Genomic DNA, 57,671 nt, shown 5'->3' on the forward strand with positions numbered 1-57,671 from the left:
ACCACGCACTCTGACCAGCCCATTTCACCCACCAGCACAGGATGAAAGAGGCTCACTGGGACAAAACGCTCTTTAAGCACCGAGCTGGCACAGTAGGCGCCGATCCAGCCCCGCGTCACAATCCGCCATCGCTGACGGAAGGTTGCGTTTGGTGCGACACGACTCAGTCGCACGGGCAACGCATCTGAAGTAATTCGGGGTTTCTTGCTGGGTTAGCTCGACGGCGCCTGCCCGGTACCCGCCTGGTCATCCCGCGCGGTCGTGAGCGCCAAGCCGAAATCCGGAGTGGAAATGCCGCCACGAGGGCATGGGACCCGTTTGCGGCAGCAGCATGCAAGGTGGCGGCGTTCACCGTCCATTCTTTGCAACTTGCCTGCACATCCTCACCCTCGCCGGGTGAGCGAAAGCAATCGGACAGGGGCGGCCAGCACACCAGGGACATTCGGGGGACGGCGCTTCACTTCGCCACGCCCGTCCAGGCGAGTGCGTAGAAGCACCTGCTTGGCGGCGCTTTACAAGCACGGCTCGAGCGGACTGCTGAACAGCAGGCGATATTCCCTCATCCGGGGTAATAGTGCCCCGCATGTCGAGGGGCATGTCGGATGATAAATAATGTGAATGCACATACTTTCATTCTTCCCGGCGCCGTCGAATACTAATCATTCCCCTTACTGTCCTTGCTTACTGCTGGCGCGTGGATATTTCTGCGTAATATGCAGCGACACGTAAAGGCTTCCGGGCAATAGGTAGGGCCCGGTACGCCACCCCCCAGCCCCCAAAGGAAATGGCCTCTCGATGAAGCTGCAGTTCCCTCAAGCGGTTCGGCGCCGCGCATTGTCCGGCTGGCTGGCCTCGGCTCTCGCCGCGACGGTTGCCGCCGTGATGGTCGCCGTGACCCCGACAACGGCACTGGCGATCGCGACACCTGTACCTCTGGGCACCGCCGCCAGTTTCTCCGTTCTGGCAGGTTCGGAGGTCACCAACACCGGCCCCTCCGTGATCGACCACGACCTTGGGGTACACCCGGGCACAGCCATCAGCGGGTTTCCCCCCGGCATCGTGCTGGGCGCCGTGCATTCCGCGGACGCTGTCGCACTACAGGCCAAGTCCGATCTGGTCCAGGCGTACAACAACGCGGCCGGTCAGGCCACGGACTTCGCGCTTCCGGCGGGCATCGGCAATGGCAACACACTGCTTCCGGGCGTCCACACCGCTGTCTCCGGTGTCGGACTCAACGGCGACTTGATTCTGGACGCCGGGGGAGACCCCAACGCCGTCTGGGTGTTCCAGATCCCGGAAGCCCTGACGACAGCATCCTCCAGCCGGGTGCTTCTCACGAACGGCGCCTCGGCGTGCAACGTATACTGGCAGATTGGGAGTTCGGCCACGCTCGGAACCAGCTCCACCTTCGTCGGCACGATCATGGCTCTGACATCTATCAGCGTGACCACGGGGACGAACATCGAGGGCCGTGCACTGGCCCGTAACGGTGCCGTGACGCTCGACACCAATCGGATCTTCCTCGGCGGGTGCGCGACCACCACCGGTGGAACGACGTCTGGTACGACGTCCGGTACGACCGCTGGCACGACCACCGGAACCACGGCTGGCCCGACCGCCGGTACGACGTCCGGTACGACCGCTGGTACGACCACCGGAACCACGGCTGGCCCGACCACCGGCACGACTGCCGGCGCGACCACCGGTGGCAGCACCGGTGGCCTGATCAGTGGAGGAGTCCTGGGCGGACCCGTCCTCGACGGCCCCATCGTCGGCATCGTGGGCGGAAGTACCTCGGGGAGCATTTCCGGCAACACCGCGGGGAACACGCAGGGCAACACCTCTGGCATCACGCAGGGCAGTACCTCCGGGAACACTGCCGGGAATACCGCCGGGAACACCACCGGCGGGAACACGCAGGGCAACATCGCCGGAAACACCACCGGCGGGCACGGCGGCAAGCCTGGCAAGCCGGGCCACCACGACAAGCCGGGCGGGCCCGGCCATCACGACGGCAAGCCGGGCGGGCCGGAACACGGTGACAAGCCTGGCCACGGGCATGAGGAAGGGCCCGGGAAGCCCGGCCACGGCTACGAGGACGACGTCTACAGCTACGGCTACGGCAACAAGCCCGCAAGCCACAAGGGCTAGCCAGCACACTGCCGTAAGCCCGCTCATCGACTGATGGTGCACGGCGGAACCTTCATCGAACCCGCCGTGCACCATCGGTGGCAGCCAGAAAGATGTCAGGCGCGAGTGGCTGAAATGGGAAAGACAAGGTGGCCGGTGTCGAGCGCGATGAGACCAGCGGACGTGAAGGAACGCCAGCAGTCCGATACGGGCCCGCCTCGCAGGAACATCATCGTCGTCTCGGTGAACACTTCAGGTCCTCAACGGCACCGCGCGCCAGGTCCACGTCGCCGACCTCGCGGTGATCGTGATGAACGGCCGCGTGACCGAGCCCGCCGCGGCCTTCGCCGAGCAGCGATACCTCCATGTGGTCGACCGCCACACCCTTGCCGTATGGGCGTCCGGCTCACGCACTCTGTGGGACGCTGTCCGGGTCGTCCCGCCGGGAATCCCTCTTCCCGACCCTGGTCGTTTCTGAGCTGGTCGCCGAGAGCAGTGCTGACACCGCCATCGATCGAGGCACCTGGCGTCACCCGCTGCGGTTCGTACGGCTGCGCCTGGACATCCGCGGTGGCCGACGTGCCGCCGTTCGGGGAAGGCACACAGTTCTTCAGCGGGTGAACGTCGGCTTGTGTGACACGGCGGTCCGCGGCCCTATGCGATGGCTTGAGAACTCTTGGGGATGGATGCGGGCGCCCTGCGTGAGACCATCCGATGCCCATAGGGGATACGTCCAACTGCGGCGCGACCCGCTTGTGGCGGACAGGAAAGAACCTGGCCTTGCTCGAAAAGCCCGCGCGGGACAAGAGCCCAGACCAGGCGCCGTTTGGCCCTGAGGGAGACGGTCAGTTTCCTCGTGACCAGGCCGGTGGTACCAGGCACCCGGGGCCCCCTTCTGCTGGTGGCACAGCCCGGGAGGTTCAGCACGCACTGCCCGGCCCCCATTTCCTGCTGATCCGGGCGGCGTGGAAGGCTCGACGCCCTGGGCCATCCGGTGGGCAACCCGCCCGCACCGTGTAGTGGCTCACGGCGTTCGGGTATCCCCATGCCGGGGCAAGGCCACAAGGGCGGCCCTACGGTTTTCGGCAGAAAGGCTTCATCGCCATGGCCCAGCAGGTCCGCGAAATCATGACCAGTGCCCCCGTGACGGTCGCCCCGGACACGTCGGTCGTCGACGTCGCCCGCCGTATGCGCGAGGAGAACATCGGCGCCGTCCTGGTCGTCGAAGGCGACCGGCTCAAGGGCCTGGTCACCGACCGCGATCTGGTTGTCCGGGTGCTTGCTGAAGGTGCTGAAGCCGCCACCAGGACGGTGGAGCAGGCGTGCAGCGCTGACCTGGTCGCGGTCGGCCCGGACGACGAGGTGGACCGGGCGGTTGAGCTGATGCGCGAGCATGCCGTGCGCCGCCTGCCGGTCGTCGAAGACGGCCGCGCGGTCGGCATCATCGCCCTGGCCGACCTGGCCATGGAACGGGACCCCGGCTCCGCGCTGGGCGACATCAGCGTCGCCGAACCCAACGACTGAGCCCCCGGCCACGCGCACTTCGGCCAGACGCGCACCGCTCGGCGATGTTCCATCGGGAGCGTCTGGCCCTGACCGAGGCAGGCACCGAGCACCAGCTGAAGGTTCAGACGAGGTCCCACGACACCCGGGCGGCAATCACCGCGCCCCCTATCCGCCTTCAGGTCCTGGTCCCCGAGCTGGCCGGCCCCGCCCAGCAGGCCGCAGATGCCACGTACGCGCTGCGCAAGGCCATCGACCGGAACGAGCTGGACACCCGGCGGCATGCGGCCAAGGAAGCATCCGTCGCCTTCATCGCCGCGGCTGCCACGCTGCTGAGCCCCCACAACCGCTGGCTGAGGGCGACCACTGCCAGCGTCCTGGCCGTCCGGTCGGGCCAGTCAATATCCCATCATGAGGTTCGCATGAGTCAGTTCGGCCGGGCGGGTTCTGTGTGGGGTGGAGGGTAGGGCCACCGGAGCTCCGCCGGTGTGGGCATGAGTGGCACGGTGCCCGGGGTTTTGCGGTGTTCGGAGAAGCAGGCGGCTCGCCGACTTTACGGCCGTAAAACTCACCGGGTCCTGGGCGGAGTTCTGCGAGCCGCATCAACACTCCAGGATCGGTCTCGGGCAATTGGACAGGAATGATTTCGGGGGGTTGGTCCGAGCAAGCCTCTCGCTGTCATCGGGCTGGTGCGCAGGAACTGTGTGGTGGTCACCGCGCTGAGGGGGAGGAACGCCGGCAGCTGGCAACCGGGAGTTCGGCGTCTTTTCTTTGCCTGTGACCGAAGTGCGTGTAATGCGTTGTTCTCGGGGGTGCTCGCATTGTCCATCCCTCGAGGGTGCGGCCCCCCGGGGTCCTGGCCAACGCCCGGTCCAGGGCCCCCGGTCTTCGTTTCTGAGCGCTTGGGCGCTGGCGCGGCTGAACACAACGTCTGTTCACGCGAGACGCCCGGCTGGGAGTTCCCAGCCGGGCGTCTCGGTGAACGGCTTGCGGCCCATCAGCTCAACGGGTATCGCCCGTTTCCGGCTTGCCGGCGAGCGCTGGTAGGCGTCTTGCCGTGGTTAGAGAAGGCCGAGGTCGAGGTCGACGCCCGGTCCGGTCTCGGCGTGGGCGTCGTTCCTGGCCAGGGTGTCCTCGCCGCTGCAGATCTGCTGGACCGCGACCGTGGTCGCCGGGCCGCTGCCGAGGATGGTGATGGGCCCGGTCGCGACGTTGATCAGGCCGAGCTGGAACGTGTCCTGACTGACGTCTGACCGCTGCTCGCACACGACCACGTTGCCGTCCTTGCCGTGGTGCCGGCCGTCCGGGTGGCCGTAGCCGTCACCGTCGCCGGCCGCGGCGACACCGGCCCCGAGCATGCTGAAACTCCCGAGCATGGCAGCTACCAGGGCAGCATTGCGAAGCTTGCGCACAACATCTCCACTTCCGTCAGATTCGACATAATTGGGTGGTACCAGACGAACCAGCATGCTAGGTCATGTTTGCGCTGTTTTATGTGCAACGCGCCGTGGTGTCTCCTCGCTATGGAGGGGCCGGGCGGCCGCAGCTGTGACGGGATGGCCGACGTCGGCCCTCTGGCCTTGCGAAGCCGCCGATCAAGCCAAGGGGATCGGTTGTTGAAGGGGGGTGGGGCGTGGGCGCACGCCTGATGTGAGTGGACAAGGCATGCCCCCGGGGACTGGCCATAGGCGGCGGCCGGCCCCCGGTTGTGCTGCCCTACAGACCGCCGGACCGCTGATGCTGCACTGCACTAGGCCGCGTGTGCCCGGTCGGCTTGGATGAGGGGCGCCAGGTGCTGATTGAGTAACCGGCCCCGCTCCTTCTTCTGCCAACCCGCGCTGGGCCGGGCGGCGATGCCGCCCTGTATCCGCATTTGGTGGATATGGGGGGCCGGGGTGTCGAGGCGACTTGGCTGGGCGCGGGTGGGGCGTACGAAGGGCCGGTGAGCCGGCCCGGGTAGGCGAAGCGCCTGGGTCGGCCACGTTCGTGTGGGTGATGGTGGCGGCGGAGCTGAGCTGAACCGGGCACACCCTTGACAGCCCAGGTGATGCTGTAGCTGCCTGGGCTGCAAGAGTGCCCTTTTCGGGCTGCTGTTACCGGGGCGGCGGCGCTGCGGCCACCACGATGGCCAAGCTGCCGCAGCTCTTCGAGGGCTGGGAAACGGAAAGCGATGCGGGCCAAAGAGGGTGTCCGCATTCCGTAGACTCTGGCGCTGCCGGTCGTGAACGCCGCGCCCCCGGGCTGGGCGCGTTGGGTGGGGGCCCCGGGCCAGGCGCGGATCGGGACCTCCGGAGCGAGCCATCCGATTCCGTGAATGTGTACGCGTCCGCCAGGCTCAACTGCGCCGGTGAACTTCTGGTCACGCACCCAGTGGAGTGAAAGGCGGTGTGCCGGGCGCGGGATACCCCGATCGGACCTGGCGCATACGTTGAATGGTGTGGCCCGGGTCCTCCCTCCCCCCGGGTTCGGGCTATGCGCTGCCGGGCCTGATTGGTCTGAGTTCGGCCCGGCAGCCCCCGACCCCCACGCTGAGGAACGCCGAAAGCGGCGATTTCTCCGCTGTGCTGGGTCAGGATGTTGCTGCGCTTGGGTGAGCGGAGTTGGCCTCTCCTGGCGCCCGCGATGCCGTAGAAGCTTGGGCAACGTCAGTGTCCGCATCTCTGCACGCCATGGCTGCTCGTCTCAACTCAAGTGCCGATCGAGTTGAGTACGCCGGATATTCTCCCGGTGTGAAGATCATGGTGGGGGGCCTCGCGGTCGGCGTGGGATTCGGGGCGGTTACCTCGCTCGTCAAGCGTTGTCGTCGCCGTACGAGGAGCTCGGTGCCCCGCTCGCGGGCATCGTCTGGGCGAAGGCTGCCAAGGTCCTCAGCCTGCTGATGGACGCCGGCTGGTCCTGGGCGCGGCGGTCGCCGGTGAGGGCGTAGCGGCGTACGTCCACGACCTCACCGGCCGTTTCGCCTCGCCATCCGGGGCGCCTGGCGTCACCTGCTGGGCTTCGTGAGGCTGTGCCTGGGTGTCGCGGTGGCCGATGTGCCGCTGTTCGGAGACGACACGCAGTGCTCCAGTGAGTGACGATCCCGCTTCCATTGAGACGCCCGACATGTTCCGTCTGGGGCAATTGCCGGGGTAATGGTCCGTTTCGGTTGCCCCTTACGCGACGGCACGGCGCGCGATCAACAACCGTTGTTTCATGGCAACGTTCTGGTTTACGAGCTGACTCGGAGCCGGAGGTGCACCGCGCGTGGTGGCGAGCAGTAATCCCACCGTCAGGAAGCGTCGCCTGGGAGCGGAGCTGCGCCGGCTCCGGGAGGCCAGTGGGTTGAAGAGCACGGAGGTGGCGGAGCGGCTCATGGTCTCCCAGCCCAAGATCAGTCACCTGGAGAACGGCCGCCGCAGCATCAGTCCCCGTGACGTGCGCGATCTGTGCGTGATCTATGGAGTGGCGGACCAGGAGGTCGTCGACTCGCTGATGCGGATGGCCAGGGAATGCGCACAGCCGGGCTGGTGGAATGTCTACGGCGACATCCCCCAGAGCGTCTACATCGGCCTGGAGGCGGACGCCGCGGCCATCCATGCCTACGAGCCCCTAATGATCCCCGGCTTGCTGCAGACCCCCGCCTATGCCCATGCCGTCATCGGGGAAACGATTCCCCGGCTCACGGCCGCACAGGCCGCCACGCGACTTAGGGTGCGGCTGCGCCGCCAGTACCGGATCTACGATCCGGCCCGTCCGTTGCGTTTGTGGGTTGTCCTGGATGAATCGGCCTTGCGCCGGCCCGTCGGCGGGCCGGACGTCATGCGCGAACAGCTGGAGCACCTGAACGCGATGAGCGCCGAGCCGCACATCACGGTGCAGGTTCTGCCGTACACGGTGGGAGCCCATCCGGGCCTCTCGGGACAGTTCTCCATCCTGGGGTTCGCCGAAAGCCCCGAGGCGGTGGTGTACGTGGAGCGGTTCACCAGCGATCTCTACCTGGAGAGACCATCCGACGTGCGGCACTACAGCGTGATGTACGACCACCTCCAGGCCCAGGCCCTCGACCCTTACAGCAGCCGCGGCTTCATCGCCGACGCCACCAAGGCGTACATCAACGCGGCGAGCCGGCCCTGATGCTTTCTGTAGAGCCACCGCCGTCGCGGCCGGGCCTTCCCGGACCCGGTGGGCAAGCGTGGCGCCGAACTTCTGTACCGGGTGGGTGATCTGAAGCGGTGGGCCGGCAGCTGGCCCCGCGTCGCCGTCGGCACCGCCGAGCTGTCGTAGAGCCACCCACACGGAGGGCCCCCGGGGGATCTGCCATGACATCCAGGGGCCCGTGTATGGAGGCTTCCTGCCAACGAGGCAGCCGCCCTGGCGTCACGGCGCCTGCCTGTCTTCTGACGGCGATCCGTGCACACCGGCCTGGAGAACGCCCGGTCCATCAGGCACATCACCATGGGAAGGCAGCACCGCACCGTGTCGCAGACGACCACGCTGCTGCTGTGCTGCTGCGCCTGACCGGCCCCGGCATCCGCGAGCAGCTCGAGGCGTTGCCCGCCTCCGTGGTCCTGATCGGCCTCGGCGCCATCAGAGGGTGCCGAGGCCAGCCGGACCACCCTGACCATGGGCTCCCTCATGGGGTGAAGACTGCTGGGGGTGGTGGAGGAAGGGAATGTCGCTGAGGGTGAGGCCGGTCGCCGGCCGGCCATGGTGCAGCGCCTTCTGGGTGGGCGCGCCGGACGGATAGCCGCCGACCGCGCTCGCGCGATCGGCCCCCGCCCCTTCACCCGGCGTGCCCTGACCGCTTCCGCGCAGTGAGTCACACCTTTGGCTGGCTGTCCCACCCGGCGGCAGGCGAGTTCTCCGCGGATGGGCGGCAGCAGTTGCCCCACAGGTTTTCGCCAGGGGCGGCTGTGTTTCCGTGACCGGTCAGTCGTGGGTGCGGGAGCTGGTTGCTGCCGATGTTGATGCCCCTGGTTGGCGCCAGGGTGGGATCTCGTCGTGCTTCGGCTCTCCGCTGGGCAGGGACAGCAGCAGTCCGAGGGGGTACAGGCGGCTGAGGCGTACGACGGCTGCGGCGACACCGCACAGCACGAAGACAGCGATCAGGTGCCAGGCGATGCCGAGCGCGATGCAGGCGAATGCCAGGCCCATGGCGCAGGCCAGCTGGAAGACCAGACCGCAGGTGGTGACCAGCAGCTTGCGGAGGCGTTTCTTGCGGGCGCGTGTTTGTTCCCAGGTGGCGTCGGAGCGGGTCAGGATGTCGATGAGGGCTTTGGCGTAGACCACGTTGAGGAATTGGTCGAAGAGTACTTCCGGCACGATCGCAACGGCGAGCAGCAGGGCCTTCCATCCGCCGCGCTTGGCTGCCCAGATGCGTTCGAAGGCCGCGATGGCGGTGATCGCGACCCAGAACCACGGCACTCCGGGGAACCCCTTGGTGACGGTGTAGTACAGCAGGACGGTGAGGAAGAAGGGGACGAAGGCCACGCTCAGATAGGTGAGTGCCTGTCGGCATATGTAGGGCAGCGTGACGCGGGTGAGGCCGTAGGCCCTGAGGTTGTCCAGGGCGCCGCGCTGCCACCGCAGCCGCTGGTAGTAGAGCCGGGACCAGGTGGGCATGAGTTCGGTGCCCACGATGCAGGCGCACGGGGACACACAGCGGTATCCGAGCTGTTTGAGCGCGAGGGTCAGTTCGTTGTCCTCGGTCAGCGACTCCACGTCGTAGACGTCGTCTCCCCTCGGCAGGGTGCTCTCTGCCCGGGCTCGCTGGATCTGACGCAGGGCCTTGGCCGGGTAGAGGGAGGCTGTGCCGGTCAGGACATCGGCGCGGCCGCGGCGGCGGTGGAGTTCACGTGCGTAGCGCACGTACTCGTTGTCCTGGAGGTGGCAGACCAGACCGTGCAGGGGGTAGCCGAAGAAGACGGCGCCCACGCCCCCTATGGGCGGGAGGCCGGGTTCTTGCTCGTGCAGGCGGCGAGCTGCCCTGGCGATGAACGCGGAGGACAATGAGGTGTCGGAGTCCATGACCATGACTGCGTCGTCGTCGGACAGCCGCGGCAGCAATTCGTCCAGGACCTGGTTGAGCGCACCGGCCTTGGCTTGCGTGTTCCCGACCGATTCGACGACCCGCGCGCCGTGGGCCGTGCTGATCTGAGCGGTGCGGTCGGTGCACCGGTCGGCGACGACGATGACCTCGTCCGCGGGTCTGGTCTGTGCCGCGAGCGACTGGAGGGTTTCGGCGATGAGCGCTTCTTCGTTGTGCGCGGGCACCAGCACGACGATCCGTCCCGGACCGGCACGGCGAAGGTCGGGTACGTGTCCGGGCCGGGTCAGTCCCTTGGAGGTCAGATCTCTGCGCTGACGTACGAAGGCAGGCCCCCACGCCGCTTTGCGCGTCTCCCCCCGCGTCGGCCGGCCCACAAATGACACCTCGACTTCCGGTAGCGCCCATCGGCCAGGCGGACTACCGTGACGCACCCTGCGGCAGGAGGATCGAGTTCCTGCTCCTGAATGGCGCCGGGTTGCCTGAGCGATGGCGACAGCGGCAGCGAGCTTCCAGCGTCGATGCTGCGGCTGTCCGGCGCGCCGCGGCAGCTGTCGAAGCCCGCTGCTCTGCTCCAGGTGGCCTGATCGGCCCGCCGCCCGGGCCCATTGCCGGGAAACGACGGCGGTGCCCTACAGCCGATTCTCCTCGGCCAGGGCCGCCCGGCAAGTGGATCACTGCGGTCAAGCCTTGTCCCTGCCGGTCAGAAGCCCTTGACGAAGTCGAGTACGTACCATTTGTTCGTGGTGGCGTTGTAGATCGCGGTGAGGAAGTCCCGTTTGTTGGCCGTCGTGGTGAGGGTGACGGTGGGGATGGTGGTGCCCCGGACGAAGGCCGAACTGAGGGTGAGGGTGCGGTTTCCGGTGGCGTCCTGGATGAGTTCCCAGGTGATGCGTTGGCCGTTGGTGGGGTTGGTTGGTGTGCCCAGGGTTCTGTTGCCCTGGAGGGTGACGCGGAAGAGGTTGCCGAGGGCCGCGTTGGTGGCGATGGTGGGGGCGTCGGTGAGTGTGACGGGGGCAGGGTTGACCTTGGCGTCGACGTAGTCCTTGCGCGTCAGATGGTCGGCCGAGGTCGGCGCGGTGCCGGAGGAGACGGTGCCCTCGTAGTAGGCGGAGTCCGCGCCGTAGACGAACCCGGTGGCGACGGTGCCGCCGGCGGTGTCGTTGATGATGTTGGTGTTGCCCGCAAGCGACAGGGGTTTCACGTTGCTGCAGTCGCCGAGGGTGGCCGAGCAGCCGGAGTCGACTTTGATCGAGTTGACCGCCGTGCCGGTGGGGGTGTTCTCGGCGAATCCGAGGATGCTGACCGCTCGGGCGCCGCCGGTGACCCAGATGCTGACGTTGGGGCTGTTGTAGGTGAAGGGGTTGAACAGGCCCACGCCGATCGCCGCGTTGATCTTCCAGCTGTAGCCGTCGTATCCGGTGCCGCGGTTGACCGCGGATTCGGCGCCGCATCCGGTGAAGCTGATGCCCTGGCTTCCGATGCCGGTCACCTCGTAGCCGATGCCGCAGTGATCCGCGGCGCAGCCGACGAAGGAACAGTAGGCCATCGTGTCGAGACGGAAGCCGGCGTTGGTGACGATGTCGGCGTAGCAGGAGATGAACGAGCAACTCGTCCCGGCCGCACCTCCGGAAACGCCGTGAATGTCCCAGCCGTGATTGCCGTTGTTGGCCGACGTCACTCCGGTGAACGTGGACACGATCGGATTGGACAGCTCGATCCCGGTGTTGCCGAAGAACTTCACCGTCATCCGCGAAAACGTCAGCGAGACGGTCGCGGGGTTCGCCGATCGCGTCAGCAGGATCCCCTTACCGCTGCCGCTGCCCGGCCCCTGGACGGTGAGATCCTGGATGGTCAGCCTCGTGATGTCCGAGCCGGTGAGGCCGTTGGCCGTGGTGCTGCTCTGCGCGATCACCGACGAGCCGTCGCTGACGCCTTGGAGTATCAGGTTGGAGCGAGCCACCAACGCGGAGGAGATTTTGTAGGTGCCCGCCGGGAAAACGACAGTTCCGCCGGAGGAAGGCACCGCATTGATCGCGGATTGGATTGCGGTGGTGTCATCGGTGACGCCATTGGCGGTCGCACCGTAGTCCAGGACATTGAACCAGTAACTGGTGGCCATGATGATCTCCGTCGCTTGCATCGTCGACGTGGGGCGCTGATCTGGGAGCAGCGGAACACCGGATCCGGTAGCCGGCCCTGAGAAGAGGCGATCAGGGCGAGCGCAACCGAGATTCGAGGAGGTTGGCCCCGGCGGAGCAGCCCGTTCCCCGGGAACGGGCTCCGTGACCGGCTGCTCAGGGACAGGGGAGGGCACGGTTGCCGACCCGCCCTCTGATTACGCTACGGATGCGACTGATTACGCCATGCCAGCATAGCGGCTCCGGAACGACCCGTGAAGTACTCACATGTTCCTACATATGTCTTTCGGTCTGATGACCGATGATGCGGTGTCGCGTGATCGATGATGCGGTGTCGCGTTCGGCATGGCCCGGCGGTCAGTTCGAACGTCCTGGCCGCAGGGCCGTCGCAGGGCGATCTGGATGGCACCGGCCTGCATCACGCTCGTGTGGTTGGCACTTCCCGCCGAGGAGCCCGGCCCAAGCGGTGGGAGCGCGCGCGTGTCATCGGGTGAGCCAAACGGCCGCGTCGCCGGGCAAGCGTCCGTTTTCCAAGGGAACGCTGCTCAGGAGCACACCGTCGTGGTCTGGAAGCCGAAGGGCGTCAGGGCGGAAGTTCACGATGCACTGGAAACCGGGGGAACGGGTGAAGGACAGCACGCCGGAGCCAGCGGCAGGGTCCCACTCCAATGACCCGGTGCCCAGGGCCGGGTGAAGCCTGCGGATGTGCAACGCCCGCCGGTACAGCTCCAGCATCGACCGCTCGTCACCCTGCTGCACCTGCACGGTCAGACGCCTCCACTCCTGCGGCTGGGGCAGCCACGGAACTGTTCCGGCGTGGTCGGGGCTGAAACCGAAGGGCGGGGTGTCGCCGGACCAGGGCATCGGCACACGGCAGCCCTCGCGGCCGCGGTATGTGTGTCCCGAGCGCTGCCAGATGGGGTCCTGCAGCACCTCATCAGGCAGGTCCTCCACCTCCCACAGGCCAAGTTCCTCGCCCTGGTAGAGATAGGCGCAACCCGGAAGAGCCAGCGTGAGCAGAGCAGCCGCCCGCGCCCGACGCGTGCCCAGATCCAGGTCGAACGGACCGGCAAGAACATGATCGGCGAGATCGTGCACCGGGCCGTCGGACTGCGGCCGCCCGTAACGGGTGAGGTGGCGCACGACGTCATGGTTGGAAAGAACCCAGGTCGCCGGCGCGCTGACGGCGCCCGTCGTCGTCAGGGAGCTGTCGATCGCAGTGCGCATGTGCGCCGCGCGCCACGGGGTCGTCAGGTAGTCGAAGTTGAAGGCGGTGTGCAGTTCCCCAGGCCGGACGTAGCGGGAGAGGCATTCTGGATTGCGCGCGCACGCCTCGGCGACGAACACGCGGGGCTCGGCATAGGAATCGGCCACCGCGCGCCAGTCACGGAACAGTTCGTGGACCCCCTCACGGTCCCAGTGGGGATGGCCTGGATGGGCGGCCGATCCGATGAGTTCGATGTCTGCCGGACCCAGGTCCGGCAGACCTGGGGCCTTGCTCATGGCGTGCGCGACGTCGATGCGGATCCCGTCGACGCCGTGATCGAACCAGAACCTGAGGACCGACTCGAATTCCCGGCGAACCTCGGCATTGTTCCAGTTGAGGTCGGGCTGCTCAGGCGCGAACAGATGCAGGTACCACTCTCCGGCCATGCCGTCGGGTTCGACGACCCGGGTCCACGCCGAACCGCCGAAAACGCTCCGCCAGTTGTTGGGCGGCAGGCCACCATCCGGCCCGCGGCCCGGCCTGAAGATGTAACGGCCCCGCTCGACGCAGCCGGGACCACCGGCCAGCGCCTCCCCGAACCAGGGGTGCTGCGAGGAGGTGTGATTGGGCACCAGGTCGATCAGGATGCGCAGTCCCAGAGTGTGGATCTCCTCAATCAGCGCGCGGGCCTCAGGCAGGCTCCCGAACGTAGGATCGATGGCCCGGTAGTCGCTGACGTCGTAACCTCCGTCGGCCATCGGAGAGGGATACCAGGGATTGATCCACACGGCGTCCACACCCAGCTCGGACAGATAGGGCAGGCGTCGGCGCAGCCCGGCGAGGTCCCCGACGCCATCGCCGTTTCCGTCAGCGAAACTACGCAGGTACACCTGGTAGCAGACTGCCTCACGCCACCACTCGACAGCCCCGCGGCGGGCACCGTCCCGGCGCTGTGACGTCTCCCGGGGCAGATCCGGATCGTGGCGATTGGTCATGCGGCGGCCAACGCCGGCAGGCCACCCCGAGTGGGGCCAGTGGAGATCAAGACCACCAACGCCAACCTCCACCATCCCGGCGGACAGGGATCATCACACGCACACAGATTAGTCGTCACCACGGCCAGTACAACGCAGGTCACCGCGTGAGGACACTTGCTTACCGCACCCTGGCCCCCACCCGCGACGACAAGGCAAAGGACGGCCCGCCGACGCGGAGCGGTCGGGTATCCGATGCCGCCCTGCGTGCCGGCCTCACCGCTCGAGGCGTAGTGGCAGCAAGGCAGGCGGCGACCATCTCGTCGACCAGGCGCCGTACCGCGCTCGTGTCAGCGGGATGCCGCTGGGTGTAAGTCAGTGCCCGCTCCAGGGCACCGCCGCCGTCACTCCCGCGCGTGTCGTCGGCGCCGGTGGGGAGCGGTTCGCGGCGGAGCTCGTCGACGGCCTGGCCCACGATGGCACGGACCGCCGGCCACTGGACCTGTCCGGCCTGGGCGGCTGCGGTGAGCCGCTCGGTGACCAGGGTGGTGAGTTCGTCGAGCCGGCCGTGGACCTCGCGCAGCGCCCGCTGCGACAGCCCCAGATCCACCAGGGCGGCCGTATCGGTGTCTCCCGCGGGTGACACCTCGGTCAGGACGCCGGCGGCGCCGATCGCCCGGCTCAGTCCTTCGGAGGTTTCCGCGATGTCGATCAGCCGGTACGCCTGCGCCCGACTGATCCCCAGCTCCACCTGCGCGTACTCACCCCACCCGCTGTGCCCCAGCGCCACCCACACCCGCGCCCGGTGCGCGCCGCGCACCCGCTGCGCCAGCACCACGGCCGCCCGCCGCGCCTCACCGATCCCCGCACGCAGCTGCTCGGTCAGCCGTTCCGCGTCCAACCGGCCGACCGGCTCCTTTCCCGCACCCTGACCCTGCTCGTCCGAGGAAGCCACAGGGGAGGCACTGGGGCAAGATCTTCTCCCAGTCTTCTCCCACGGCCGCAGCAGCCCGCTTGGACTCGCGGTAGTCTCTGGTCGACTCGCCGTGGCAGCCTCAGGCTGCCAGTACGCGCATGGCCTACACGGATCCGTCCGGATGTACCGAGACGGGGCCTCCCCACTTGGCGTCCCAGTTGTCGCGGGGCCAGGTGTCTCGCCGCGCGTAGACCTCGCTGCGGTACTGCTGCACGCGGCCCTCTGTGAGGTGCTGGAAGAGGTCCTCGGAGACCCCGGAAAACGCCTCTACATGTGTTCTGTTCAGCCGGAAGACGTGGTCTGTGCCCACGAATGGAATGCCAAGAACCTCCTGTCGAGCGTCTTGGACGCTACCGGCCCCGCGTGAGCGAATACCATGAAGTGGCGCTGCCCCTGTCGCTTGGTCAGGTACTGGACGGTTGCCTCGCCGTCGCCGGCGAAGGCGGTCAGCCCAGCAGCGGCTGTGCGTGCGAGGACGCGCTGGAACCGTTCGTAGCGTTCCGGCTGAACGTGGAAGCCAGGCTCGGGTTGCGGGGTGTTGCCGCCCTCAGGTGGTGGCTGGATGCCTGGGTAGATGTTTTGGTCCTCGATCTGGTGGTCTAGGTTCCTGTCGATCGAGCCCGTGGACTCGCTCAACCAACCGCCGCTTTCGTCGGAGTGCAGGGCGTGGATAGTGAGCGGTCCTTCTATCGGAAGCTCCGTGCTGAACAGCAGGCTTGGCGTTTCGTTCCCCTGTCCGATATGCACTGCCTCCACGTGCGCTGAGGCTGAAGCGAGCTGGTCATGTGACGTGGCAGCGTTGCTGTGGTTGCCCTTGCAGTCGATCGGGAAGACTCGTGACGGCTTTCCCGGCTTCCATACCTCGGCGAAGAACCGCGGACGGTACCGGTAGCCCGATCGAGGGCCTTTGTCCCGGCTGGTCAGGGCCCAGCCCGCCCGCAGGGCTGTGTCCGCAGGGACGATGGAAACGAAGTTCTGTGGGTAGCGTCGGCTCAAGACCTGCTTGGCCAGGGTCAGGGCGAAGCCGATGCCAAGTTCCCCGGACTGGAGCGCCTTGTAGTGGTCTGCCGTTTCGCGCCCCTCGGTGGATAACCTCATGTAGGCGTCCGAACCTCCGCTCAGGGCTTGGCTGTATTTCAAGCTCCCCCAATGCTCAGCGAGGCCACGTCCTGCCCCTCGCCGCGCAAGAGCTATGGACCGGCCGAGTGTGTGAAGCATCTCCCAAGGAGCCAGCTGAGCGTGGACGCAGCAGCAGCGGAGGATGACAAGAAGCGCAGCGAGAAGGAACTCGACGGTCGGTCTGAGTAGAGGGAGCAGGTTGAAGCCAACAACAGAGGTACTGAGGGATCTCGCGCAGTCGTCAAACGTCGCGTTCCATTCAAGCCCGGCACTGGTGGGCACCGAGCGCTACAGGTGACCTCGCAAGCTAGGAGGCGAACCAAGGGCGCGCGCAAGCGCGCAAGTGCGCATGGGCGCATGGAGAGGCGGCGTCTGCGGCCTCTTGGTGCGTAACGCAGACTCCGCGTCGCACTGCTCACAGCGCGGCAGCCCTACGTATTACTGCGCGAGGTCCTTAGCTCGCGGCATCACGGAGACCTCTTCGTCCCGAATGAGGTGCGGTCGGGATCGGCACCGCGCCGTTTGGTGTTTTGCCTGGTCAGAGCGTTGGGATGGGGTGGCCTCGGTTGGTGTCGAAGGGGTTTGGGGAGCGGGTCGGCTCCCAAACGGCTCCCAGGAATCGGCAGCGCAAGCGGGACCGGGCCAGGCCGGCCACTCCGTCTCCCCTACAGAGGGGCCGATAGATCGTCCACCAGGAGGTCAAGCGTCGCCTCCTCATGGAGCGCCACCCCGAGCGCTGCCATGGCAGGGGCGAGACCCGCGTCCCAGACCGCGCTGACGGGCTGACCGACCAGCGGCAGCTGAGGGATTCCCTCGGCCTGGCTACGAGTGGCCAGGTGCTCGTAATCTTCGGCACCCATGCGCCATGGCTGGGCGCCGTAACGGCGCATGATCCGGTTCGCCAGAGCGATGCCCGGCCAGTCGAAGTCGCCGTGGTAAGCGAAGTGGCAGCCGGTGGAGGCGAGGGTGTCGAGAAGGGTGAGGACCACCGTCGCGGCGCTGCCGGATGTGCAGACAAGGGTTTGGGAACAGCCCGCGTCCGCTGCGGCCTCCACCACACGTGGGTTCTCGCAGATGTGGACGACGGTTTCGGCGGGCAGGTGAAGCCGCACGTCGAGCAGGTCCCGGGATGTCAGGTGGGTCTCGGCACGGTGATTGGCCCGCTCCCGCAGTGACCTCGCACGCCAGTCCTCGCCGAGGGGCCGGAGGCCGTACGTCAGCACGGTGCTGGAGACTTCGTCCGGCGTGACCGAGACCAGCCGCCACAGCGCCCGCCGGCCGGCCGCGTCGCCGGGAAGGTCCGTGCCGTGGGCCAGGGCGATGCCGCGCTGGACGAGGCGGGCGAGCCAGGTGCCGTCGTCCAGACCGTGCGCCGAACCCGTTGCCGACGTGGCCAGCTCGCCGCGGCCCCGTGTGCCAGTGCGTTTTGGATCGAGCAGCACGGTGAGTACCTGGACCGCTTGCTGAAGCGTCCGTGCTGCTGCTTCCGGTGTCACGCCTTTCGGGACACCGGTGCGGCGCAGCACGTCCGACCACCGAGTTGTCCACTCCTGCCCGGCGAGCGGGGAGGCAGCGAGCGACGCGGCTAGCGATGCCCAGACGTGCTGTCGCTGTGCGGCGTTCTCCTCGCGGGCCGCGCGACGATCAGTGAGCGGGGGACCGAGTTCCTCCAGGACCTGCCTGAGCCCGAGCCCCGCAGCCGAGGTCCGCAGGCGTTCGTCGAGCGCGTCGAGCCTCACGGTCACAGCCGTACCCGTGAGGGGCTTGCCCAGCAGGAGTGACAGGTCGTTCCGTTCCTGGGTGCTCACCGCTGTCAGCCGGAGGGAGCCGGTGGACTGCACCCCGTTGCTCTCCAGGCGTTTACGCGCGCCACTCCAGAGCCGCGCGAGAGCGGGACCTGCCAGCCAGTCGCGCGTGGCGGGCGGAAGGGCGCTCATACCGACGCCAGCCGCCGGTGGCGACCGTTCCACGTGTAGTGCAACGTGGCCACTCCGCGTACATGAGGGTCGCGCAGGCACTCGTAGATGTGCAAGGACGGGACCTCGGCCCAATTGCCCATCAGACGCTCGCTCGTGAGAACGAAGTCGAGATCCAGATCGACCAGGATGCGGCCCAGGCGTCCGTGCGTGGGTTCGTCGACCTTGGCGAAGGCGTCGTCCAGGAGGATCAGCCGCGGCGCGTGCGGGGCCGAGTCGGCGAGGCTGGTGAAGTGGGCGGCAGCGGCGGCGAAGAGCACGAGGTACGAGAGCACGCGCTGCTCTCCCTGGCTCAGGCCGGTGCGGCCGGTCAGCTTCCTTCTGCGCCCGGGGGCGGCGTCCTCGACCACGAAGGTGTGGAAGGTGAACCAGGCACGGTAGTCCAGCGCGGTGCGGAGGTGGGCGGTGTAGCCGGCCGACGGATCGGCGCGGCGGGCGTCCTCGATGCGGCGTTGCAGTACGTCGCGGAGCTGCTCGGTCTGCTCGCGCGTCCGGAGGCTCGACGGGCTGCGCAGCAGTTCGACGGCCACCCGCACGTCGGCGTCCACGTCCTCGTCGAGCTTCCAGAGCAGTTCCACTCCCAGGCCGTGCGAGGTCCGTACGGTCTTCAGCGTGTCGTTGAGGGCCGCGACCAGGTTGGCCGCCGTGATGACCTGCGCGGAGAGGTGGTCGCCGAGCTCGCCGGTCAGGAAGCGCTGGAACACGTCGCTCTCGCGTTCGGTGAGCCGCCCTCTCGCCTCCGTGGCCTCCACGGCGATCCGCTCGCCCACGACCGCGACGTCGTGCGAACCGTGGTCGTCGAGCAGGCGGCACACCTTGATGCCGTCGCGCTCGTCGAGCTGCGCGTCGTAGCCGCCCGCCAGTTGATCGCGCAGAGTTGTGTGCCGATTGAGAAGGAGGCCGTCCGATACCTCGTCCTGGGTATGGCCGAGACCCTGATCCACAGCCTCCGCCAGCGCACGCAGCGCGCGCAGGCGATCGCGTACGTCGGAACCGGGGTCGTCCGGTGCCTGGTCGGGGAGGGACGTACGGTCCAGCCCCGCTCCGTTGACGACCTCCGGACGGCTGAGAGCACCGCGCAGAGCGCGGCCGGTCTCGATCACGGCCGCCTCCTGGTCCGCCAGTTCCTCGCGTAGACGTTCCTCCTTCTCCTCCGCCCGCACACGTTGGTCGCGCAGTCCGTCATGGGCACGCTCAGTCGCCGGGATGGCGCCCACGGCGCTCGCGATACGGTCCTTGGCTGCCCGTTCGTCAGCGAGGATCTTCTCCTCGGACGATCCGACGGCGGCCTCCCGGGTCCGGAGATCCTGCTGGGCGGTGAGTAGTTGCCGGTGGCGAAGCCGGTAGCCCTCTTCCGCCTCCGTGCGTTTCTCGCGGGCTTGCGCGTACCGCCGGTCGTCCGCCTGACTTCCTCCGAGCCGGGCGACCATACCGTTGACCGCCCTGCGCAGGTGACCGACGCCGGTGAGCAGGGAGGCCAGCGCAGTGCGTACGCGGTCCAGTGCGACGGCGTCGGTGGGCAGGTCATGGGCGGTCGCGGTGGCGTTGGCCTCGGAGCGCGTCGAGACGGCCAGAGCGCGGGCCTCCTCTGCTTGGCGCGCCGCATCGACGGCCTTGGCGGCAAGTGCCCGCGACGTCCTCTCCTCCGAAGCATGCGTGTTCCAGGCATCGGAGAGCCGCTGCGCCCGAGGGAAGTCGCGTTCCGCGAGCGTGAGGGCCCGTCGCCGGGAATCGGCTGCGGCGAGTTCGGTGCGGGCCCCGGCCAGCCGCCGTTCCGTCTGCCTGAGCCGGTCTTCCAGCTCGGCCAGGGCGCGTCGCCGGGTCTCGGCCCGCACCGCTGCGCCCACGTACTCGGCGACGCTCTTGTGGTGCTGCCCTCGGAGGGCTCCCAGCCGCCAGCTTCCGTCGAAGTGGACCGTGCTCGCGGCAGTGGTCCCCGAGGCCTGTGCGAGCACGATGGCTGACAGCAGGTGCTCCACCTGCTCGGATGTGATGCCACTCTCCGGCTGCGCGACCGGGCACAGGGCTGAGGCGAGAGTCTGCGCCACCGGCAGCGGTTCGTGGGCCGGGGCCGCATGGAGAAGGGTGTCCCCGGTGAGCGGGTCGAGAAGGGCACCGCCCGTGCCCACCCACGCGTCGAGGATTCCGCTTGCCTCCAGTGCCGCCTCCAGACCGGCCCGTTCGGCGGAGGTCAGGTGCTCGGCGAAGTCCACCAACCGGTAGAAGGGTGTGCCGTCGGCCGGGTTCCTTGCCGCGCTGCGGTGGTAGGGGGCCGGAGGCTCGGGGTCCGTACGCCGCTCCCAGGCCCGCCTCTCCTCGGTCAGGCGGTCGATCTCCTCGCCGATTCGGCTGACGCCGAGCGCCAGGGTGTCGCGGTGCCGGGTGAGGGCGTCCGCGTAGGGCTCCAGAGCCGCGTGTGCCGTCTGCCGCGCGTGGGTGTCGATGCCGACCGGGAGCGTGCGGGAGGAGAACGGCGCGTCTGAGTCGGCCGTGCAGGTCACTTCCGCGAGGACGGCATCCAACGGCGGGCACTCAGGCCCCGCTGCGGTCCGTGTCTCCCGCACCCATACGGCGACGCTGCCGGCGTACCCCCGGCTCTCCTCCGTGACCTTCTGACGGCTGACTTCGAGACGGTCAGCGGCCTCCTCCGCCTCGCCCTCCAGCCGTTCCCGCTCCCCGTCGGCCCGCACCGCGCTGCTACGCGCCCCGTCGGCCCGCGAGGAGAGGCGGGCCACCTCCTGGACCATCCGCTGCCGGTTCCGTACGACGGTCTCGGCGGCTCCCAGCTGCCCCTGCCAGGACCGCAGCCCGGCCTCCGTCGTCGCCGTGTCCACGCGCACCACCGGTCGGTGCCGTACGGTCTGCGGTTCCCCGTCCGGGCTGGTCAGCTCCGTCTGTGTCGACGGGGAATGGACCGTACGCGGCAGGGCGACCGCGTCGCCGAGATGTCCGGCGGGAAGCCCCGCCCTCTCCGCCTGGACCAGCAGTTCCCGGTGCTCGGTGGCCAGTTCGGTGAGTCGGGCGCCCACGTCCTCGACGCCCTCCTCCAGCCGCTCGGCCGCGCTCTCCTCCGCTTCGTGCGCGCCGCGCAACGCGGCGAAGGCGGTCATGGCCGTGGTGTGCAGGGCCTCCACCGTGCTGCGGCGCTCCGACAGCTCGCGCAGGCTGCGGTAGGCGTGGCTGTCGTGCAGAGCGGCAAGTTCCGTCCGGGCGGACTCCTCCTCCTCGCGGAGGATTCTCAGCCCCTCCTCCGATTCCTTCTCGCGCTCCTTCAGGGCGCTCGTGTGCTGCGCGGCGTCCCCGGCGTTCCGGCGGCGCTCGGAGAGGGTGTCCAGTTCCCGGCTCACGTCCCGGGCCGAGGAGCGCAGGACCCCGGCGAGGTAGCGGCGGTAGTCGGCGAGGAAGGTGCGCAGGGCCGCGTCGGTACGTTCCAGGCGCCCCAGTTCAGCCCGCACGGTGTCCAGATCGTGGAGGTTGCGCGCTACCTTCTCGATCACGTCCTCGTCGAGTCCGGGCAGGGTCTCCCTCAGCAGTACGGCCAGACCGCCGTGCTCGATGCGGTCCCCGACGGTCGGGCGGCGCAGCCGGTGCAGGAGCTGGGTGAGGTTGCGGTAGCGCGTCGCGTCCGTGATCCCGAAGAGGTCCCGGGCCACGCGGGCACGGTGCTCGACCGCTCGGTCCGTCGTGTTGCCGGAGCCGACGATCTCCTTGAGCCGGTCGACGGCAAGGGGTTTGCCTGCCTCGACCAGGTGCAGGCCCTCGCCGACGCGCAGCGGGGTGACGAAGAAGGTCGGCACTGCCTTCTGCGCCGACTTCGAGGCACGGACAGCGGCGCCGAGCGTCAGATAGCGGTGGTCGCCGGCCTCGTCCGTCCCCCGGAACTCCACCCACAGATAGCCGAGGCGGTTGGTCTGCTCGAAGCCGTCCAGCATCAGCCAGGCGAGCGTCGTCCGCCCGGTGCCGGTGGCATCGAGGGCCCGGGAGTCGCCGTCCAGGAGGTACGGGAGCAGCATCTCCAGGGCCTTGGACTTGCCCGCCCCGTTCTTGCCGCGCAGCAGCAGCCGCCCGTCACCGAAGGCGAACTCCTGCTCGTCGTACTGCCAGACGTTCTGGATGCCCGCCCGGTGCAGCCGGAAGCGGGTGCTCGACGTCGGCGCGTGACCTGCACGCGGAAGCGGAACGAGACCACGGGCATCGGCGGTCATAGCGGCAACTCCTGCTGTGCAGCGGTGGAATCGGGCCGCCCGCCGGCTGTCCGCACGGTGACGCGGGTGGCGTATCGGGCTGCCGAGGCGAGCAGGACCCAGCCCTCGCCGCCACTGGGCCTGGCCGCACGGACGTCGGTGACCTGGCGGCCTTCCGGCAGCTCTCCGGCGTACTCCTCCGGCAACCCCTCGCCCTCGGATCGAAGCGGGCCGGCAGGGCCGATCAAGCGCATACGGGAGAGCAGGTCCAGCACGGCTTCGCGCAGGGCATCAGGGTCTTCGAGGTAACCGCGCTGCCAGTTACTGCGCTGCCCGTACTCGGCGACCAGCTCGGCCAGCAGCTCATCCACCACACCGTCCGGAACGGCGACCCCGACGACGAGGACGCCTCCGGTCGCGGGATGTCCGGGCTCGGCCGGGCGGAGCCGCTCCACCAGTCGTTCCACCAGCAGCAACGCGGCCTGGGCGACGGTCCCCGTCCCGGGCAGGTGTAGATCGGTCAGCTCCTCCTCGGGGTCAACCAGGGCCACTCCCTCGGCCCGGATCTCCGTCTCCAGGCCCAGGAGTTCGAGGAACGCCTGCGCCTCCCGGCGCTGGCGGGTGCGGAGCCAGTCGCGTTCGGTGTCGGTCAGTTCGTCGAGATGGACGACAGGGGTCTCGACGAGCATCCGGCGCACGTAGGTACGAGGCCCTCCGAACCCCGGGTCCGCCGCCCGCCGGACCAGGTCGGCGCCGTCCCGCGACAGGGCGAGCGGTCCGGCCACGATGACGCGGGCGAGCTCCCGGTCGACCGTGATCAGCGCCTCTCCGTCGTCCTCCTGGGCGATGACGCCCACGTGGCCGTGGGTCTCGACCAGGACGCCCCACTCGACGAGCTGCCGCAGAGCCGCGACCAGCGTGCGCTTCCCGGCCGCCCGGCCGGTCTCCTCCAGCTCGACGTCCGCGTCGGCCGCCGCGGCCCGGATGTCGGCGACGAGCTGCGACAGCAGCATCTGCTCTGGCGCGGTGACCAGCACCGACAGAGCCAGCGCCAGGCAGGCGTAGGTATGCGGGGTGAAGGCTGTGCCGGTGGATCGCACGAGCCGGTGCCCCGACCGGGCTCCGAGCCCGGCCTTGAACAGCCGGGCGTAGGAGCTGTCGACCAGGAGGCGGTAGCCGAGCACCTGCTGGAAGCGCCCGCTCAGCCAGTCGGCGTGCCTCCGGACGAGGGGGAAAAGATCGGCGTGCGGGCCGTCCGACGTGACCAGTGGGTGGGCGAGCAACAGCCTTGCCGCAGTGCGGCGTTCGGTTGCCAGAGCCACGTCATGGGCGGAGGGAAGCGTCACGACACGCTCATCTCCACCCCTTCGGCGTGCGCGCCGCGCGACCGCGGGAGAGGCGCTTCGCTCCCCGTCGGCTCCACTTCACCCGCCCCACCGTCCGCCGTGACAGCCGTCCTGTGGACGACCAGCTCCAGGTCGTCCAGCACCAGGTCCCCATCGGCCGAGCGGAGAAGCGTGCGCGCCCCCGCCGTACGGTGCACGGTGAGCCGGACGCCAAGATCGGCGTCCTCACTCCACGCCGCGTCCAGACCGAAGCCCGGCACCTTCTCCGCGCCCGCCTCGGCGCGTCGCCTGAGCTGCGCGTTCCCGAGCGCCGTGGCCAGCAGTTCCAGGAGCAGGCTGAGCGCCGCCGAAGTGAGCCGTACGCCGTCGAAACGGCCGGACGCGCTGCACAGCTCGTCTGCCGCCGCACTTCTGTCCGCGGCCCGCTGACGCGCCGCCTCCCGCAGCCGTTCCTTCTGCGCGGAATGGTCCTCCACCGATGCCGTCCGGCCTCGCTGGGCGCGGCTGCCCCTCTCGCGCAGCGCGACCGGCACCTCGACCACCGGGCCGGTCCACCAGCTGGTGTAGGCGGGCACCACCTCATCGGCGGTGGGCGGTATGCCCAGGTGGCGAGCGCCGTACAGGCCGAAGGCGGCGACGGCGATGTCGTGCGCGTCCTGAGGCGCGGCTTCGTCGAACCACCGGGCCAGCCGCAGCAGGTCCCGGCGCCGCGACATCTCCCCGGTGGCCGAGCGCAGCATCCGCTTTGCGTTGGCCAGCAGCGACTGGAGGGCCCGCAGGGTGGCGTCGCGCAGCTGGTCGACCTGGCTGCCCTGCCCATCGGTGTCCCGGAACCAGCCGCGCAGCCCCTCCCAGTCCGCGAGCTCGCGACCCCGGCTGCGCTGTACGCGGTTCTCCGCGCGGCCCCCGCTCTGCGCCGGCAGCCCGGCGAGCCCTTGGGCGTGGGTGTCCAGCCGGTCCAGCAGGGCCGGGAGGTGGGGCCAGAGCGCGTCCAAGGCTGCCGAGATGCGGGGGGCGCGGAAGGACACGTCCTCCGTGATTGCCTCGACGTAGTCCAGGAGGAGTTCCTTGAAGCCCTGGTACTCGACGCTGTCCAGGTCGTACCGGGCGAGCACCTGGCCGAGGTAGGCGTAGAAGTCCCGGACGGAGTCCGCGAACCCGGCGAACTGCACGAACAACGTGCTGACCCGCTCCAGCCCGTCCTGCGGGGCGAGTCCGCCCGGCGCGGCGACCAGCTCGGCCAGCTCCCGGAGCCCCCGCTCGACCAGGGCGAGCAGTTCGTTGCTCACCTCACGGGCGGCGTCGGCCTCGGCCAGCACCCCGTCGGCGTCCCGCTGGACGCGCTCGCCCAGCCGCGACAGCTGGTAGCGAGCGCGGGAACGCTGGTACTCGGTGATGCTGGACGCCTTCACGGTGTGACTGCCGCGCAGCAGGTTTCCCCACTTCACCAACTGCTCCAGCCGCCCCGTGAGTGTGTCGGCGTCGAGTCCGGCGGCAGACCCGCCGGACTCACGCAGCTTGGCCATGACATCGGGGACGGCCAGGTCAGCCAGGAGCGTCCCGCAGAAGACCCGCATGATCGCGAGGTACTCCAGCCGCTCCGGCGCACTGAGGTACGCGTATGCGTCCAGGCGGCGGCGCGTTTCGTCGGCGTTGGGTGCCGAAGGCGCGTAGCCGGATTCCGGCTGCGTGCCAGGCGCGGGTTCCTCCATGTCTGCGAGGTTACGTGGAGGACCCGGCAGAGGATGCGGGGTGGCCGAAATTGGTTTAGGAGGCTGCTACGGGGTGGCTCGGCTCGCGTTCGCCATCCTGCTGGGCGGCGTGAACGTGCCTGTGCTGCTCCTTGCATTCGTTTCTCCGTGGCCGATTCGCTGCTCTCACGTGGTCACCGAGGCCGTGCGAGGGAGACAGACGAGTTCACGGCCCGTCATCCAGGCTTCTCCGACAGCAACGACCCCTGGACGCCGCTCAGAAAGACTCGCCCATGGCGCCCATCGAATCCGGCGACGACTCGAACTGGATCTACGCGGAGCATCCCGGCAGTCATCACCCAGTCGGTACGGGCGTGCTCCTCGCCCTTGATGGAGTGCTGGCCGTGTCAGGGAGGCGGCGCATCGCCGCCTCCAGGGCGACATGGGCCGTGTGGAGCAGGTGCCGATGTTCTGGAGTTCGATCAGCCGGACGGTGACAGGCAGGTCACGGGCGAGCTCGGCGACGGCGAAAGCGTCATCCAGGTGGTGCGCTGGAGAAAGCAGTTGATCTTCACGCACAGGCCGAGGGCGAGGGCGGCATCGAGGGTGCGCCGGGTAATGCGCGGGTCGCCGCCGCCCATGATCTCGGCAGACCGGTCGGGGGCGAGGCTGTGCAGGCTGAGGTTGAGGTACGTCAGGCCGGCGCGGTGGGGCTTTCGACGCTCAGGCCGCGGCGCAGGTTGCCGTGGCTGGTCATGCCGATCGCGGCGTCGGGCCCGAGGCCGCCCGCCGCGCCAGCGATGCTGCCCCGCCGTCGTCCGAGCATACGTACTGTCGCGGCTCGCCTACGCGTACGCAGCCGCCGGTCGTGACAACGACTTCGCCCACACCTGCGGGGCCGCCCGCGAACTGATCGCCAGCCGGGATGGCGGCCAAGAAGAGCCACGCTGGATGTACTTCCTCACCGGCAACCACCTGGACTGCCAAGCCGGTTACGGCCTCATCCAGAAGGGCCGCGCCCAGCTGAAAGCGGACGGCGGCACGAGGGGCCGGCGGTTCCTCGCCCAGGGAGCGGAGTTGCTCCGGTCCGGGGCGTACGACGTCCCGCGCGGCGACCCCAGCCAGCGCAGAGCCATGTTCGAAGGGGCCTGGCTGGCCTTGGGCCACAGCGCCCACGGTGATCTGGAGGCCGCCTGCGAAGTCGGCCGGATCGTTGCTGACCGCCTCGACCTCGTGTGCTCGCCTCGCAGCGCGGCCCTGCTCCACCAGCTCGCCGCAGACCTGCGCCGCCGACCTGCGCCGCCGACAGCGCAACGCGCACGTGCGCAGCTTCTTGCCGGCCCTGGAGCACGCCCTCGCCGAACACGCCCTGTCGACGCCACCTGGCCGTTGGGGTCGGGATCATGACCGCAGGGGAGCGCGTTGTCGTTGTCGGGGCTGGGGTGGCGGGGCTCACCACCGCCGTCGTTCCCGCCGAGGCCGGAGCCTCAGTGCACGTGATGGCCGAGCAGGCGCCTGGCGTTACGTCGCTGGCGGCTGGGGCGATGTGGGGGTCCTACCTGGTCGAGCCGAAGAACAAGGTCCTGACCTTCGGCCCGTCCGCGGCCAACACGTCGTCGTCACTAACCCGGGGCTGACCGAGTTCTTCTCCGCGGACACCGGTCTCTCACCGGATCTGCTGTGCTTCTACCCCCACGGTGACACCGTCGTTCTGGGCGGCACTGCGATCGACGGCGAAGGCGACCTCGCCCCCGACGACAAGGCGGCGGCCAACGTCTTGGCCCGCTGTGCCGAGGTCGAACCCCGTCTCGCCGAGGCCCGCGTCCTTGAGCCGGATCGGCGCCCGGCCGAGCCGCTCCGCAGTCCGCGTGGAGGTCGAGCGTCGGGCGGATGGCACCGTGATCGTGCACAACTACGGGCACGGCGGCGCTGGCGTCACGCTGTCGTGGGGATGCGCCGAGAAAGCTCGGAAGCTGCTTGACCCGAAGTGACCTCAGGTCTCGGGTAGATGCATCTCGCGCGCCTTCCAGCGCCCTTGAAGCAGCAGAACGCGGTGGAACGACCGGTCATTGCCGCAGCCGTCGTCCTGCCCTGCGAGGGTAGTAGTCACGATCTCGGCGGAGCTGGTGGATCCTCGCTTCCCCCGCCTTACGTGATCATTCATGGCGTTTCCACCGCGCTTGTAGCCGCCCACAACCGGCCGCCGACCTGGGCCACCACCTCGTCCACGACGGCCACGAGGGGCTCTATCCGCCCGTCCAACACCTCGCGTAGGCCAAGGCGCAGGCGCGCTGAGCCCCGGTGCCGCTGTCTCAAGGCGGCGTGCCAGCCACTTCCGCCTCCACCCCAAGAGCCGCTGATGGTGAACGCCAATTCACCGGTCCCTCGTACCAGTTCGGTGGCGATGAACAACCGCTCGCTCTGGTCGGTGCTCCCTGCGAGGTCGTCGAGCAGGTCGGTGATCGCGTAGCGGCAGTCATCGATCTCTTCAGTCGACGCCATGGGCGGTCCTGCGGCGGCCAGCTTCCGGGGCTTGGGGAGCAAGTCGGCTCCCAGTCGGCTCCCAGTCGGCTCCCAGGAGGGACAAGCTTACGGTGCCCACCAGGAGCGAACCCGTGCCACGAGCGCGGGAGAGGGCACCCGCCACTGCCTTGTCGATGTCGAGTGCATGGTCAGGTCCTCCCGGGTGCCGGCGGTTTCCACGACTAGCCTCCACATCATGCTGCGTATCGTCGACGCCCGTACCGGCCGCCTCGTGGAGATTCCCCCCGTACACCGCCATCTGCTGAGCATCTGCGTCCACCTACTGGCCGGTGACGGCGGGATCGGCCTGGTGGGTCTGCGGCCGCTCCTGGTCGGTGACGTACTGGCGCGCACAGCGGAGCTGCACGGCCTGCAGCCCCGCACGTTCCTCACCCTGCCGGACCTGTCGCACGAGCAGGCCGGGGCGCTTGATCGCGCCATGTCCGCTCTTGGTGTCCACCCGCCCGCCACCGTCGGTGTTCACCATCCGAACGGAACGCCCTGCGCCGCCGCCGACGTACACGTCCACGCGTACGGGACAGCCGCACAGGACGCGGTCGGCGGGGTCCGCATCGACGTGGGCCAGGTCGGCCCGGCGGCATCCCGGGAGAGGGACGTTCCGGGCCGGGCCCACCTCCTGGCCCCGGGGCTCCTGGACGCTGTCGTCGCCCCGGAGGGGACCGATCCGCTGGTCGTGCGGATGCTGATGCTCGGGCACGCTCACCGCGCGGCGGTCGCGGTCACCGGTACCGCGCTCGAAGAGGCCCGGAGAACGCTGGGGGACTGGCGGCAGCTGGTGGCCGACTGGGCACAGGAGCCGTCCAGGCCGATCCCCGCCGATGTGCTGCGACACACCCATGCCGCGCTGGCTGATGATCTCGGCGTCCCCGCCGTCCTGGACACGCTGGTCACCCTGGCGACGCGCGCCGACGTACCGGCCGGTGCCAAGTTCGAGACGTTCGCCTTTCTCGACCGTGTCCTCGGACTGGACCTCGCGCGCGAGGTGGGTCACCAGCACCGGGCGGCACCGTGATGTCGGGTGCGCGGGCCTCATGGCGAGGGTCGTTACAACGGCCCCAGCGCATTCACTCCGCCGAGGCCGCCCTTCCGGATCGTCACACGTGAGAGTGCTCGATCCATGTTCAATTGTACGACCGCGGGGTTCAATTGTACGACCGCGGGTCGGACGGGCTGGGTAGAGAGCGGGCCATCGGGCAGGCCAGCTCAGCCGCGTGCTTCCTCTTCGGCCTCCATGCGGCGGATTCCCTGGTGGGTCAGGGAGACCATCGCGGGTGTATTGCCCGGCTCCCAGTCGACGGTGATCAGCTCCTCGCCAGCCAGGTACGTGCAGGCCGCCGCCAGGTCTTCCTCCGGGATGCGCAGGTCGTTCCGCAGCTTCCGCCCCGGGACTCCGAGGAGACGGTTGCCTTCGGTGGCTTCGTAGAGGGCGGTCAGGACCCGTTCGCGGTAGACCTGTCGCTCGCGCAGTGTCGCCATGACCTGGTCCCTTCAGGGGCGGGCGAGAGGCCGGTGGGTCGGTTGTCCCGGGTGTCGGGTGCCCCACCCGCGGCCTTCGGTCGGAGGAGTGGTCAGGGGTGGTCAGGGCCAGGTGCCCGTGCGCCTGTGGTGGGCGGCTTGCTCCGTTGGCGTGGGGTGGCTGTGGCCGGGCGGCCGGCGAATGGCCGGGAAGGGGTCGCCGAAGTGGTGGGCGGCGATGCGTGCGTCGTGCTGGGCGTTGAGCCGGTGGATCAGGCGGGTGCCGAGCGCGATCAGCAGGGCGATCGCGGCCATCGTGATCAGGGTGTCCATGGGGTCACCTCCGCGGGTTCCCGGGCATGGCGATCATCCGCGCGCCGACGACCGGGTGCCGGAGCGGCGGCCGGGCGGACCCGCCGTCGGTCTCCCAGGCGTCCTCGCTGCTTCGGGCGTCCCGCATGCGGCGGCCGGTCGCGGTTTCGTCGGACATCAGGACACCGGCGGTGAGGATGCTGCCGGGGGTGGCTGCGGCGGCCATGAGCCGGGCGGCCGCGGCGGGTTCGGTCTCGGGTGGGATCACCAAGAGGTCGCAGCGGCTGACGGTGTAGGAGAGCAGGATCATCTTGTCGGGGTCCTGTTCGGTGAACCAGCCCACGTGCACGATGTGCCCTGTGGCGGCAACCTTGTGCGGGACGACGGACCAGCGGGTGGGGTTCACCATGACGCGCGTGATGCGTCCGAAGCGGCCCTCCAGCGCGTCGATGAGGGGTGGAAGCTCGGCTTCGAGGTCGCGTGACTCAGGCCACCAAGCGCCGTCCAACTGGCCGACGAGGGTGGTCTCAGGTGTCAGCGACAGGCGCGCCGAGAGCGGGGGTGCGAGGGTGGCGGTCATGATCGCGGACCCGTCTCCGGGCCGCCCTGCAGGGCGGCCCGTGTCTTGATCGCCGGAAACGACGTCCGCGTGGGAGCGGGTGCTCGACTTACTCCCGGTATCTTCAGCGTACTCCGTCCAGTGGTCGGACAAGCCGTTCTGACCAGGTGATTTCCCACCGGGCACGCCGTCCGGCCGATGGCCGCGGGCATCACCGCAGGCACGCGGGTACCGTGAGAACCACGGCGGTATCGCGCCGGCCATGAGGTGTCGGCGACCCGGCGCAGGCAGGCGGACCACCATGGCCGAATCCGACACTCCCACCCCTCAAAAGCTCCTTCCGGACGAGATCCACCGAGCGGTGAAACCCGGCACCGCCCTGCTCCGGCTGCAGACGACCCACTCCCGCGAAGGCGCGGCGGCCCACTCCCGCGAAGGCGCGGCGGCGCAGCAGGCTCCCCCACGACCGCTGATGGTCCGGGGCCACTTACCCATCGGAAGCGCCGTGGTGCGGTGGCATGGCGATCCGCAGGAAGCAGACGGCCGGCACCACTTCGAATGGACCGTCGAGGAAGACCTCCTCTGGGGCAGGAACACGTGGCCGGCCACGCTTCCCGAACCCGGACGTCGCCAGAGGCCAACCAGGTCGTCTTCCGCGACCGCCTTCGGCTCGCCGAAGACGGCGCCGCGGTCTTCGATCTGGGCGACTCACAGATTTGGTTCGACCTCGGCTCATCCTTCCCCGCCGGCATCGACAGCGGCTGGGTGGAGATCCGTGTCGAAGCCGACAAAGTCGCCCTGCATCCCCACCTGCTCTGACCGGTAGGCTCAAAACGGTCAAGATCGCCTGTTAGGGGACACCGGGCTCCCCCGCATCCCCCAGCCCGATTCGCGCAAGCCCAGACCCGTGCGGCCTGGGCTCGCGGGCATGGCGGGCCTTAGGCGTCCCGCGGGGGTTCCGGGAAGGCCAGGGCAGGCGATCCGCCGGCCCACCACACGCCGATCACGAACGCGGCCGTGGCCTCCACGTACGCCGCCCGGTCCAGCCCGCCCGCCGGCATCGGGCTCCATCCCATCCCGGTGATCAGCTCCGTGACGTGCCCGGCCGCTCCCGGGTCGTCCGCGCAGAACGGCACCGCGGGCGGGATCGCGCCGAAGGCGCCCGCCGGGTGGGCCCACATGCTCGCGTGGGCCAGGTTGAAGGCCTTCACCACGTGCGCTCCGGGCGCCGCTGTTCCGATCAGGCCGGCCACGCTCTCTCCGGCGCCGGTCATCAGCATCACCCCGCCGGGGCCGGGATCCAGCGGGTTGGTGCAGTCCACAACCGTCCGCCCCGCCAGGGCCTCGGCGTGCTCCCGGGCCAGCGCCGGCGCCGCCCCGGCCGGGACGGCAAGCAACACCGCCTGCCCGTACCCCGCCGCCTGCGCGGGCGTCCCGTGTCCGGCCGCTCCGATCTGCCCGGCGAGCGTCTCGGCGGCGGCTGCGTTCCGCCCGCCGACGAACACCTCGTGCCCGGCCCGCGCCCACGCGCCGCCCAGCGCCGCCGCCATGTCCCCCGTACCCAGTACACCGATGCGCATCGTCGTGTTCCCTCTCATCCTGCTCGTTCCGTTCGGTGGTCCGACGCTACGAACGCCGACGTACACCGTCTGGTGTCCATCGGCGGCGGCAGGATGGGCGGCATGGAGAAGCTGACCGATTCGGCCGCGGGCCTGCCGGACCTCACGTACACGGCCGACTGTCGGGCGCGCGTCGCCTTCGAGGTGCTGGCGAACCGCTGGGACAGTGTCGTGGTCTTCACGCTCGGCGTGACCGGCCCGATGCGGCCCCGCGCGCTGGTCGCGCGGATCGGCGGGATCAGCCCGAAGGTTCTGAACGAGGCGCTGCGACGGCTGGAGTACAACGGCCTCGTTGAGCGCCACGCGTACGCCGAGGCCCCGCCGCGCGTCGACTACGCCCTGACCGAGGCCGGCACGGCGTTGCTCACGCCGATGCGGGCGATGGGCGCGTGGGCCGCGCGATACGCGGACGACGTGCTCGAGGCGCAGGACCGGTACGAGACCCGCTGAGCCCGCGCGGTACGGAGAGTGCGGCACAGCCTCACGCGCCGCCCATCGGCGGCGGCGATACTCTCGGCGGAGCCGTCGATGCCCGCGGTGATGGCTTTTCCCATGTCGCACCCCTTGTTGGTGCTGTTCGCCGGATGACCGCGACCCCAGCCGGGTGCCCCCTAGGCCGGCAGCGTGACGGCGTCATGCCGGGGACCGCCCAGCACGACCTTGATCGCGCCGGTCTCCGCGGCCCGGGAGAACACCTCGTACGCCTCTTGCATCTGCCCCAGCTCGAAGTGGTGAGTGACCAGTTCGGCGGACGGCAGCCGTCCCCGCCGCCATCATGCGCAGCAGCAGCGGGGTCGAGTTGGTGTCGACCAGTCCCGTGGTGATCGTGAGGTCCTTGATCCACAGGTCTTCCAGGTGCAGGGAGGCTGGCTTGCCATGGACGCCGACGTTCGCGACGCAGCCTCCGGGGCGCACCATGCGGGTGCACATCTCGAAGGTCTCGGGTACCCCGACCGCTTCGACGACGACATCGGCGCCCAGACCGTCGGTCAGGTCCGCGACCAGCGCTTCCGGTTCTTCGGCGGCCGAAACGGTGGCATCGGCGCCGACGGCGCGTGCGACGGCCAGCCGCGATTCGGCGAGATCGACAGCGATGATCTTCCCGGGCGTGTAGAGCTGGGCGGCCGCGACGGTGGCCAGACCGATCGGCCCGGCGCCGACCACCACTACCGTGTCACCGGGGCACACCCGACCATTGAGGACGCCCACCTCGTAGGCGGTGGGGAAGATGTCGGCCAGCAGGAGCGCGTCGTCACTGTCGACGGTGCTGGGCAGTGGGTGCACCGACAGGTCCGCGAAGGGGACCCGGACGAATTCGGCCTGCGTCCCGTCGATGAGGTGGCCCAGCACCCAGCCGCCCCCTCCGCGGCACTGCCCGTACCGGTTCTCGCGGCAGAAGCGGCAGCGCCCGCACGCCGAGATGCAGGAGACGAGGACCCGGTCGCCCGGTCGCACGGTGCGTACCTCGCTGCCGATCTCCACCACCTCGCCCACAGCCTCGTGCCCCAGCACCGTGCCCGGCGCGACCTCTGGCACATCGCCCTTGATGATGTGCAGGTCGGTGCCGCACATTGTCACGGCGTCGACCCGCGCGACCGCGTCGGCCGCGTTCTTGATGCCAGGGTCCGGAACCTCCTGCCAGGACGTCTTTGCTGGGCCTTGGAATACAAGAGCCTTCATGGCGTCGTCCTTCTTCCGATTCACTGCCTCAGTACAAGCGTGGCGCGGCGAACGCCCGGGCGCCTGGGCCGGTTGGTCGCCGAACGAGGGACGGTCGGCCCCGTCCGCCCAGCCCCGACGCGAGGCCAAGGCGAATGCCGGTTCCGGACGGCCGAGAGCACCGCATAGGCGGTGCGACCACTGCCAGCTCGTTTGGCAGCGGTCCGTCAGGAGGGACGCGGCTACTTCTGGTGGGCGGCGGGGGACTCGCCAGGCAAGTCGGCTGCCGCCCTCCGGCGGCCTCTGGATCTTCAGGACCCCGTCCAGGTTATGTGCGCGCTCGGCGAGGTTGTTCAGCCCGCTGCGCCGGCCGTCGCAGGGGACCGCAGCCCAAGATCACTTCGGTCGGTGCACCTCTGCGCCCGTGGGGCTCACGACGGGGACGAGGACGACGTGACAGCGCGCGTGGTGCAGAAGCGCATGGGCCACCGGTCCGAGTTGCAGCCCCAGCCCGGACTTCCGGCGATGTGCGGCGATGACGACGACCGTACCTGTCGCGCCGGCGTCGATCAGGGCCCGAGCAGGTGCGACGCGCACCGATCGGCTGTCCAGTCGTACGAAGGGGTGCTCCTTGTGGAGCGCTGCCACAACCAGTTCGGCCGTCGCGTCCTCCTGCCGCGCGCGGGACGCGCGATCACTGTGCGTGCGGTCGTTCTGGTCGTAGGCCCATGCGTGCACGATAGAGACCCGGGCGTCCCGTCGGACGGCTTCCGCGAAAGCGAAGACCGCTGCCGGATCGTCCTCCTCACCCCGCATGCCCACAACGACGGTGTGGGGAGAAGGAATCGTCCGCATCGCAGGTTCGTTCCGGACGACGAGCAGCGGGCCTCGGCAGTGCGCGGCCACCCGCAGGCTCACGGAACCCAGCAGCAAGCCCTTGAACCCACCGTTGCCACGGGTGCCGACGACGGTGAGCGCCGCCGTCCGACTCCGCCCCACCAGCACCTCCGCCGCGTCGTCCGCGACGGCGGCAGTGGTGACCTGGAGTCCCAGTTCCTGGTCCGCGACGTGCTGGGCGGCTCGCGCCAGGATGTCCGGCGCATCATCGGCCAAGGGCTCGTAGGCGCCGCCCCAGGGCCAGGCGTGGACGATCTCCAGGGGCACCTGGCGGCGGTGTGCCTCCCCGGCCGCCTGGTCGAGTGCGTGGGTCGCCGCTCGGGACCCGTCCGTCCCGACCACGACATGGCCGTGCGGGGCTTCGCTTCGACGGCTCATTTCCACTCCTTCTCGCGCTGACCGTGACAACTACGGGATGCGATGCCGCGTACGGGTGCGGGCCTCGAAGCGGTGGCCTTCGGGGGCAGCCAGGAACACCCAGGGCGGTACTACCGGGCCGGGGCGTGGCCCGGGCGGGACATGACAGTCGCCGCGGAGGAGCCGCCGGTGCTCTTCGCCAGGCGGCTTTCCGTGCGCGCCGCGGCGAAGGCGGCGAGGCCGGCCGCCGCGGCGATAGCGAGGTCCGGCCAGGACGGGGCGGAGGTGCCCAAGAGATGCGCGAGGAAGGGGAGGTACACGGCCGCGACCCCCAAAGCCCCTGCGGCCAGGACGGCCGCCGGGAGGGAGGGATTCCGGCGGGTGAGCACCCGTTCACGCAGTCCCAGGGCGACTCCGAGCTGGGCGGTCAGCAGGGACAGGAACAGCACCGTCTGCCAAGGGCCGCCGGCGTGTCGGACCCACAGGCTGACGCCGAGGCACACGGTTGTGACGAGGATCGACAGTCGCAGGACGCGCTGCCACAGGCCGTCGCCGAGGACGTGCTGCTGCGGTCGGCGGGACGGGCGGTGCATCGCGTCGGGGGAGGCCGGTTCGGCTCCCATGGCCACTCCGGTCAGGCCGTGGGTGAGAAGGTTGATCCAGAGGATCTGTCCGGCGCGCAGGGGCAGCGCGAGGCCGAGCAGGGGGCCCAGGAGCATGATGAGGATCTCTGCCGCGCCGCCGGCCAGGGCGTAGAGGAGGAAGCGGCGGATGTTGGTGTAGACCCGGCGTCCTTCTTCGACGGCCGCGGTGACCGAGGTCAGTTCGTCGTCTGCGAGGACCAGGTCGGCGGCCTGTCGGGCGACCTCGGTGCCTCGGCGGCCCATGGCGACGCCGATGTCGGCCTGGCGGAGGGCGGGGCCGTCGTTGACGCCGTCGCCTGTCATCGCGGTGACCTCACCGCGTGCCTGCCACGCCTTGACTATGTCCAGCTTCTGCTGCGGCGTGGTCCGGGCGAAGACCCGGACTCGGGTGAGGTCGGGGACCTGGCCTGCTGCCACTTCCTGGCCGGTGACCACCAAGCCCGTCCGCTCGGCTTCGTCGCCCTGCAGGATGCCGACGCGCGTCGCGATCGCGCGGGCGGTCGCCGGGTGGTCTCCGGTGATGAGGACGGACGTGATCCCCGCGCGCCGGCAGGCGTGCACGGTCGCCTCGGCCACTTGCTTGGGCGGGTCGCTGATGGCCGCCAGTCCCAGCAGCTTCAGGCCGCTCTCGCTCTTCTCCGCGGGCTCGGGCAGATCGGTGCAGGACCCCGCGGCTACGGCCAGGACGCGGTAGCCCTCGGCGGACAGGGCGGCTGCCTCCTCGCGCGCCCTTTCCAGCACCGCGGGCTCCTCATCGAGCAGCGATGGCTCAAGCACCGCCTCCGGTGCGCCCTTGAGGTAGATCTCGATCGTTCCTCGCGGTGTGCTGTGGAGAGTGGTCATGCGTTTACGGAGACTGTCGAAGGGGACTTCTCCGATCCGTGGCCGGGTGAGGGCGAGGTCCTCCCGGGCACAACCGGCCTTCGCGGCGCCGGTCAGCAGGGCGGCTTCCGTCGGATCGCCGAGGGCGGCCCACGGGGCAGCGGCCTCAGCGGGTGGGACCAGCGAGGCGTCGTTGCACAAGGCCCCCGCCACGAGGACTTCGCGTACGGCGTCGGCCAGGGCAGGAGCGGGAGGAAGGCCCGCGTGCAGGAACTCGCCCACGGGTTCGTACCCGGTCCCGGAGACGGTGACCGTGCCCACGGGCGTCCAAACGCGTTCCAGGAGCATGCGGCCTTCGGTGAGGGTGCCGGTCTTGTCGGTGGCCAGGACGGTGACCGACCCCAGAGTCTCGACAGCCGAGAGACGGCGCACCACCGCGTTGCGAGCGGCCATCCGCCGCGCGCCCAGGGCCAGACCGAGCGTGACCACGGCCGGCAGTGACTCCGGAACGGCGGCCACGACGAGGCTGATCGCCGTGACGGCCATCAGTTCCAGCGACTGGCCGCGCAGCAGCCCGAGGGCCAGGACCAGCAGACACAGCCCGACGGTGACGAGAGCCAGCACCTTGCCGAGACCGGCCAGACGCTTCTGCAGGGGAGTCAGCTGCTGCCTGGGATGCAACGAGGCGGCGATCATGCCCAGGGCGCTGTGCGGTCCGGTCGCGGTGACCGTGGCCACGGCCCGGCCGCGCACCACCACGGTCCCGGCCCGCAGCCGTGCCGCTTCCGGATCCGGGCCGTGGGCGTCCTTGTCGGCCGGCACGGATTCACCGGTCAGGGTCGACTCGTCGACCAGGAGTGCGGCCGCCTGCAGGAGGGTGGCGTCGGCCGGCACGATGTCTCCCTCCCCCAGCACCAGGACGTCACCCGGTACGACATCGGCGGAGGCGACTTCCTGCTCCGTGCCGTCGCGCAGGACGCGCGCGGTCGGGGCGGTCATGGCTGAGAGGGCCGCGACCGCGTTGTCGGCCCGGACCTCCTGCACCACCCCGACCGTGGTGTTGAACAGGACGACCACACCGATGATGACCGCGTCGGCGTAGTCCGCGGTGGCGACGGTCAGTGCCACCGCGGCCAGCAGCACGACGATCAGCGGGTCGCGTAGTTGAGCGGAGACCCGGGACCACAATGAGATCGCGGGGGGCGGGGCGAGCGCGTTGGGGCCGTACTCGGTCAGCAGCCGGGCAGTCTGTTCCCGGCTCAGGCCCTCTTCATGGGTCGGGCCGGGATGAAGATCGGACGATACGGGCATGGTGTCTCCGGCTGCTCAGGTTCCGGCGTCGCGGGTTCCGTGACGTGATGCGGTGTTCGCCGAGCGGTCCGGCCGAGTCGCGGAAGCCGCGTCCCTGCCGGTCGCCCCGCGACGCCGCTCTCCCTCTCCCGGGGGTCAGTTGGTCCAGGTCCAGTCGCTGACCTCGGGGAGATCGGTGCCGTGTTCGCGGATCCAGGCGTGGTGGCGCAGTCGTACGTCCGCCATCTCCTGGCGGACCGCGGCCGCGCGGACGGCGAGGCCGGGGACACGGTCGATGACGTCCATGACCAGCCGGTAGCGGTCGAGGTCGTTGCGCACCACCATGTCGAAGGGCGTGGTCGTCGTGCCCTCCTCCTTGTATCCGCGCACGTGCAGGTTCGCGTGCCCGGTGCGCCGGTAGGTGAGGCGGTGGATGAGCCACGGGTAGCCGTGGTAGGCGAAGACGACGGGTTTGTCGGGTGTGAACAGGGCGTCGAAGTCAGCGCCCGGCATGCCGTGCGGGTGCTCCTCCTGCGGGGACAGACGTGCCAGGTCGACCACGTTGACGACCCGGACGGCGAGGTCGGGCAGGTGGCGCCGCAGGAGCTGGGCGGTGGCCATGACTTCCAGGGTGGGGACGTCCCCCGCGCAACCGAGGACGACATCGGGCTCGCCGGTGTGGTTCTCGCTGCCGGCCCAGTCCCAGATGCCCGCACCTCGGGCGCAGTGTCCCCGGGCCTCTTCGAGCGTCAGCCAGTCGAAGCACGGCTGCTTGCCGGCCACGACGACGTTGACGTAGTCGCGGGAGCGCAGTACGTGCTCCGCCACGGACAGCAGCGTGTTGGCGTCCGGCGGCAGGTACACCCTGACGACCTCGGGTGACTTGTTGAGGACGTGGTCGATGAAGCCGGGGTCCTGGTGGGAGAAGCCGTTGCTGTCCTGCCTCCACACGTGCGAGGTGAGCAGGTAGTTGAGCGAGGCGATGGGACGCCGCCAAGGAAGGCGGCGGGAGGCGCGCAGCCACTTGATGTGCTGGTTCACCATGGAGTCGACTATGTGGACGAACGCCTCGTAGCAGGAGAAGAGACCGTGCCTGCCGGTGAGGAGGTAGCCCTCCAGCCATCCCTGGCAGGTGTGCTCAGAAAGGATCTCCATTACCCGGCCGTGCGAGTCCAGGTACTCGTCGGTCTCCAGCGTCTGCGCCTGCCACGCCTTGCCGGTCGCCCCGTACACGGCCTGGAGCCGGTTGGAGGCGGTCTCGTCCGGTCCCACGAGCCGGAAGTCACGCCGCTGCGCGGTGCTCACCATCACCCCTTCGAGCAGGTCACCCAGGACCCGGGTGGGCTCGTGAAGGGTGGTGCCGGGTTTGTCGACGACCACGGCGTACCGGTCCAGCGGTGGGACCGGCAGATCGCGGACGAGCAGCCCCCCGTTGGCGTGCGGGCTCGCGCCCAGCCGCCGCGCACCGGCGGGCACGCACTCCAGCACGGCCTCGACCGGCCGCCCGGCCGAGTCGAAGAGTTCCTCGGGCCGGTACGAGCGCAGCCACTGCTCCAACTGGCGCAAGTGGTCGGGGTCCTCCCGCACGCCGGTCAGCGGAACCTGGTGGGCTCGCCACGTCCCTTCGACCGGCAGACCGTCGACCTCGGCCGGCCCGGTCCACCCCTTGGGCGTCCGCAGGACGATCACCGGCCAGCGTACGCGGGCGGTCGTGCCGTCCTCGCGGGCCCGCTGCTGTGCGGTCCTGATCCGGTCGAGCGCGATGTCCATCGCGTGCGCCATAGCGCCGTGCACCTGCATCGGGTCGTCGCCCTCGACGTGCAGGGGCTCGTGCCCCACCCCCCGCAGGAAGGCGTCGAGCTCTTCCCGAGGCAGGCGCGCGAGGAGGGCCGGGTTGGCGATCTTGTAACCGTTGAGATGCAGGATCGGCAGGACGGCGCCGTCGTGGACGGGATCGAGGAACTTGTTGGAGTGCCACGAGGCCGCCAGCGGCCCGGTCTCGGCCTCACCGTCACCGATCACGCACCCGACGAGGAGATCGGGGTTGTCCAGTGCAGCGCCGTAGGCGTGGGAGAGGGCGTACCCCAGCTCGCCGCCCTCGTGAATGGACCCGGGGGTCTCCGGCGCCACATGACTGGGCACGCCGCCGGGGAACGAGAACTGCCGGAAGAGCCGGCCCATGCCCTCGGCGTCCCGGCTGACATCCGGATAGGTCTCGGAGTACGTGCCCTCCAGCCAGGAGTTCGCCAGGACGGCCGGTCCGCCGTGGCCGGGCCCCCAGATGCAGACGGTGTCCTGTCCGCGCTCCCGCGCCACGCGGTTGAGGTGGGTGTGCACCAGGTTCAGGCCGGGCGAGGTTCCCCAGTGGCCCAGCAGCCGGGGCTTGATGTGTTCGGGCCGCAGCGGCTCCCTCAGGAGCGGGTTGGACATCAGGTAGATCTGACCGACGGCCAGGTAGTTCGCAGCCCTCCAGTGCGCGTCCAGTGACGCGAGTGCGGCGTCGTCGAGGTAGTGGTCGTCTCCCTGGATAAGGGTGGGCATGTCTCGCTCCTTGGCTGGTGCCGAGCCGGCCGCATCTTTCAGCCCGCCCGCCGGTGTCTGAAGCCGCCGTACGGCGAAGAGCGCCGCTCCGCCGAAAGCGATGCTCCGGCCGTGGTGACCGTCGGGGGCGGCCCCGGGACTGCTCTCCACCGTCGTCGCTGCAGCGAGCGGGAGCAGAGGGGCCGTTCGGCCCCATGCGGGAGCCGGGCGGCCTCTCTTGCCTCGCAGCAGCGGGTGCGAGGCTCGAACTGAACGAGCCACGACCTCGAACTGTTCAGCCACGACCTCGATCTGTTCAGAACAGCACACCGCAGGAGGCAAGCATCATGCTCCGACCCGTCATCGTCGGCATCGACGGATCTCCCGAAAGCCTGGCCGCCGCCGGGTGGGCTGCGCGGGAGGCGCAGCGCCGCGACGTGGCGCTGCGCCTCGTCCACGCCTGGGCATGGTCCCCGCACCCCTCCGCCGCCGTCCCCTCGACGACCAGCCAGCACCACTGGGCGCAACGCATCCTGCGCGAGGCCCGTGACCATCTCGGCGCCCAGTATCCGCACCTTCCTGTCGAGGAATCTCACATAGAGGGACTCGCTCCGTGCGTGCTCCTTGAGGCGTCGTCCGACGGGGCGCTTCTCGTCCTCGGATCGAGGGGTCTCAGCGGCTTCACCGGCTACCTCGCGGGATCGGTGGCGCTGCATCTCACCACCCGGTCCACCATCCCGGTCGTCCTCGTGCGAGCAGGCGAACAGGCCAATGACGCACACCTGTTGAACGCTGAGGGCCGCAGCTCGACGGACACCCCGTACCGCGACATCGTGCTCGGGATCGACCTGGCACACCCCTGCGACGAGGCCCTCGCATTCGCTTTCGCGTCCGCCCGGTCGCGCGGCTCCGCCCTGCGAGTCCTCCACGGCTACCGTCCTCCGTCGATCACGACGACGGGATTCGGCGCCGCGGTCGACTCCGATGTGGCCGCGGAGCACGAGGCGACTCTCGACGCGCTGGTGCGTCCCTGGCGCGAGAAGTACCCGGAAACAGTAATAACGTCAACGGCCCGGCAGGGCCGTGCACAGAGCCTGCTGCTGCACGCCGCTTCCGAGGCGGGGCTTCTCGTCCTCGGCCGACGCGACCGGCTCCGGCCTGGACCGTACACCGGGCCTGTGATCCAGGCGGCCATGCATCACGCCCGGTGCCCGATGGCCGTGGTGCCGCACGTCTGACCCGGCGGTCGGCGTTCTACCACCAGTGCTCCCGGCCTACGGGGCATGGACACGCACCCTGCGCTTGTGGGTTCCAGCCCGGTGCGGACTGCTCCCGATCCGCCGCGCCGGGAACGCTGCCGGACGGTGTCCGGACCAGGCATGCCGGGACGGCCGCACCGTCGAGTCGACCGACCGGAAGGGCGGCCCCACGGGGAGGGCCGCCCTTCGGCCGTCCTTCCGGCCGGGAGTCCCCCAACTGGCCCGCCGGGCAGGGACCTTCGGCGTGGCATCGAGGACCGACCGGACCGGTCCCGGCGCCCGGCCCGCCGGACAGCCTGGACGGGCACATGCATCTCGCGTGGCACGAGCAAGGGTGAGAAACCATGGCGCTGCAAGAACACCCCCGACGACTCACGGGCATTCGCTTCCCCGCCTCGAGCACGGGCACGGCGGAGCGTGCGGCCGCTGACGGAACGGCCACGCACAACGAAGCGACCAGCATCGCTCTCGCACGTACCGCCGCCGTGTTCCGCATCCTCACCGCGTTCACCTTCCTGTGGGCGTTCTTCGACAAGGCTTTCGGCTGGGGCTACGCGACCGGGTCCGGCAAGGGATGGGTGGACGGCGGCTCGCCGACGATGGGCTTCCTGAGCGGCGTCTCGGCCGGACCGATGGAGAGCACGTTCCATGCCTGGGCCGGCGATGCGTGGGCGGACTGGGCCTTCATGCTGGGACTACTGGGCGTTGGCGTCGCGCTGGTGAGCGGGGTCGCGCTTCGGCCGTCGAAACCGCTGGCTCCTCTGACCCCGTTGCCGCCACCTGCCGTCAGCGTTTGTTGAGCCCTCGCGCCGCCACCCCGTTCCCAGTTGAGCGCCCGAGTCCCATCGATCGCAGGAGCACCGTCATGACCGCACGCCCGCAAACCACAACGGGGAACCTCCGCGGCCACGCCGACAGTCCCGGGCAGGTGGCCGCCGACCGAGGCCGCGCGTCCGCTCGGGGCCGTCCGCGTCTGTCCAAACTGCAGGATGCGACAGCCGTCGTATTCGACACCGACGGAGTCATCACCGACTCCGCGCGGATCCACGCCGCCGCATGGAAGACCGCCTTCGACGCCTGTCTGCGCGCATACCCGTCACAGGGTCCCGGAACCGAACGGCCCTTCGACGTCCAGCGCGACTACCCCCCTGCATGTGGACGGCAAAGCGCGGCTCGATGGCGACGCCTCGTTCCTCGCCTCGCGGAGGCTGCAGCTCCCGGCGGGCAGCCCCGACGACCTCCCCGGCACCGGCACCGTGGGGGCGGTCGCCGCCCGAAGGGAGCAGCTGTTCATGGAGCGCCTGCGCCGGGGCCGTATCGAGGCATATCCCGGAACTGTCCGGCTGCTGCGGGCCCTGCACGAGCGAGTCGTGCCGATGGCCGCGGCCTCGGCGTCCTGTCACGCGGGTGAACTGCTGACAGGCGCCGGGGTGTTCGATCTCTTCTCGGTGCTGGTGGATGGGTCCGAGGCGACCCGGCTGGCGCTGCCGGGCAAACCCGACCCTGCCCTGTTCCTGGAGGCGGCTCGCAGGCTCGGAAACCCCGTCGAGCGCTTCGCAGTGGTGGAGGACGCCCTGGCGGGGGTCGAGGCGGGTCGCCGCGGCGGGTTCGGTCTCGTGATCGGCGTGGACCGTACCGCGGGGCGCGCCGGCGCCGCGCTACTGAGACACGGCGTCGATCTCGTGGTCACGGACCTGGCCGAATTGTTCGACGCCGACGGGGACGTCCGGCCATGACGGGATGGACCTGGGAGTACCACGGGTACGACCCGGCGTCGGAACGCCTGCGCGAGGCCCTGTGCACGCTGGGCAACGGGTACTTCGCCACCCGCGGTGCCGCGCCCGAGTGCCCGGCCGGCGACTCCCACTACCCCGGCACGTACGCCGCCGGCTGCTACGACCGGCTCACCTTCACGGTGGCCGGCCGGCAGGTCGAGAACGAGGACATCGTCAACCTGCCCAACTGGCTCCCGCTGCGCTTCAGGATCGAAGCGGAGACCACCGACGCGCCCTGGCTCACGCCGGACAGCGCAACGCTGCTCGACTTTCACCAGAGCCTTGACCTGCGTGCGGGCACCCTGGAACGAAGCATGCGCTACTCAGTCGGGGACAACGGGGTGCTGTCCGTGCGACAACTGCGGCTCGTCCACATGGCGGATCCGCATCTCACCGCTCTGCGCACCGAGTTCACCGCCGAGGGGTGGCAGGGCACCGTGGAAGTCGGGGCGGCCCTGGACGGAGCGGTCGCCAACAGCGGGGGAGCCCGGTACCGGCAGCTCGACGGCAGGCACCTCACCGACGTCCGCACCGGGCGCCGCACAGCGGATTCGGCCTGGCCGACCTGCCGCACCCGTACGTCGCGCGATCCGCATCGGCAGGGCCAGCCGTATGACCGCGGACGGCCCCGTCGAACACCGCCACACCGACCCCCGTGCCCTACGGGTCACCCAGGTCCTACGCCTTTCCCTCGCCTCCGGCCGGCCGGTCGCGGTCGACAAGGTCGTGGCTCTGCACACGTCACGCGACCCCGCCATCAGCGATCCACTGCACGCCGCCGTCGCCGGGGCCGGCCGGGCACCGGGATTCGAGAAGCTCCTCGTCTCACACCGCGCGGCCTGGCGGCAACTGTGGAACAGCGCGGAGCTGGACGTACCGGGGAAGTCGGGCGGCATCCTGCGTCTGCACCTCTTCCATGTCAGACGCTCGCCCCCCACACAGCCGACATCGACGTCGGGGTCCCGGCCCGGGGTCTGCACGGAGAGGCGTACCGGGGCCACATCTTCTGGGGCAAGCTCTTCGTCCTGCCCTATCTGAACCTGCACTTCCCCCAGGTCTCCCGGGCCCTGCTCACCTACCGCCACCGGCGCTTGGAGCAGGCACGGAACGAAGCCTCCGACGCCGGCCGGGCCGGCGCCCTCTACCCGTGGCAGAGCGGGAGCGATGGCCGCGAGGAAACCCAGCAGCTGCACCTCAACCCCCGCTCCGGACGATGGCTGCCCGACCACTCACGACTCCAGCACCATGTCGGATCGGCGATCGCCTACAACGTGTGGCAGTACTGCGAGGCCAGCGGGGACACCGAGTTCCTGCACACCAAGGGCGCGGAGATGCTGACGGAGATCGCCCGCTTCTGGGCGCATCTCGCGACCTACCACGAGAGCACTGGACGCTACCGGATCCTCGGCGTGGTCGGCCCCGACGAATACCACGACGCCTGGCCCGGCTCCTCGGCGCCGGGCCTGGACGACAACGCCTACACCAACGTCAGCGCCGCCTGGGTACTCGCCCGCGCGCTCGACGTGGTGCGCTCACTGCCGGGGCTACGTCAGGACGAACTGCGCGAGCGAACCGGTCTGCAGGAAAGCGAACTGGACCGGTGGGACGAGGTGTCACGAAAACTGCGGGTGGCCTTCCACGACGGAGTCGTCAGCCAGTTCGAGGGCTACGGGGCGCTCGCCGAACTCGGCTGGAGCGCCTACCGGGCGCGCTACGGCGACATCCGCCGGCTCGACCGGATCCTGGAGGCGGAGGGCGACACGGTCAATCGCTACCAGGCGTCCAAGCAGGCCGACGTCCACATGCTCGGTTATCTCTTCTCGCCGTCCGAACTGCGTCAGGTCTTCGCCCGGCTGGGCTACGAGCGGGACGACCCGATGTGGGCCAGGACCGTCGACTACTACCTGAGGCGTACGAGTCATGGCTCGACCCTCAGCGGGCTGGTGCAGGCTGGGTACTGGCACGCGCGCGACGTGAGGACGCCTGGACGTACGTCGAGGAGGTGCTGGCGGGCGACGTCGCCGACGTCCAGGGCGGCGCCACGGAAGAGGGCATCCATCTCGGCGCCATGGCCGGCACCCTGGATCTGGTCCAGCGCGGGCTCACCGGTCTCGAGACACGGGACGGGGCCCTGTGGCTCGACCCGGTCCCGCTGCCGCAACTCTCCGAATACGGCTTCTCCGTGCGCTATCAGGGGCATGTGGGGGTCGCCGTGCGGGTGCGGGCCAAAGAACTCCGTATCAGCGCTCCTTCCTCCGAAAGATCGCCGATCGACGTGAGGCTTCCCAGCCGTACGGTGTCCCTCGCCGCGGGCAAGTCCTGCTCGTTGCCGCTGCCCGACCGGTGATGTACGCCCTCGACAGGCGTCGACCACGCCATTCGGGGCCGGTCGGGGACAGCCAGGGACCAACGGCCCTTCCTGTGCGGTCCCACGGCCCGGAACAGTGAAGACATCCCGCTGACGACCGACTCAGGAGGCTTGAATGCCCCGTACCGTGACCGCAGGTATCGATGGTTCGCGCGAGAGTCTGGCGGCCGTGGAATGGGCCGCTGGTGAGGCGGTGCGGCGACGGCTGCCGCTTCGGCTGCTCCACGTCCGGGACGCATCACCCGGCATACGCGCGTCATTCACCGGTGCCGAGAAGTCACCCTGGCCCGACGGTGGACCGCAGTTGACGGTCGAGGCCCTTCGGGCACGGCATCCGCGTCTTGAAGTGGCAACCGACGACGTTCTCGGCAGGCCCGCCGAGGTCCTCTGCGCGGCAGCGAAGGACCAGGCACTTCTGGTGCTCGGCTCACGGGGGCTGGGCCGGCTGGCGGGCTTCCTCCTCGGCTCGGTCTCGCTGTCGGTCACCGCCCGCAGCAGCGCACCAATCGTCCTGGTGCGGGCGGAGGACACGTCATGCGCGCGGGAATGGCTGCCGTCCGGCGATGTCGTGGTGGGTCTGGACACTTCCCAGCCGTGCGACGCCGTGCTGGAATTCGCCTTCGCCTACGCCGAACGGCACGGGGTCTCGCTGCGGGCGCTACACAGTTGGCAGCTGCCACCCGCGTACATCGGCGACCCGACGGGCGCGATGCTGTCTGTCCAGATCGACGTGGCCAGCGTGACGAGCGAGGTCCTGACGGAGGCTCTGGCGCCATGGCGGGAGAAGTTCCCCACCGTCGCCTTCACCGAGCGATCCCGTCCCGGCCATCCCGCGCACGATCTCGTGGAGGCGTCGCATGGTGCCGGTCTCCTCGTCGTGGGCCGCAGGGAGTCCCGAGCAGTCGGTGGGGCACACATCGGCCCCGTCGCGCACGCGGTGCTGCACCACTCAATGACCGCGGTTGCCGTGGTGCCTCACGCCTGACCAGGCTCGACCGTCGCGCGGGACCCGGTACGGCCGACGCCGAGACGAACTCCGCACGGGGTGGACACGCCGCCCCTCCCTCTGCCGGACCAGCTCCTCCGGCCAACGACAGGCAGGCTGTCCCATGTCGCACACATCAGCGCTCGGTCCCACCGCTCCCGTGTCCCGCTCCAGGCAGGGAGACATGGGCCGGCGCGTCTCTACGCGTCGAGAGCAACTCGGATTGTCTCGCCAGGATGTCGCAGCGCGATGCGGCTCGGCGGCCGGATACATCAGGTACTTGGAGGAACAACAGGTCACGTCACCAGGCAGCGGGTTCCTGACCAGCCTCGCCAACGCTCTGGAGACGACGGTGGACGAACTGACTGGAGGCACGGCGGATCTGCCGCCCGGAACCGCAAGGGGGCCCTACCGTCCGCAGTCCACCGAACTGGGTGTCGGGGAGTGCCGTCGGCTGCTGGGCACGCACGGCATCGGGCGGGTGGGCGTGACCACGCCCGACGGGCCCGTCATCCTGCCGGTCAACTACATCCTCCTGGAAAACGCGGTCGCCTTCCGCACCGTCCCCGGCACCCCACCCGCGGCCGCCGCGGGAAACCGGATCGCCTTCGAGGTGGACCGTATGGACGACGACCTCAGCCAGGGGTGGAGCGTCCTACTGGTAGGCGTGGCACGTGCGGTCACAGACTCCGTCCAGGTCAGTCTGCTGAACGAGAGGGCTCACTCCCTGCCGTGGGCGGGCGGCGACCGCAGCCTTTGGATCACGGTCGTCCCCACCCGAATCACCGGCCGCCGGATCGCTGCGCGCCACGCCTATCTCTCGTCCACTATCACGCGGCCCGAACTGCAGTGATCGACCCACTGATCCGGGCCCACGGTGGAAACGTGAGCTGCCGAGGTCTCGGACACGTGCTCGTCGCCCGTCTGCCGCCGACCGGCTCCTCTCAGGGCGGGTTAGCAGGATGTGTGCCCCGTCCCTAACGCTCGGCCGCGGGAGCACGCCACACCAGGAGCGTTCCGCCCCCGTCCGGCGAGGACAACTCCATGGTGCCGCCGCATCGTTCGGCACGGTCGGACAGGTTCCGCAGGCCGCTGCGGCGGCTGCCCCCGCCGACCCCGACCCCATTGTCGGCGACGGTCAGGACTACCTGCCTGCCGTCGGTCTGAAGAATCACGTCCACTCGGGTCGCGTGCGCGTGACGGGCGACGTTGGCCAGGCTCTCGCCGAGGACGGCCAGGACATGGTCGGCGACGAACCGGGAAACCTGGGTGTCGAGAAGGCCCTCTTTGCGCAGGCTCGGCGAGAAGCCGAGGGACGCGGCCGCGTCGGCGACGGCCCGCACGGTACGGGCCCGGAGACGCTCCCCGCCTCCGCTCACGTCCGACCGAAGACCGAAGATCGTGGACCGGATGATCTTGATTGTTTCGTCCAGGTCGTCGACGGCGCGCTCCACGCGTTCCGACGCCTCGGGGTGATCGATGAAGCGCCCGGCACTCTGCAACGTCATTCCCGTGGCGAACAGCCGCTGAATCGCAAGATCGTGCAGGTCACGGGCGATGCGGTCACGTTCTTCCAGGAGCACCATCTGCTCGGCGTCACTCCGGCGTTCGGCCAGCTCCATGGCCACAGCAGCCGTACCGGCGAAGCCAAGAACGGGTCCGGTCTCCTCGGCGGTGAACGGCGCACGTCCCGCGGCGCGGACAAGCAGCAGAACACCGCGTACGCCGGCGCCGGTGCCGATGGGGACCGCCACGGCCGGCCCCGGGCCGGTCGGCCAGGCCGGGTCCGCCGCGAGCCGCGGGTCGTCCACGTCCTCACTGGTGACCGGACCGGCCCGGGCGAATGCCGCACCGATCAATCCGCCGGTCATCGCGGGGCGCGGACCTCGAAAGGTGTCGGCCTCCAGCCCGCTGGCCAGTTCCACTACGAAGGAATCCCGCTCGGCCGTGGGCAACGCCACCACGACCAGGTCCGCGCCGGCGATCTCACGCGCCCGGTCGGCGATCAGAGCGAGCACCACACCGCGGGGGCTGCCGGAGAGCAGACTGTGCGTGACCTCGGCCGTCGCCTGGACCCACAACTCCCTCTGCTGCGACCTCTCGTACAGGCGGGCATTGTCGATGGCCACCCCCGCCGCTACGGCAAGCGTGGTCAGGATCGACTCATCCTCGGCATCGAACTGGGCGCCGCCCAGCTTCTCGGTGAGGTACAGATTGCCGAACACCTGGTCGCGTATGCGGATCGGCACTCCCAGAAAACTGTTCATCGGGGGGTGACCCATGGGAAATCCGTGCGAGGACTCGTGCTCCGAGAGTTTCGGCAGACGAAGGGGCTTCGGGTGCGCGATCAGCTCGCCAAGGATGCCGTGGCCCAACGGCGACGGGCCGATCGAGGCGACGGCCGCGTCGTTCATACCGACGGTCAGGAACTGGACGAGCTTCTCGTTATCGGGTCCGATGACGCCGAGCGCGCCATAGCGGGCCTGCACCAAGGTCGTCGCCGCCTTCACCACGTGCCGAAGGACGTGTTCCAGGTCCAGGTCGCGGCCGACGGACATCACCACTTCCATCAGGTCGTGGACCCGGTCCCGGGTGCTGTGCGCCGCGTCCAGTCGGCGCTGAAGGAGTGCGAGTCGCTCCGCACACTCCTTCAGCTCGCCCTGTGTGCGGCTGTCCTGGGCATGCGTCACCGGAAACACTCCTCGGGCTGCAGTAGAAGACTCATCATCGCGACTGCGGGTACCTCGGGACCGCTCAAGGGTGCCCGACCGCGTGACGAGAGGGCGGATCGGCCCTCGGTTCTGCTCGGGCTCCGCCCCGACTAAGCGTGTCTGGGCCGGCTCTCGCCGTGGCGTGCCTCTCCATCCGCCCCACGGGGTACCTGGGCGGCGATGACAGCTGCCTGCACACGCCGTTCCACCCCGAGCTTCGCCAGCAGGCGCGAGATGTGATTCTTGATCGTCTTCTCGGCGAGATAGAGCCGCAGGCCGATCTCACGGTTGGTCAGTCCTTCGCCGATCAGCGCGAGGATGTCGCGTTCGCGGTCCGTCAGACCGTACAGAGCATCCACCTCGGGTTCCTCGCGGCCGTCCCCCCGTAGCCGCGACATCAGCCGGGTGGCAGCGCTGGGATCCAACATGGACCGGCCGGAGTCCACAGTGCGCACCGCGGCGACGAGGTCGCCGCCCTGGATCAGCTTGAGCACATATCCGGACGCCCCGGCCATGACGGCGTCCAGCAGGGCTTCCTCGTCATCGAAGGACGTCAGCATCAGGCAGGCGAGGCCGGGCGTGCGTGAGCGCAGTTCCCGACAGACATCCACACCGTTGCCGTCGGGGAGCCGTACGTCGAGCACCGCCACGTCCGGGCGTAGAGCCGGGACCCGCGTCAGAGCCTGTTCCGCAGTCCCCGCTTCCCCGACGACGCTGATGTCGGGTTCGTCACCGAACAGATCACGTACACCGCGTCGGACCACTTCGTGATCGTCGAGGAGGAAAACCCGGATCGGATTCTCAGCACTGCGTAAACCGCTGTCCTGCATGGACCGCTCCTCAGCGCTGTCGGTCGCGCAGTCTGCGGGGACAAGTGCCCCCGACAGAGTCCAGACTGCAGCATTCCTCGCTCTGCGGCCAGGGCCCCTCGTCCCTCCTCGAACGCAGACGTCCAGAATTCGGTGGGGGCACCCACCGGACGGTCGCCGATGCATCGCCTCAGCCTCAGGCGCCACCCGTAGCCGTGCCTCCCGAGTGGTGGCGCACCACCATCGCGGAGGCGATCAAGGCGCTCGGCAGCAACTCCGCCGCCACCGACCTCAAGCGGCTGGCACGCCTGACCGCGGTGCATGACGAGCGCTGGGTTGCCACCCTGGCCATGCCGACTGCCCTTGCCCAGTGGGAGGCGCCCGGTCAGGCAGGGGGCGCGAGAATCGCACGCGCTGCCCGCCGGTATAGGGAGTGGGGCCCTGAGGGGTGGCAGGGCCCCCACACAACGCGGGGTTCCGTGGGGGACGGACATGTGTTCACGCGTCGGCAGGACAACGACCACCAGGGCGTCACGATCAGCGCGCCGGCCCGGTGCGCGGTGCTGCGCAGGAATCCGGCCGCAGGGAAGAGTTCGCGGGCGGCGCTGTGTCCGCTCACGGCGTCCAGGAGGTGGGCGCGCAGGGTGGGGTGATGAAGCAGGGGCGGGCGCGGGGTAGGCGCGCATGAGGTGGCCGAGCAGCCGCACCGCGAGCGCGGTCTTGCCACTGCCGGGCCCGCCGCTCACGGTGATGACCGCACCCTTCACCGGCCCCTCCCGCACCATGTCCTCGCCGAGAGAGGGCAGGTGACGGGCCGCGGCAGCGCGGATCCGCAGGAACGCGTCCTGCTGGGCGCCTACGAGAGCGAACGTGCTGCTGCCCTCCAGCTCGGCTCCGACGTGGTCCAGCAGACGACTGGAGGGCTCCCACCGAATACGTTCGAACGCCTGCACCTACCCGGCATCCGGCCCTTCCAGGTCCCCGGCGAGCAGCCGCCCCGCCAGCGCCGCGGCCGGCCCGGGCAGGTCGTCAGCGGTCAGGACCGGAATACCCGCCCCCACGCCGCCGCCGGACCCGGCCAGCAGAGCGGCTGCTCCGCACTTGCGTTGTGCAGCATCACCACCGCGCACGTCCAGCCGAGACGCCTTCTTGGGCCGCCAGTGCTGAAGGGGTTCAGGCTTTGTGACCTGGTCTTCTAGCGCCGGGCAGCCGCCCGAGGCCGTACCGCCACCGCGCTCGCGGTGAAGACCCCGGCGTTCTTCGTCGCCTTTGACGCCCTGCAGATCGACGGCATCGAGTTGCTGGCCCTGCCTTACGTCCAGCGCCGTCGGCGACTGGAGGTCCTCTTCGCCACCCGCACACTGACCGCACCGTGGACGCTGTGCCCGATGACCACCGAGCCGGCCAGGGCCCGGGAGTGGCTGGAGGACTGGACGGACGTCTCCGGCGTCGAGGGCCTGTTGCAGCCAGGGTTTGGTGTTGACCGATTGACCACCATGTTGCCGGTCCGCAGTTCTACCTGTCGCGACCGCCTCTGTCCCTGAGCCCTGCGCAGGTCACGCCGAATCCTGTAGCAGCGTCTGCATTCGGTCTCTACAGTCGCCACATGGCCACCGAGGACGAGAGCCCAAGTCCGCCCGACATCACCGTGATGCTCAAAGAGCAAACCAGTGCCTGCAAGGGAGCACGCGACGCCATCGCCGCTGGCGGCGAAGTAGTGCTCTATGACGGACAGCCGCCACAGTGGATGGTCGTCGGCATCGCTGCGACAAGGCTGAAGCGGTCGTTGAAGGTCGGCCTGACGACCCTCGGCCTCGACGAGACCGTTGAGATCCTCCGCGCTCGGCACCGCGACGAGCAATTGCGTACCGGCAACATCGTCGCAGCAGACCGATCTTGGTTCTTCACCCTGTATTTCGACTCCACCGGGACCGAGCTCTTGGCATGCAGCGGCCTCGAGAACGAGCGTCCCTCGCAGGAGAATGGTCAGGAGCTCCAGCTGTAGAGGCCGCTACCCGTGTCCACCGCAGACGCCGCAAGCCGGGCAACTCCCTGCAGGACCGCCAGTAGATCATCGTCGGTCATGTCGTCCCCGTCCTCAGACCGGACCCGCGTGGTCCAGCGGCCTGCAAGCTCTTCCAGCTCGGCGGAGCTCGCGTTGGCCAGCGCGCCGGTCAACCGCTGCGGCAGAGCGAACACCTCAACGCCGTCGTTCAAGGGGGCAGTGACCCACTCCGGCCACGCCCACTCAAGGAGCTGCTCAACCGGCGGGGCCTCGGCCGAAGGCTCCTCGAAGTACATGTCCCATTCGGCGATGGCACTGTCCGGCTCAATGAAACGGCAGGTCACTGACTCAAAGGCCTCGCCAGCTCCCCGCAGGCGCGTCGCAGCAGCGGTCTCGTCGTCGGCGAGGAAGAACACTATGTCGTGGGCCATCTGAGCATGATGGCAGCCCGCCGAGCTGACACGTGTGACGGATATCGAGGCCAGGTGACATCTGTCTCGACCAGTCACATGCGGCTTGTGACTGGTCGCGATAGATGACACCAGTGGAGCCCGCCGAGCAGGCGCGATGCTCCCTTCCGGTCTCGATAGTTGGCATCGTTTGGTCATCGTTGTTGGCACCTGCTCGGGTTGGTCGGCCGACCTGTCACCGGCGTTGAGCTGTTTCCTCCAGCCAGGGGCCCTGCTCAGCTCGATGCGACTGAGCGCGATGGCGCGGGCCGCCCGGCCAAGTAGTTGACGAGATTCGGTGGTGTCGGCGATCAGCCGCCGTGGAGCCCCCACTCGTCGAGGCCGCCGTACCCGTGGGCTTCAAGGCATCGTGGGAGCGTCCAGGCCGACGGCCTCGCCTCGTCAGTGGCCTCTGTCAGGATGCCCCGGTCAACATCGTGATCAGGAGAGACCATGGGCACTTGGGACGTCGGCCCCTTCGACAACGACACCGCAGCGGACTTTGGCGGTGACCTTGATGAGGTAGCTGCAGGCGAACGTGAGGGCATCGTCCGCAGTGCTCTCACACGTGTGATCGACACCGCGGCTTACCTCGAAGCACCCGAATCCGAGGTAGCCGTAGCCGCGCTCGTCGCGGCGCAGTGCCCCGGGGGTGAGCCGGCCGATCCAACAGGGGCCAGCCCAGCAGGTCGAGGTCGGCGTCGTGGTCGGGTTTGGGGCTGGCCTCGCGGACCCGTTCGGGGGTGAAGCGGGTCAGCACGTCGTGGCGGATTGCCGCGAAGGCAGGCCCGTACCGCTGCCACCAGACCTGTTCGTCCATCCGCCGGCGCCGCTGGTCCATCGCGTCCAGCAGGGCAAGCAGACGGGGAAGGCGGTCGGGGGTGATGACGCAGTTCCCGCAGTGGAAGCAGTCCAGGAATGACGCGCGGCAGGCGCGGCCGGTCACCGGATGGTGCTCGGCGTCCCGGCAGCCGGACCAGGGGCCCTGCGCAGTGCCCGCAGGGGCGAGGACGCTGTCGGTGAGGACCTCGGGCCGGCCCGCGCGGTCGGCGAGACGACGGTGGGCTTCGAGAGCTGCCTGTTCGGCGTCCACGAGGGCGTCGGCCATCACCTCGTGCGCCCACTCCACAGTGGACGGGGCGTCGCGCAGGTAGTTCCGGAACAGCACCGGGACGGTGTTGCTCCGGGCCGCCGACGGCAGATGGCCGCCCATCTGCCGCGTGCGGCGGGTCTCCACGCTGGTGCGGATCCGGGTGAAGGTCACCACCATCGGCGCTCCGCCGTCATCTGTCAGGCCGTGTCGTGCGACCCAGGCGGTCTTCGCGATGTCGGCGGTCATCACGCTGCGGAACGGACTGCCGTGCTGGTCTCCGTAGGGCAGGCCCCGGAAGAACGACCAGAACCACTGCGGATCGGCGGCCCGGGCCCGGCTGGGCGCGATCAGGTCGTGCAGCAGCAGGTAGAGCCCGCCGGGGTGCCGCAGTTCCTGTCCCGGTGGGCCGATCTCCCAGAGCACCGACTCGTGCCAGCGCCGAGCTCCGCGCCGGCGCTTGGTCAGCACCACCTCGACCGCCTTCCCTCGATGACCTGGTGTTCGGCCGGGAGCTCCTTGATGGTCTCGATGTTGCGCCCGCTGACGGCAGCCATCAGCACGAACATCCCAGGCGGGTCGTCGCGCATGGGGAAGATCATCCGGCCCGCCGCCCGGGTCTCGCGCATTAGCCCCAGTCGGCCGCCCTCGGCCACGGTCCGCAGCCGCTCGGCATCCGGCCCGCCGTCCGGAGCGGCGAGCAGACCCCGCCCGTGTGTGATCCGCTCGCGCATCGTGGCCACGTCCGCACGGGCGGCGGCCACCAGGCGCCGCAGCTCGCCCTCCGAGTAGCCGGTCACATGCCGAGGCTGGCCCGGGATGCGCACCCGCAGGACGTCGAGTGCTTCGTTCGGCACCCGGCCGGTGGGCGGCATCAGCCGCAGTACGTCCGCGACGTGCTCGACGAACCGCCACGCGTACAGCTCCTGCATGGTCGCAGCGACGCTGTCGGCGAAGTACTCGGCGTGCTCCACCCGCATCTGCTCCGGGCGCCGCGGCACCTCGTCCACACCGGCGAGGGTGCGCAGAAACCGCTGCAGCGGATTCCACATCGCGAGGGCGGAGGAGGTGGTGCGCAGTCCTCCGCCGGGTCCGATCCGGGCGGCCACCGCGACCGCGAGGTCCTCATGCCAGCCGGGCAGCTCGCAGTGCGCGAAGTCGAAGGTGCGGCTCCGGCCGTCCTCGCCCTCGAAGTCCACGCATACGCTGCCGCCCGGGGAGCGGTAGACCGCCGAGCGGACCTCGTAGTCGCCGTTGGGCAGGGCCGCCCGGACCCCGGGGCGGGTGCTCCCGCGGGCGCTCACGCGACCGCCGCCGTCTCGTCGACCACGTCCACAGGCAAGTCCCAGCCGCCGGGAACCAGCGCCATCCTGGTCTCCATCTCCAGCTCCGCCAGAGTGTGCAGGTAGACGAGCGTGGTGACCACCGAACGATGTCCGAGCCGGCGCCGCACCCAGTCCAGCGGGTCACCGAACACCCTGGTGTGTAGTGCTCGCGCTGGCGCGGGTGCTGCTCGGCCAGAGCCGCCAGGTGCCCGCGCTGCAGCTGCTCCAGCGTCACCATGGCGAAGGTGTGCCGCAGCATGTGCGCGTGGCAGGCCAGCCGCACGCCTGCCGCCGTGCACGGCGGTTCGAGGCCGCGAACATCTCCTTCCGCCGCGAAGCCCATGGAGGTCTTGCCTGACGGGACCTATCTGACCGGATGAATCTCGCCGGGCAGCGGCGCTCCCATCCGGGCGGGGTGACTGTGAGGGTGATCGACTACCAGGTCGACGGCGGCGAGACAATCAGGCTGCTGACCGACCTGCTCGATCCCGAGGCCTGGCCCGCCGGGGAGCTGGCAGCCCTGTATTACGAGCGCTGGGAGGTCGAATCCGTAGGTGGCCTTGAGTGAAGGAGCGCGGCCTCTGGGGGGAGTGAGCACCGACCGAGCGGATCGAGGGCTTCGGTATGTCCGCCGGTGCGTCGGTAGTGGCATGCGCTCTGACCGTCATCGGCCTGGTGGCCGGTTTCTGGTGCGGGGCATCAGGTCGAAGCCGGGGAGGTGGGTGATGCGAACCCCGGAACGAGCGCCGTTGGGTGTCGTTGTGCTCAGTGGTCGACGCCAAACTTGGGCGATGTTCTTGGGCAGGCCCTCGGTGCTGTGGATGGCCCACGCGCCGCACAGGACGAACTGGGTGAACAGTGCGGTGGACTTCCGCGACGGACCGGCCGCTCCTCCCCGTAGAGACAGGTGACAGTGTCCGCGCCCTTTCGGTGCGGCAGCGGGATGAGGAGGAGCCTGACATATGGCTGGACGGATACGCAGAGGTGTGACGGGCACGGCGGCCGCGGCGGCGGCCATGGTGGCGCTGACCGGGTCGCAGGGGCCGGGTACCGCGGCGTGGGCCTCCGCCCCCGACGGGGCCGGCGCAGCACCACGCCTGGGTATTTCGGGAGATACGCACTATTACCGCGAGCTGCCCCCATTGGCGGTGCGCTACTTGTCCGGTTCATCCGCGCCTTCGTCCCCGGGAGCCGGCCCCGTCGTCACGGTCGGCCGAGCAGCGGTGCCCGGCACAGTCCTCGCCGCGTACCGGAAGGCGGAGTCGGCGCTCGCCCGGAGCGCGCCGGAATGCGATCTGCGCTGGCAGTTGCTCGCGGCGATCGGCCAAGTGGAGTCCGGTCAGGCGCGGGGCGGGCGGGTGGACGCGGCCGGTACGACGTACACGCCCATCATCGGACCGCAGCTGAACGGCCGCGGGTTCGCGGAGATCCGGGACACCGACGGCGGTGCGTACGACGGCGACAGCTCCTACGACCACGCCGTCGGCCCCATGCAGTTCATCCCGTCCACCTGGGCCAGGTGGGGCGCCGACGGCAACGGCGACGGCAGCGCGGACCCCCACAACGTCCACGACGCGGCGCTGGCGGCGGGCCGTTACCTGTGCGCGGGCGGTCGCAGCCTCTCGCGGTCACGAGACATCGACCGCGCGATCCTCTCCTACAACCACTCCCGGGAATACCTCCGTGTCGTCCTGTCCTGGTACGGCTACTTCAGGGACGGCCACCGCGTGGTGCCGGGCTTGAGCGGTACGGGTTCCGATCCCGATCCCGATCCCGCTTCCGGTTCCGGTTCCGGTTCGGGTTCCGGTACGAAGCCGGGCTCGTCCGGCACCGCGCGGACGGCCACTCCGCAGCCGCGTGCCGGGGCGGTCCCCTCCCGGCCGGCGTCCGCGCCGCCGTCGGCCTCGTCGAAGCCGGCTCCGAGGGCCACTCCGAGGCCCACCCCGAAGCCGTCACCGTCCGACAGCCCGGTCGGCGGGGTGGCGCCGGCGCCGCCTCCGGCCACCACTTCCGGCACCGGCATCGAGTTGCCGAGTGACGGTGTCCTCCCGGACGGTAACGGCGGGACGCTGGCCGGCAACGGTTAGGACTCACTCCGGCGTCACCTCTCCACATCTCCGGATACCGGGCGGTAACCTCCCGGCCATCAGGCGTGAGTGCGAGGAGGGGCTTCATGGCGACGGATACGCACCCAGCTCACCTGGCGCGACCCGGTGACGAAGGGACCCATCTGCGGTGGCAGCGCATGTGGGGCCATCGCGAGCAACTGCTCAAGGTGGCGCGTCGCCGGTCCATGAGTGCCGAGGACGCCGAAGACGCCGTACAAGAGGCGATGCTGCGCGGCGCGCAGAACGCGCACCTCGACGACGCGCGGATGGGCGCATGGCTGACGACGGTGACCATGCGCCTGTGCGTCGACCGGTACCGGCAGGTCCACCGGGAGGCCCAGGTGTCGGGCACGCGGACGCTCACCGCCCCCGCCCCCGTCCCCGTCGAGGAGACGGTGTGCGACCGGGCGGAGGCCAAGTGGCTGGCGAACCGGAGCAAGGAGCTGCCCGCCCGCCAGGCGGAGGCACTCCGGCTCAAGTCGGAGGACCGGGACGTCGGGCAGATCGCCCGGGAGATGGACCTCAGTTACGAAGCGGTCGAGTCACTGCTGGCCAGGGCCCGGCGTACGCTCCGCAAGTCGCTGGCCGCAACGCTGGCGCTCGGCCTGTGGCTGATCGGGCGCGGCCGGGACCAGGCCAGTCAGGCGGGCGGGCATGCCCCGGCGCTCGCCGCGGCGTCCGCGGCGGCGACGCTGGCCGTGGCGGGGCTGGTCGTGCCCTTCACGTACGAGTCGGGTCAGCAACGGCCCGCGTCGCAGCCCGGCACGTCGGAGGTGCGGGAGGAGGTGGACGCGGTCGGCTACGGAATTCCGGGTGCTTCGCCGGACTCCCCGGACT

At 69.6% G+C, this 57,671-nt stretch carries 44 protein-coding genes and 6 pseudogenes (1 of these 50 running past the window's edge); 22 read left to right on the forward strand and 28 right to left on the reverse strand.

From position 1 onward, the window contains the following. Positions 1–795 precede the first annotated feature (795 nt). Positions 796–2,151, forward strand: coding sequence for an ice-binding family protein (locus IE185_RS28495; RefSeq protein ID WP_138898144.1), 1,356 nt, complete (start codon positions 796–798; stop codon positions 2,149–2,151). Positions 2,152–2,359: 208 nt separating this feature from the next. Here IE185_RS28495 and IE185_RS33355 read toward each other — a convergent pair whose 3' ends face one another. After that, entirely contained in the window at positions 2,360–2,512 is a 153-nt protein-coding gene (locus tag IE185_RS33355) for a hypothetical protein (protein ID WP_211362600.1), read from the reverse strand. Positions 2,513–3,234: 722 nt separating this feature from the next. Here IE185_RS33355 and IE185_RS28500 point away from each other — a divergent pair. Both IE185_RS28500 and kilB read left to right on the forward strand, forming a co-directional pair. After that, complete coding sequence (locus IE185_RS28500) at positions 3,235–3,654, forward strand: CBS domain-containing protein (RefSeq protein WP_138898145.1); 420 nt, start codon at positions 3,235–3,237, stop codon at positions 3,652–3,654. Beyond that, complete coding sequence (kilB, locus tag IE185_RS28505) at positions 3,651–4,100, forward strand: plasmid transfer protein KilB (protein WP_500809327.1); 450 nt, start codon at positions 3,651–3,653, stop codon at positions 4,098–4,100. The genes IE185_RS28500 and kilB overlap by 4 nt, the downstream gene beginning before the upstream one ends. A 594-nt stretch (positions 4,101–4,694) precedes the next feature. Here kilB and IE185_RS28510 read toward each other — a convergent pair. Both IE185_RS28510 and IE185_RS28515 read right to left on the reverse strand, forming a co-directional pair. Continuing rightward, positions 4,695–4,991 carry a hypothetical protein gene (locus tag IE185_RS28510; RefSeq protein WP_170198388.1) on the reverse strand — a complete coding sequence of 99 codons (297 nt, stop codon included), beginning with the start codon at positions 4,989–4,991 and terminating at the stop codon, positions 4,695–4,697. A gap of 1,432 nt (positions 4,992–6,423) precedes the next feature. Then, entirely contained in the window at positions 6,424–6,573 is a 150-nt protein-coding gene (locus IE185_RS28515; RefSeq protein WP_170198284.1) for a hypothetical protein, read from the reverse strand. A 303-nt stretch (positions 6,574–6,876) separates the two neighbouring features. On the opposite strand from IE185_RS28515, the gene IE185_RS28520 reads away from it, so the two are divergent. Further along, a complete protein-coding gene (locus tag IE185_RS28520; RefSeq protein ID WP_138894856.1) occupies positions 6,877–7,746 on the forward strand; it encodes a helix-turn-helix domain-containing protein in 870 nt (289 codons plus the stop codon). Positions 7,747–8,541: 795 nt separating this feature from the next. Here IE185_RS28520 and IE185_RS28525 read toward each other — a convergent pair. The 11 genes from IE185_RS28525 to IE185_RS33755 all read right to left on the reverse strand — a co-directional run bounded on the left by IE185_RS28525 (position 8,542) and on the right by IE185_RS33755 (position 26,098). After that, positions 8,542–10,092: a glycosyltransferase gene (locus tag IE185_RS28525; RefSeq protein WP_308432830.1), complete on the reverse strand. Its 1,551-nt coding sequence runs from the start codon at positions 10,090–10,092 to the stop codon at positions 8,542–8,544. Positions 10,093–10,361: 269 nt separating this feature from the next. Beyond that, the gene (locus IE185_RS28530) at positions 10,362–11,780 is read right to left on the reverse strand and encodes a glycosyl hydrolase family 28-related protein (protein ID WP_170198282.1); all 1,419 of its coding nucleotides are present in this window, start codon (positions 11,778–11,780) and stop codon (positions 10,362–10,364) included. A gap of 502 nt (positions 11,781–12,282) precedes the next feature. Further along, positions 12,283–14,001 carry a glycoside hydrolase family 13 protein gene (locus IE185_RS28535; RefSeq protein ID WP_138894853.1) on the reverse strand — a complete coding sequence of 573 codons (1,719 nt, stop codon included), beginning with the start codon at positions 13,999–14,001 and terminating at the stop codon, positions 12,283–12,285. Between the two features lie 160 nt (positions 14,002–14,161). Next, positions 14,162–14,881, reverse strand: a complete 720-nt coding sequence (locus IE185_RS28540) for a hypothetical protein (RefSeq protein ID WP_138894852.1) — start codon at positions 14,879–14,881, stop codon at positions 14,162–14,164. A 357-nt stretch (positions 14,882–15,238) separates the two neighbouring features. Continuing rightward, on the reverse strand, positions 15,239–16,054 hold the full coding sequence (locus tag IE185_RS28545) for a hypothetical protein (RefSeq protein WP_211362553.1): 816 nt from the start codon (positions 16,052–16,054) through the stop codon (positions 15,239–15,241). 686 nt (positions 16,055–16,740) lie between these two features. Continuing rightward, positions 16,741–18,012 (reverse strand): TIGR02679 family protein, encoded by a 1,272-nt coding sequence (locus IE185_RS28550; RefSeq protein ID WP_138894851.1) that lies wholly within the window; start codon positions 18,010–18,012, stop codon positions 16,741–16,743. Next, complete coding sequence (locus IE185_RS28555) at positions 18,009–22,256, reverse strand: TIGR02680 family protein (protein ID WP_138894850.1); 4,248 nt, start codon at positions 22,254–22,256, stop codon at positions 18,009–18,011. The genes IE185_RS28550 and IE185_RS28555 overlap by 4 nt, the downstream gene beginning before the upstream one ends. Continuing rightward, the gene (locus IE185_RS28560; RefSeq protein ID WP_138894849.1) at positions 22,253–23,581 is read right to left on the reverse strand and encodes a TIGR02678 family protein; all 1,329 of its coding nucleotides are present in this window, start codon (positions 23,579–23,581) and stop codon (positions 22,253–22,255) included. Before IE185_RS28560 ends, IE185_RS28555 begins: the two co-directional genes overlap by 4 nt. Then, positions 23,578–25,293, reverse strand: coding sequence for a TIGR02677 family protein (locus IE185_RS28565; RefSeq protein ID WP_138894848.1), 1,716 nt, complete (start codon positions 25,291–25,293; stop codon positions 23,578–23,580). The genes IE185_RS28560 and IE185_RS28565 overlap by 4 nt, the downstream gene beginning before the upstream one ends. 461 nt (positions 25,294–25,754) lie before the next feature. Then, on the reverse strand, positions 25,755–25,913 hold the full coding sequence (locus IE185_RS33360; RefSeq protein ID WP_229843747.1) for a hypothetical protein: 159 nt from the start codon (positions 25,911–25,913) through the stop codon (positions 25,755–25,757). Between the two features lie 53 nt (positions 25,914–25,966). Further along, positions 25,967–26,098 (reverse strand): hypothetical protein, encoded by a 132-nt coding sequence (locus IE185_RS33755; protein WP_268245867.1) that lies wholly within the window; start codon positions 26,096–26,098, stop codon positions 25,967–25,969. Positions 26,099–26,675: 577 nt separating this feature from the next. Between IE185_RS33755 and IE185_RS28575 the strand changes: the two are divergent. Then, positions 26,676–27,263, forward strand: a pseudogene (locus tag IE185_RS28575) (FAD-dependent oxidoreductase). A gap of 169 nt (positions 27,264–27,432) precedes the next feature. Here the strand turns inward: IE185_RS28575 and IE185_RS28580 are convergent. After that, a complete protein-coding gene (locus tag IE185_RS28580) occupies positions 27,433–27,774 on the reverse strand; it encodes a hypothetical protein (RefSeq protein WP_373303766.1) in 342 nt (113 codons plus the stop codon). A gap of 217 nt (positions 27,775–27,991) precedes the next feature. Between IE185_RS28580 and IE185_RS28585 the strand changes: the two genes are divergently transcribed. Continuing rightward, entirely contained in the window at positions 27,992–28,828 is an 837-nt protein-coding gene (locus IE185_RS28585) for a cysteine--tRNA ligase (RefSeq protein ID WP_138898868.1), read from the forward strand. A gap of 191 nt (positions 28,829–29,019) precedes the next feature. Here IE185_RS28585 and IE185_RS28590 read toward each other — a convergent pair whose 3' ends face one another. The 3 genes from IE185_RS28590 to IE185_RS28600 all read right to left on the reverse strand — a co-directional run bounded on the left by IE185_RS28590 (position 29,020) and on the right by IE185_RS28600 (position 30,163). After that, positions 29,020–29,292 (reverse strand): hypothetical protein, encoded by a 273-nt coding sequence (locus IE185_RS28590; protein WP_138898869.1) that lies wholly within the window; start codon positions 29,290–29,292, stop codon positions 29,020–29,022. Between the two features lie 102 nt (positions 29,293–29,394). Further along, the gene (locus IE185_RS28595) at positions 29,395–29,604 is read right to left on the reverse strand and encodes a hypothetical protein (RefSeq protein WP_138898870.1); all 210 of its coding nucleotides are present in this window, start codon (positions 29,602–29,604) and stop codon (positions 29,395–29,397) included. A 4-nt stretch (positions 29,605–29,608) separates the two neighbouring features. Next, positions 29,609–30,163: a DUF5994 family protein gene (locus IE185_RS28600; RefSeq protein WP_189716289.1), complete on the reverse strand. Its 555-nt coding sequence runs from the start codon at positions 30,161–30,163 to the stop codon at positions 29,609–29,611. Between the two features lie 280 nt (positions 30,164–30,443). Between IE185_RS28600 and IE185_RS34125 the strand changes: the two are divergent. After that, positions 30,444–30,557 (forward strand): annotated as a pseudogene (locus tag IE185_RS34125) (DUF5994 family protein); the annotation flags it as partial. A 182-nt stretch (positions 30,558–30,739) separates the two neighbouring features. Then, entirely contained in the window at positions 30,740–30,961 is a 222-nt protein-coding gene (locus IE185_RS28605; protein ID WP_170198250.1) for a hypothetical protein, read from the forward strand. 119 nt (positions 30,962–31,080) lie between these two features. Here IE185_RS28605 and IE185_RS28610 read toward each other — a convergent pair whose 3' ends face one another. Further along, positions 31,081–31,740 carry an NADPH-dependent F420 reductase gene (locus tag IE185_RS28610; protein WP_229843748.1) on the reverse strand — a complete coding sequence of 220 codons (660 nt, stop codon included), beginning with the start codon at positions 31,738–31,740 and terminating at the stop codon, positions 31,081–31,083. 84 nt (positions 31,741–31,824) lie between these two features. Between IE185_RS28610 and IE185_RS28615 the strand changes: the two genes are divergently transcribed. Beyond that, positions 31,825–32,211, forward strand: a complete 387-nt coding sequence (locus IE185_RS28615; protein ID WP_138894049.1) for a winged helix-turn-helix transcriptional regulator — start codon at positions 31,825–31,827, stop codon at positions 32,209–32,211. A 161-nt stretch (positions 32,212–32,372) separates the two neighbouring features. On the opposite strand, the pseudogene IE185_RS28620 reads toward IE185_RS28615, so the two are convergent. The 4 genes and pseudogenes from IE185_RS28620 to IE185_RS28635 form a co-directional block, all read right to left on the reverse strand. Further along, positions 32,373–33,441 (reverse strand): annotated as a pseudogene (locus IE185_RS28620) (alcohol dehydrogenase catalytic domain-containing protein). Between the two features lie 375 nt (positions 33,442–33,816). Beyond that, complete coding sequence (locus IE185_RS28625; protein WP_138894050.1) at positions 33,817–34,695, reverse strand: universal stress protein; 879 nt, start codon at positions 34,693–34,695, stop codon at positions 33,817–33,819. Between the two features lie 110 nt (positions 34,696–34,805). Continuing rightward, positions 34,806–37,451, reverse strand: a complete 2,646-nt coding sequence (locus IE185_RS28630) for a cation-translocating P-type ATPase (protein WP_138894051.1) — start codon at positions 37,449–37,451, stop codon at positions 34,806–34,808. A 135-nt stretch (positions 37,452–37,586) separates the two neighbouring features. Further along, on the reverse strand, positions 37,587–39,971 hold the full coding sequence (locus tag IE185_RS28635) for a phosphoketolase family protein (protein WP_138894052.1): 2,385 nt from the start codon (positions 39,969–39,971) through the stop codon (positions 37,587–37,589). Positions 39,972–40,297: 326 nt separating this feature from the next. On the opposite strand from IE185_RS28635, the gene IE185_RS28640 reads away from it, so the two are divergent. The 6 genes and pseudogenes from IE185_RS28640 to IE185_RS28665 all read left to right on the forward strand — a co-directional run bounded on the left by IE185_RS28640 (position 40,298) and on the right by IE185_RS28665 (position 47,190). Further along, the gene (locus IE185_RS28640; protein ID WP_138894053.1) at positions 40,298–41,188 is read left to right on the forward strand and encodes a universal stress protein; all 891 of its coding nucleotides are present in this window, start codon (positions 40,298–40,300) and stop codon (positions 41,186–41,188) included. A 365-nt stretch (positions 41,189–41,553) separates the two neighbouring features. Further along, positions 41,554–41,949: pseudogene (locus IE185_RS28645) on the forward strand (hypothetical protein); the annotation flags it as partial. Positions 41,950–42,182: 233 nt separating this feature from the next. Continuing rightward, positions 42,183–42,945 (forward strand): annotated as a pseudogene (locus IE185_RS28650) (HAD family hydrolase). Beyond that, positions 42,942–45,331 (forward strand): annotated as a pseudogene (locus IE185_RS28655) (glycoside hydrolase family 65 protein). Before IE185_RS28650 ends, IE185_RS28655 begins: the two co-directional pseudogenes overlap by 4 nt. A gap of 136 nt (positions 45,332–45,467) precedes the next feature. Next, entirely contained in the window at positions 45,468–46,337 is an 870-nt protein-coding gene (locus IE185_RS28660) for a universal stress protein (protein WP_138894054.1), read from the forward strand. A 184-nt stretch (positions 46,338–46,521) separates the two neighbouring features. Then, on the forward strand, positions 46,522–47,190 hold the full coding sequence (locus IE185_RS28665) for a helix-turn-helix domain-containing protein (RefSeq protein WP_229843749.1): 669 nt from the start codon (positions 46,522–46,524) through the stop codon (positions 47,188–47,190). A 124-nt stretch (positions 47,191–47,314) separates the two neighbouring features. Here IE185_RS28665 and IE185_RS28670 read toward each other — a convergent pair whose 3' ends face one another. Then, complete coding sequence (locus IE185_RS28670; RefSeq protein WP_373303767.1) at positions 47,315–48,895, reverse strand: sensor histidine kinase; 1,581 nt, start codon at positions 48,893–48,895, stop codon at positions 47,315–47,317. Positions 48,896–49,158: 263 nt separating this feature from the next. Continuing rightward, positions 49,159–49,878: a response regulator gene (locus tag IE185_RS28675; protein WP_138894056.1), complete on the reverse strand. Its 720-nt coding sequence runs from the start codon at positions 49,876–49,878 to the stop codon at positions 49,159–49,161. 1,220 nt (positions 49,879–51,098) lie between these two features. Between IE185_RS28675 and IE185_RS28680 the strand changes: the two genes are divergently transcribed. Both IE185_RS28680 and IE185_RS28685 read left to right on the forward strand, forming a co-directional pair. Then, on the forward strand, positions 51,099–51,401 hold the full coding sequence (locus tag IE185_RS28680; protein ID WP_229843750.1) for a DNA ligase-like domain-containing protein: 303 nt from the start codon (positions 51,099–51,101) through the stop codon (positions 51,399–51,401). Positions 51,402–51,463: 62 nt separating this feature from the next. Then, positions 51,464–51,862 (forward strand): hypothetical protein, encoded by a 399-nt coding sequence (locus IE185_RS28685; RefSeq protein WP_138894057.1) that lies wholly within the window; start codon positions 51,464–51,466, stop codon positions 51,860–51,862. Here the strand turns inward: IE185_RS28685 and IE185_RS28690 are convergent. Further along, complete coding sequence (locus IE185_RS28690) at positions 51,844–52,293, reverse strand: hypothetical protein (protein ID WP_138894058.1); 450 nt, start codon at positions 52,291–52,293, stop codon at positions 51,844–51,846. The two genes, IE185_RS28685 and IE185_RS28690, sit on opposite strands and share 19 nt — an antisense overlap. Positions 52,294–52,764: 471 nt before the next feature. On the opposite strand from IE185_RS28690, the gene IE185_RS28695 reads away from it, so the two are divergent. Beyond that, entirely contained in the window at positions 52,765–53,058 is a 294-nt protein-coding gene (locus tag IE185_RS28695; RefSeq protein ID WP_138894059.1) for a DUF4259 domain-containing protein, read from the forward strand. A gap of 807 nt (positions 53,059–53,865) precedes the next feature. Here the strand turns inward: IE185_RS28695 and IE185_RS28700 are convergent. Both IE185_RS28700 and IE185_RS33365 read right to left on the reverse strand, forming a co-directional pair. Continuing rightward, on the reverse strand, positions 53,866–54,705 hold the full coding sequence (locus tag IE185_RS28700) for a hypothetical protein (RefSeq protein ID WP_138894060.1): 840 nt from the start codon (positions 54,703–54,705) through the stop codon (positions 53,866–53,868). Next, the gene (locus tag IE185_RS33365) at positions 54,702–54,878 is read right to left on the reverse strand and encodes a hypothetical protein (RefSeq protein ID WP_211362547.1); all 177 of its coding nucleotides are present in this window, start codon (positions 54,876–54,878) and stop codon (positions 54,702–54,704) included. Before IE185_RS33365 ends, IE185_RS28700 begins: the two co-directional genes overlap by 4 nt. An 11-nt stretch (positions 54,879–54,889) precedes the next feature. Between IE185_RS33365 and IE185_RS33370 the strand changes: the two genes are divergently transcribed. From IE185_RS33370 to IE185_RS28720, 4 genes are all read left to right on the forward strand, one after another. Further along, positions 54,890–55,084, forward strand: coding sequence for a hypothetical protein (locus IE185_RS33370; RefSeq protein WP_211362548.1), 195 nt, complete (start codon positions 54,890–54,892; stop codon positions 55,082–55,084). Between the two features lie 69 nt (positions 55,085–55,153). Continuing rightward, positions 55,154–55,294 carry a hypothetical protein gene (locus IE185_RS28710; protein ID WP_170198249.1) on the forward strand — a complete coding sequence of 47 codons (141 nt, stop codon included), beginning with the start codon at positions 55,154–55,156 and terminating at the stop codon, positions 55,292–55,294. Between the two features lie 655 nt (positions 55,295–55,949). Next, positions 55,950–56,813: a lytic transglycosylase domain-containing protein gene (locus IE185_RS28715; protein WP_308432831.1), complete on the forward strand. Its 864-nt coding sequence runs from the start codon at positions 55,950–55,952 to the stop codon at positions 56,811–56,813. An 86-nt stretch (positions 56,814–56,899) separates the two neighbouring features. Continuing rightward, positions 56,900–57,671 carry the 5' portion of an RNA polymerase sigma factor gene (locus IE185_RS28720; protein WP_138894062.1) on the forward strand. 401 nt of this gene lie beyond the right edge of the window, so 772 of the gene's 1,173 nt are visible here — the first part of the coding sequence; its start codon is at positions 56,900–56,902; its stop codon lies off the right edge, out of view.

This window comes from Streptomyces chryseus, from assembly GCF_014650755.1.
Lineage (GTDB): Bacteria > Actinomycetota > Actinomycetes > Streptomycetales > Streptomycetaceae > Streptomyces > Streptomyces chryseus.

What these genes read in the sequence shown, in the direction of transcription:
- IE185_RS28495 (WP_138898144.1), top strand. Translation starts at nt 796, where the DNA reads ATGAAGCTGCAGTTCCCTCAAGCGGTTCGGCGCCGCGCATTGTCCGGC.
- IE185_RS28500 (WP_138898145.1), top strand. Translation starts at nt 3,235, where the DNA reads ATGGCCCAGCAGGTCCGCGAAATCATGACCAGTGCCCCCGTGACGGTC.
- IE185_RS28510 (WP_170198388.1), bottom strand. Translation starts at nt 4,991, where the DNA reads ATGCTCGGGGCCGGTGTCGCCGCGGCCGGCGACGGTGACGGCTACGGC.
- IE185_RS28530 (WP_170198282.1), bottom strand. Translation starts at nt 11,780, where the DNA reads ATGGCCACCAGTTACTGGTTCAATGTCCTGGACTACGGTGCGACCGCC.
- IE185_RS28535 (WP_138894853.1), bottom strand. Translation starts at nt 14,001, where the DNA reads ATGACCAATCGCCACGATCCGGATCTGCCCCGGGAGACGTCACAGCGC.
- IE185_RS28545 (WP_211362553.1), bottom strand. Translation starts at nt 16,054, where the DNA reads ATGAGGTTATCCACCGAGGGGCGCGAAACGGCAGACCACTACAAGGCG.
- IE185_RS28550 (WP_138894851.1), bottom strand. Translation starts at nt 18,012, where the DNA reads ATGAGCGCCCTTCCGCCCGCCACGCGCGACTGGCTGGCAGGTCCCGCT.
- IE185_RS28555 (WP_138894850.1), bottom strand. Translation starts at nt 22,256, where the DNA reads ATGACCGCCGATGCCCGTGGTCTCGTTCCGCTTCCGCGTGCAGGTCAC.
- IE185_RS28565 (WP_138894848.1), bottom strand. Translation starts at nt 25,293, where the DNA reads ATGGAGGAACCCGCGCCTGGCACGCAGCCGGAATCCGGCTACGCGCCT.
- IE185_RS33360 (WP_229843747.1), bottom strand. Translation starts at nt 25,913, where the DNA reads ATGGGCGGCGGCGACCCGCGCATTACCCGGCGCACCCTCGATGCCGCC.
- IE185_RS33755 (WP_268245867.1), bottom strand. Translation starts at nt 26,098, where the DNA reads ATGCTCGGACGACGGCGGGGCAGCATCGCTGGCGCGGCGGGCGGCCTC.
- IE185_RS28580 (WP_373303766.1), bottom strand. Translation starts at nt 27,774, where the DNA reads ATGGCGTCGACTGAAGAGATCGATGACTGCCGCTACGCGATCACCGAC.
- IE185_RS28585 (WP_138898868.1), top strand. Translation starts at nt 27,992, where the DNA reads ATGCTGCGTATCGTCGACGCCCGTACCGGCCGCCTCGTGGAGATTCCC.
- IE185_RS28590 (WP_138898869.1), bottom strand. Translation starts at nt 29,292, where the DNA reads ATGGCGACACTGCGCGAGCGACAGGTCTACCGCGAACGGGTCCTGACC.
- IE185_RS28595 (WP_138898870.1), bottom strand. Translation starts at nt 29,604, where the DNA reads ATGGACACCCTGATCACGATGGCCGCGATCGCCCTGCTGATCGCGCTC.
- IE185_RS28600 (WP_189716289.1), bottom strand. Translation starts at nt 30,163, where the DNA reads ATGACCGCCACCCTCGCACCCCCGCTCTCGGCGCGCCTGTCGCTGACA.
- IE185_RS28610 (WP_229843748.1), bottom strand. Translation starts at nt 31,740, where the DNA reads ATGAGAGGGAACACGACGATGCGCATCGGTGTACTGGGTACGGGGGAC.
- IE185_RS28615 (WP_138894049.1), top strand. Translation starts at nt 31,825, where the DNA reads ATGGAGAAGCTGACCGATTCGGCCGCGGGCCTGCCGGACCTCACGTAC.
- IE185_RS28625 (WP_138894050.1), bottom strand. Translation starts at nt 34,695, where the DNA reads ATGAGCCGTCGAAGCGAAGCCCCGCACGGCCATGTCGTGGTCGGGACG.
- IE185_RS28630 (WP_138894051.1), bottom strand. Translation starts at nt 37,451, where the DNA reads ATGCCCGTATCGTCCGATCTTCATCCCGGCCCGACCCATGAAGAGGGC.
- IE185_RS28635 (WP_138894052.1), bottom strand. Translation starts at nt 39,971, where the DNA reads ATGCCCACCCTTATCCAGGGAGACGACCACTACCTCGACGACGCCGCA.
- IE185_RS28640 (WP_138894053.1), top strand. Translation starts at nt 40,298, where the DNA reads ATGCTCCGACCCGTCATCGTCGGCATCGACGGATCTCCCGAAAGCCTG.
- IE185_RS28660 (WP_138894054.1), top strand. Translation starts at nt 45,468, where the DNA reads ATGCCCCGTACCGTGACCGCAGGTATCGATGGTTCGCGCGAGAGTCTG.
- IE185_RS28665 (WP_229843749.1), top strand. Translation starts at nt 46,522, where the DNA reads ATGGGCCGGCGCGTCTCTACGCGTCGAGAGCAACTCGGATTGTCTCGC.
- IE185_RS28670 (WP_373303767.1), bottom strand. Translation starts at nt 48,895, where the DNA reads ATGTCCGTCGGCCGCGACCTGGACCTGGAACACGTCCTTCGGCACGTG.
- IE185_RS28675 (WP_138894056.1), bottom strand. Translation starts at nt 49,878, where the DNA reads ATGCAGGACAGCGGTTTACGCAGTGCTGAGAATCCGATCCGGGTTTTC.
- IE185_RS28685 (WP_138894057.1), top strand. Translation starts at nt 51,464, where the DNA reads ATGGCCACCGAGGACGAGAGCCCAAGTCCGCCCGACATCACCGTGATG.
- IE185_RS28690 (WP_138894058.1), bottom strand. Translation starts at nt 52,293, where the DNA reads ATGGCCCACGACATAGTGTTCTTCCTCGCCGACGACGAGACCGCTGCT.
- IE185_RS28695 (WP_138894059.1), top strand. Translation starts at nt 52,765, where the DNA reads ATGGGCACTTGGGACGTCGGCCCCTTCGACAACGACACCGCAGCGGAC.